This is a genomic window from Virgibacillus oceani, assembly GCF_041521345.1.
GTDB lineage: Bacteria > Bacillota > Bacilli > Bacillales > Amphibacillaceae > Virgibacillus_N > Virgibacillus_N oceani_A.
Map to the genome: position 1 here is coordinate 288,357 of NZ_JBGOHB010000001.1, position 57,671 is coordinate 346,027.

The following is a 57,671-nucleotide window of genomic DNA, read 5'->3' on the forward strand; positions in this document are numbered from 1 at the left end:
ATTTCGAATAATTTTCTTCAGCTCTCCAGTAAGATTAAATTGATCTTTATGTAAAATATCCTCCTGATTTTTCAGAGATGAAAACAATAGCAACTGATCCGTTAACTGGGATAGCCGTTCTGTTTCTTCCTTAATGATATGCAAATATTCCCGGTTGGCTTGTTGGTCCGGGGCTTTCTTGTTGCTAATATTGTTTTCCAAAATATCCGTATAGCCTTTTATATTCGAAAGCGGTGATTGAATATCATGGGAAACATTGTTCATGAAGTCATTTCTCATCTTTTCAGAGTGCTTTAGCTTATCAGTCATTTTGTTAAAACTTTCGGCCAGCTCCCCGAGTTCATCATTCCTGTCTATGTCCAGGTTTACTTCCAGATTACCGTCTGCAATGGACTTGGTTCCCTTTGTCAGTGACGCAATAGGCTTCACCAGGAATTTCGTAATGAAAATGACGAGCAATATACTAATAAAGATGGACAGCCCCAGTAACAGGGCAAATAATACGCGCATTTCATTAAACAGTAATTTGATATCGGGTCTTAGAAACATCGCATACATGTTATTTTCATGCTCCAGCGGGACACCAATAGTATTGCTCAATTCATTGGCAAAAAAACCGGTGACAAACGTTTCTCTCTGGAAATTTTTCATACCGTGGTAAATTTCATTGTTCATGACAGCAGAAATTGTTTCATTTGCTATCTCTGTTTCACGGAAGGGCTTACCAAAGGATTGCGCTTCCCCCTGTTCATCTATGATGTAAATGTGGTATCCAATGGCTGATGGGATAAGTATTCCTCTAGGTCCAGCGGTTCCTGTCCGGCTGCGTATGCAGCAATATCCAAGGCAATCCGGGAGTTTTTTTCATCATTCTTAGACTTGAGCACCTGATGGTAATATGTGTTGGATATGAAAAATGCGATGAGGCCGCTTGCGATAATGATCCCTATCGTTGTCAGTGCCAGCTTACTGTATAAGGACTTGATCATTTTTCAGCCTCCAGTGCGTAACCGATGCCCCGGATCGTGTTAATCATTACTTTGCTGCCGGTGGACTCCAGACGTTGCCTGAGACGCATAATATGCACATCCACTGTCCTCTCGTCTCCTTCAAAGTCCATCCCCCATATCTTTTCTATTAAATGTTCTCTGGAAAAAACCTGCTTCTCATGTTCTGCCAGCAAGCATAACAACTCAAATTCTTTCAAAGGCAGCATTAGCGTTTTCTCGTTAATCTCCACTTCATAGCTTACTTTATTTATTTTCAAATTTCCAACCTGAATGCGCTGCTCGAATGGCTTATTGTATCTTCTTAATAATGCTTGCACACGAAAAAATAATTCTTTCGGCTCAAATGGTTTACTCAAGTAATCATCTGTTCCCGATAAAAATCCTTTTTCTTTATCTTCTATTCTGCTTTTGGCCGTAAGCAAAAGTATCGGAATATCATATTGCTCCCGAATAATGGAGGTTAACGCAAAGCCATCCATACCGGGCATCATTACGTCTACGATAGCAAGGTCACAAGCATTTTCTTCGAGTACTTGTAAAGCTTCTTTACCATTCACAGTTTTTTGTACACGATACCCTTCTTTATCAAGAAAGTCTCCGACCAGGTTACATACTTTGATGTCATCATCTACGATAAGAATTGAAACCATTTTGTTCACTCTTTCCCACCTATTCTTTTTAAATATATCAATTCGTATTCATTACTGAAATAATTTATCGATAATCGTATCCAGAACTTTTAGAATACCAAATAAACATGAATGGAATATGAACAGGAGATGAACAATGTGAATTTAATTGAGAAACACATTAATTCTTTTTCCTCCATTTGTGGCCTGTCTTCGTTTTATTAGAATCCCTTCATTTGAACTAAGTGTTTTTACAATGAATTTTTTCCGTATGCTGATCGCTCTTTGCAGCATGTATACTTCAAGCACTGTAAAACGTCATATCCGCATACGAGTCTGCCAGCAAATTGGCACCTCGCGGATAAGCTCGCGCCACTTTTCTAAGATGACAATACTATATTTTATGTTACCATAAGCGGCTATCCCATCACTAAAAAATTGCGCTTGTAAAGGGAAAGGGTATGGTTCATAATGAAGATAATACATACGCCACCAAAGGAAGGAACATGTTCATGATTGCCAATAGCCGATGATATCAAGAAAAACTTTCCTCATTAATTTATTCTTCTTTCTTAAATTAACCACTTTCCGAACAGGCTGGATGATCTACCATCCATCGTCCGATCACCCTAAGAAAGTTAATATGAAAAACTATTCGGAAGCGGGACAAATCACTCTTCCAAAGTCTATTATAGAAAGACTTGATTTGTATGAATGAAATCAGCTTAAATTAGAAGCCAATGTCACTACGGTGGGGCGAAAAACAACTGTACCATGGCCACAGCATAGGAAGGTATATACTTTCCTATCTGCCTATGAAAGGAATTTAACTATGCCACCAAACAAAAATAAAACAAAAAGTATCTTCATATTAATAGCCATCATGCTGGCTTTAACAGGTTTTCGTTTGCTATGGCTTTTTTACCATGCCCCAACAACGGATCAGCCAGTAGCCGAAGATGGACTGTTGGATTTAAGGGAGCATGATTTAAATGATGACCAAACTGTTACACTTAAAGGGGAGTGGGCTTTTTTCCCTGATAGTTTAGTAGAAAACACGCAGCAACTTCCTTCTAATATAAGTGAAAATATTCGAGACATATCTGGAGGTGCTGATGAGGATTCCCATCAATTTGGTACATATTATTTAAAGATTCTCGTTGATGAAGCGGCAGATGCAGATCATTTATTTTCCATACGCATGCCATCTGCGAACACCGCTTCTGCTCTATTTGTAAATGGTCATTTAATAGATCAGTCCGGCGATGTAGCTGCAGTTGAAAATAATCATGGGGGGCAAGGCAACCCATATGTCGCTTCGTTTTCAGAAGAAAGCAATGAAATCGATATTATGCTTCAGGTTTCCAATTTCGATACCAATGAAGGTATTGGCATAAGCAGTCCCATTAAATTTGGCACATCACAGGCTATAACAAGCAGTAAAAATCTTGAAGATGTATTATTAATAACTATGGTAGTTATTCTTGTGCTCCATAGTATTTATAGTCTGCTCATATATATTTTCATTTCCCGGAAAAAAATCATGCTTTTTTTTGCCATTGGATTTCTCTTTCCGGCTATAGATGAGATGCTTACATATGATAGTGCTACAATGGAATGGTTGCACTTAAATTATGAATGGTCATTTAAGCTTAAAGAACTCATCTATCTTGGAGCTGCGTTATTTCTTGTACAAATCATGAGAAATTTATTAAGAATTTCCAAGGAATATAAACGCTTTCGCTGGTTGACTGTGCTTTATGGCATCTGTGCACTGCTTATTGTCGTTCTCCCATTGAATTACTTAATTCAAATAAATACAATGTTTTTCATTCTTTATTTTATCTCCTTTGTCGCTGTTGTACCATTAGCTTTAAAGGAATACTTCCGATTTAAAGATGAATCCATTTTCATTGCTATCGTTGTTGTAGGTACGACTTCAGGTATTGTTTGGGGACTCATTAAAGCTGTTTCAACAGTGGAAATACCTTTTTATCCGTTTGATTACTTAATGGCATTTCTCGGATTCGCCGTTTTCTGGTTCAAACGTTTTTACCGGCAAAATAAGCAAGTGGTAGACCTCGTTGATGAACTGGAACAAGCAGATAAGAAAAAAGATGAATTTTTAGCAAACACGTCCCATGAATTACGCAATCCGTTGCATGGAGTTATGAATATCGCACAAACTGTTTTAGATGATAGAAAAGGAGATTTATCAGAGGAAAATAAGAAGAATTTACAATTACTGGTGAGTGTTGGACAGCACATGACATTTACCCTTAATGATCTTCTTGATGTCACACGGCTGCGGGAGCATCGTATAATACTGGAAAAAGAAAATACAGATCTTCGTACCGTATCCCTGGGCACCTTAGATATGTTGCACTTTATGACGGATAGAAAAGAAATTCAATTTCGTATGGATATTCCACGCTCTTTTCCGAAAGTACATGCAGATGAAAATCGTCTCATTCAAATTCTGTTTAATTTGCTGCATAATGCCGTTAAAAATACAAATAGCGGAACGATCACCGTATCTGCTGACCATAAAAATAAAATGGCCACTGTTTATGTTAAAGATACAGGTGTTGGCATGAGTAAGGAAACACTAAATAACGTTTTCCTGCCTTATGAACAGGAAGATTCGGGGATGACATCCAAAGGTGGCGGAATCGGTTTAGGCCTGAACATTTGTAAACAATTAATAGAATTACATGGCGGAGAGATTTCTGCTGACTCAACGGTTGGGAAAGGTACTGTTTTCTCTTTTACACTGCCTTTGGCTAAAAGCACTGCTGAAGAAATAAAGAGCAGATCGCAAACTGCAGCTGTCATTGATGACGACAGAGGATTGGTGATAATGAACGCTGAGCCGTCTATTTCTGAAAGGGTATCTTTATCAGGAGAAGACAAAGCAAAATTTTAGTCGTAGATGATGATCCTGTTAATTTACGGGTGATGAAAACCATGCTTGCAACAGAGTATGAAGTCATCACTGCAACGAGCGGGGTATTAGCACTGGATCTGATTGATGGCAGGGAATTGGATTTAGTCATCTTTGATGTGATGATGCCCTATATATCAGGTTATGAATTAACACGAATCATTCGCAGCAAATATACCATTTCCGAATTACCTGTCTTGCTGATTACGGCACGAGATAAGCTTGAGGATATTTCCGCCGGATTCCATGCCGGTGCTAATGATTATATTGTAAAGCCTGTAGAAGCATTAGAATTATCTGCCCGTGTAAAAGCACTGGCAAATTTAAAACAATCCATCCAGGAGCAGCTCCGGCTGGAGGCGGCCTGGCTTCAATCCCAGATACAGCCGCATTTCCTGTTTAATACGTTAAATACGATTGCGTCACTAAGTGAAATAGACACGGAAAGAATGACTAAGCTGCTGAATGAATTTGGAAATTATTTGCGAAGAAGTTTCGATGCAAATAATACGGGATCTCTAACACATCTTGAGAATGAGCTGGAATTGACGAGGTCCTATTTGTATATTGAACAGGAGCGATTTGGCGATCGATTACAAATTGAGTGGGACATGGAAGATGATCTTGATTTTCATATCCCGCCATTAACGATCCAGCCGCTTGTGGAAAACGCGGTCAGACATGGCGTGCTTAAACAATTACATGGAGGAACGGTAACAATACGGATTACCGAGCAGGAATCGCACTTTGAAATTGCGGTTGTGGATGAAGGTGTTGGAATGGAACAGGAGAAAATTCGGAAAATACTTGATGAGCAGCCTCATCACTTGAATGGAATTGGGGTTGCTAATACGAATAAACGGTTGAAAAAGCTGTATGGGGGAGGGTTGGAGATGGAGAGTGAGCCTGGTGCTGGGACTAGCGTGCGATTTCAGGTGCCGAAATGATGGTAACTATCAAAGTAATGTCAAAAAAAGCTGCCATATACTTTTTACAGTACATGGCAGCTTTTGCTGTGCATTCCTATTCTTGTAGTTTATATTTGTCATACTGCTTTTCGCTTACGATAGATCATCATGAGCGCAAATCCGATAGCTAGCAAGGCCATACCAATCAAAAGTATATTGTAGATATTTGTTGCTGTATCAGGCATGCGATCTCCTGTACCTGCTTCATCACCCGTAATTGAGACTTCTGTTACGTCATCTTTTTGAGAATCGCTTGGTTTGTCTGTTGGTCCTGGTGTCGTTGCCTCTTCTTCAGGTATGAGCGTGTTGGTGATGTCATAGCCTTCTACTGTAGATTCGTATCCTTCTACAGCATCCTCTGAAATAGAATAATCTATTTCTTTCCCAGCTTTGTATTTCGGCAAGTTTGTGAAGCTGTAGTTCCAATCGTCAGCTTCGGTTACTTTTATGGAATGAACAACTTCTCCATTTGCCAAAATATTAACTGTAATGGATTCCGGACGAGTGTAGTCCTCGTTATCGACATCTTCCCAAGTCTTTGTACCAGAAATTTCTATTTCTTCCGGTGTGTAGGCATTGGTGATGATGATGTTTCCATGATCTGCATCATTCACTGTTGTTTCATACTTAGGCACTTCTGTTAATTCAACTACTGAATAATCAATGGTTTCTCCTGCTGCTTTTTCATCCAGTTCTGTCCAAGTGTGCGTCCAGTTGTTCGCTTCAGAAAGTTCTACCGGATCACCATGGTTTTCACCATCTGCTGTTAGTTGAACTTCGATGTTTTCTGGGCGGATACCATCTTGATTATTAGCGTCATCCCAGTTTTTCGTTACAGTTACTGCTGTTTGTCCCGGTGTGTATTGATTTGTAATATCGAAACCTTCAATTGTTTGTGTGTAATTCTCTACAGTATTCTCTGTAACAGTGTACGTAATCTCTTCACCAGCTTCGTATTTTGGCAGATCTGTGAAGTTATACGTCCAACCATTTTCTCCTGTTACTTCAACTGAATCAACTTGCTTCCCATCTGCTAACAGATTCACTGTGATTATGTCTGATCGGATGCCGTCTTGATTGTCAGAGTCATCCCATGTTTTCGTACCTGAAATATCGATTTCTTCTGGTGTGTGGGTGTTAGTAATATTGAATCCGTCTATTTCGGTTTCGTATCCTTCTATCGCTGCTTCTGTGATCGTGTAAGTTATTTCTTCACCTGCTTCATATTTCGGCAAGTTTTCGAAACTATAATTCCAGTCGGTTACTTGCGTTACTTCTTCTGAATCAATAATTTCACCATTTGCAAGCAGATTCACTGTAATGGATTCTGGACGAATGCCATCTTGATTGTCGGCGTCATCCCATGTTTTCATTCCGGATACTACAATTTCTTCAGGTGTGTAGCTGTTTGTAAGGAGGAGATTTCCGTGATCTTCATCATTTACAGAAGTCTCATATCCTTCTGGTACATTTAGTTCTTCAACTGAGTAGGTAATCGGTTCTCCTTCTGCGTTTAATGGCAGGCCGTCCCAAATATACTTCCACTCCGCATCTGCAGTGATTTCTACTGGGTCTCCTGTTGCTTCACCATTTGCAAGTAATTGAACTTCAATGGCTTCTGGACGAATACCGTCTTGGTTATCGGCGTCGTTCCAGGATTTTGTTACGGTTGCTGTTGTTTCTTCCGGTGTGTAGGAGTTTGTTATTACAAAACCATTTTCATTTTCTTCATCTGCTTCAATAAATGTAGAATATTCTGGAAAGGTATTTTCCGTCACACTGTAATTAATCTCCGTGCCATTTTCATACACAGGAAGATTGGTGAATGTATGCTCCCAGTCTCGTGCTTCGTTTAATATTGCTCCTTCTACAATTCTGCCATCTGCGAGAAGAGTGACTGTTACATTGTTTGGACGAACGCGATCTCTGTCTTCTCCATCGTCCCATATTTTTGTAACAGGTATTTCTGTTACTTCTGGTGTGTAATTATTTGTAATGATCAAATTACCATGATCATTGTTATTAACTGTTACGGAATATTCTTCAGGTACATTTAATTCTTCAACCGTGTATGCTATTGCTTCTCCTTCTGCATAAGCATCTAAGCCAGACCATGTATATGTCCACTCATCAGCTGCAGTAACATCTACTGGTTCATCCACTTCCGTACCATTTCCATAAAGCTGTACTTGGATGGATTCAGGACGGTTACCATCTTGATTATTTCCATCATTCCATGCTTTTGTTACGGTAGCGGATGTTTCTTCTGGTGTATAGCTATTTGTGATGACAAATCCAGTTTCATTGTTTGGATCTGGATCAATGGAAGGAGAATAATCCGCCACTGTATTTTCTGTCACTCTATAGTTAATTTCTTCTCCATTTTCATTGACTGGAAGGTTGGAGAATGTATGCTGCCAATCATTTTCATCACCTAAAACTGTTGTACTGACAACTTCTCCATTACCTACTAGGTTTACTTCGACGTTGGTTGGACGAACACCGTCTTGGTTTTCTGCGTCATCCCATGCTTTACGAACCGTTCTTTCCGTTGTTTCGGGTTCATAACTGTTTGTAATTATAATATTTCCATGGTCCGTATCATCTACAGAGACTTCATAGCCTTCTGGAACATTCACTTCTTCGACCGTATACTCGATTGGTTCACCATTTGCATTGGCATCTAATTCATCCCACGTATGTGACCAATCAGATTGATCTAATGTTACGGGATCACCATAGTCTTCACCATCTGCTAAAAGTTGTACTTCGATTGTTTCTGGACGATTTCCATCTCGGTCACTATCATCATCCCAAGATTTTGTCACTGTTACCGATGTTTCTTCTGGTGTGTAGCTGTTTGTTATCGTGTAAGCTGGTTCTTCTTCTGTTCCAGTAAATTCAATAGTAGGTTGATAATCTATTACTGTATTTTCAGTCACTCTATAGTTGATTTCATTACCATTTTCATATACTGGAAGATCTATGAATGTATGTTGCCACTCATTCTCTTCATCTAGAACGGTTGTGCTTACAACTTCTTCATTACCTAATAAATTTACTGTTACGTTGTTTGGGCGGACACCATCTTGATTATCAGCATCATCCCATACTTTATTTATAGCTATTTCCGTTGTTTCTGGTTCATAGCTATTTGTAATTACAATATTTTCTTGGTCATCGTTATTCACATTTACTTCATAGCCTTCTGGGACGCCAAGTTCTGCAATCGTATATTCAACTGGCTCCCCATTTGCATAGACATCCAGTTCAGTCCATGTATACGACCAATCGGGACCTTGGAGCGTGATAGGTTCGCCATGCTGTTCGTCATTTGCTTCTAGTTGAACTTTGATAGAACTTGGACGATTACCATCCTGGTTATCAGCATCATCCCATACCTTTGTTCCTGTTATGTCAATTTTTTCCGGCTCATGTGTATTAGTTAAATTGAAGTTATAAGGATCATCCTCATCAGTTTCAACTTCACTTTCATAACCATTCACTGCTAGTTCTTCGATTGTATAAGATACTTCATTTCCTGCTCTATCTGTTGCAGGTAATCGATTAAATGAACCTGCCCAGTTATTATCTTCATCAAGTGTTAACTCTTGATCTGTTTCTTCACCGTCTGCCAATAATTTTACTATAATTGATTCTGGACGGATGCCGTCTTGGTTATCTGCATCATCCCATATCTTGTTCACGGTAACAGATACTTGTTCAACTATATATTCGTTTGTAATTGTCAAGCCATCTTCTGAAATCGTCTTTTCAAAATGGTCTGGAACCTCTACTTCATCGACAGTGTATACATACTCGTTTCCGTCTATATCTGTTACATCTAAGTCAGTCCATGTATACTCAGTTTCGCCACTTTCCAGTTTGACGGATTCATAAGCTCCACCATCTCTATATGGTTGCAGTTCAATAGAATCCGGTCTGACGGTTTCTCCGCCTTCCCATACTTTTGTTCCTGTTACATCAGTTTTTTCCTTTGTATTTTCAAAGGTATCCGAAACAATATTCTCTTCATTATTATCATATGCTGTATCAACAACCAGTTCTAATTCTTCTTCAGAAAGAACATACCCTGGTGGTGCTTCTTCCTCTACTAAATAATAAGTTCTAAGAGGTAAGTTTCCAATTTGAAGGATACCTTCATCTGTAGTAAATGACTCTTCTTGTGTATATTGAACTCTTTCACCATTTAACTCATACCATAACGTAAAGGTAGTGTCATTTGTAATTATTTCTCCAGTGTCTGAATCTTCTTTCGTAACACTTAAGGCTCCTCTATCCCTTGCCCATTCGCCACCTGCATCAGAGAATTGTCTGGCACTTAATTGACTGGACTCTTGAGTTTGCCTGTCAATACCAATTCCATCTAAGGAGATTCGATTACTTATGTTACCATCAGTTGCGGTAACAGCCGTAGTGTAATGTAAGACTAGTGTGTCTTCTAACTCACCAATCATACTGATGACCAGGTTTGTTTCTCCAGTAGGTTCATCATTTTCATCCGTTGCTGGTTCAACCTCAAGATTATAATCAGTTCCCGCTTTAAAACATTGCCTTGGTCTTGTAATCTATAAACTTCTAAACTATCTTCTATATAAATATGTCCTGAACTAATTGTATCTGTAATCTCAGCATTCTGAATGATTGATAGACTTTTGTTAACTGTTGCTTGCCACTCAACTTCATCACCTGTGAATACTTGATCACCAGTTAGATCGATTGCTCCTTTTTCCAGGAAGTAATCGTGCTTACTATAGTTAACGGTAGCAGTATAATCATATTTCTCGCCATCAACGTCAACAGTTGCGTTGTTGGTATACTTTGATTCTGAAATATCTGGTACGGATGTAGTAAATTCCACCACATATCTTTCTGTCACTTCATTGTCAAAGGTAATAGTGAACTCATTACCAGTAACAACGAGCTCATAATTTTCTGGCTCAAGTACTGTTCCAGTAATCTCTGTAGTTCCATCAGATTTCACATCATAAACGGATACCTTGATGCTATCATCATCAATTTCTCCTGTATAGTCTAATATATCTGTAATAGTAACATTTTCACCAAGGTTTTGTCCTTGGTAGTTCGTATATAGCTGCCAAGCAATTTTTCTTTCGCTGCCGCTTACCCAGCCATTACCTCTATTACCGTCTTCATCAAAGTGGACTAGTTGACCTTCTTTCTTACCACTGTTCCAAGAATCTTCTCTTACTTCGTAATAAGCATCATCTTCTTCATCAACTGTGTTCCCATTCTCAGTTGTTCCATCAAATTCAGCTTTATTTCTATATAGTACTTCTTCGTCTTCGTTAGAATGAGGAATCAAGAAATTGCCCTCAATTTCTTCTTGAGGATCATATGAGGTAGTGAAATTGACCACTAACTCTCCATCAGCTATCTCTTGGTGAAAGGTAATAGTAAATCCATTTTGATAGCCTTCCTCAATTTCATCCACAGTATAGTCTGGTCCCTCTTCAAGATCATCCTTACCAAGCTTAATATTAACCGAATCAGGCAACAAGATGAGTCCATCATTTGGGAAAGTATCTGTTATAGTAAATCCTGACTGAATATCTTCCCTTACAGGATTAACATTCAAACGCCAGTCGATGGTCTTCTCATTGTAATCAATTCCAGCAAAACTTTTCGTATAGGTGTTTGCATTTGGTACAATAGTGACTTCTCTTTCTTCTCCACCTTCACCAACCCCTTCACCTGTCATTCCAACCGTGTTTGTAAACTCATTAAGATTGAAATCATCAATACGTGTAGTGTAATTAATAGTAATGGTTTCCGTACCGACATTTACTAAACTTATCGTAAGCTCGGTTTTTCCAGCATGCTCGCCATCAGTAACATCTTCGGTATTCCAATTTGCATCAGCAAAAGTTGCTCCATCTTCATCTGTGACGATAACTTCCTCGAGAACCAACCCTTCTGGAAGGTAATCTGTAACAGTTACATCAGTTAATGGATGTTTTGCCTCATTAACTGTAACTTCCCATGTAACGGTCCGGTTTTCATAATCTACATTACCCACTTCTACTTTTTCAAGAATTGGATCTCTTTCTATAGTAACGGTTGCTTGATCATCATTTAATTCATCAACACCGTCATATAGCGTTGCATCATTTTCGAAACCGTTGTTTTCCAGGTATTCTCCGCTGTTGACTTCTTCCCAATCAACAGCTGTTTCAAATTTAATTCGGTAGGCATCCTCTTGTCCTAAGGATCCTAAGTTTATCGGGAATTCCGTAAACGTACCTTCATGGGGATCTCCTTCTACCCAGTTATCTCCATCTTGTGTAATTCTAACTACTTCGATAGTATCTGGGTCTACTGTTAATCCATAAGGGAGATTATCTTCTACTATAGCCTCGCTAATTAAGCTTCCATTTTTATTCACATCAATTTGCCACTTAATTACATCGCTATCTCCAACTTGCCAACCATCTTTTTCAATTGGATTACTTCTTGTCAACCCTCCAACTGTAGCATCGGCTGGTAAAGATTCCTCACCATATGCAAACGTTGCATCATTAGTAAACGATTCTGCTGCATAATTTTCGATGGCTGTCGTATATTGGACGCGATATCCATTAAAAGGTGCAATTTCACCTAATTCAATTGAGAATTCAGATGGATTTATAGCTGAAGTTACATCAGCACCTTCTCTAACATCTCCATCATAGCCAATGCTTAGCTTATGGATAACAAAATCTCTAGCTTCGCCTAATCCACTTGGAATATTATCCGCTAATGTTGCATCGGTTATCTCTTCATCATTTGTATTGAGCACATCGATCGTCCATGTGATTTCTCTTGCATCATGCTGCGTATCTGGATGTCCTTCCTTTTCAATACCGCTGTGGTCTATATTTGGTCGAGCGATAACAGTGATATTGGTTTCATCATTATCGCTAAATGGAATTTCTTGTTCAATATTTTCCCTGAATTTTTCTAAATCGAATTCTAAGCCGAGATCGACGTATCCGTTTCGGACATTATCATTTTCGACATTCTCATTAAATACAAATTTCAGGACGCCATTTTCAACATGATAAGTACCTACAACCGTTCCTTCAACAATGATGTTATCAAGTGGTGTAGTTACTATCTCAAACGCATCAGAAAGACGAACTTCGGCTGTATCTCCATCACGAGCATTAAGCCCTTCTGTACTCCAGTTAAATCTAAGGTTTGCAATAGTATCTTCATCTATTGAAATAACGTCACCATCTTGAACATCTTCTTCGTTAATTGTCAAACTATCAAAGGTAAAGATATTTCCTAAATCAGTAAGGGGTTGTACTTCTGAAAAAGCAGAAGTTGTGGTGCCTTCTTCCTCACTGACTTCGTTTGCCTCAGATTCATGATTTACAACTTCTTCTTCGTTGGCTTTCTCTGTTCTTTCTTCAGTTAAGCCCTCTTCTATAGATTCTTCTGTTGTTTCTTCTGCTACTTCTTCCTCTTGATTCCCTACTGAATCCTCTTCTTCCACAGCTTCTTCCGACTGATCCAATTGTTGCTCAACCGCTACTGCATCTACAACAAAAGTTCCTTCTGCTTCAGGATTTTCAGTAATTGCTTCATTAAAACTAACCGTCACCGCTCCATCTATCGCAGCCTGATAAGCTCCAACTTCCGTCTCACCTTCTGCATCTGACAATACTCCCTGCTGCTCCTCTTCCACAAGCAATCCTTCAGGAAGGGATAGAGACTCGGTATGCTCTGCTTCAATCTCTACATGCGCAATGGACCAATCAACATGCACATTCACTGCTGATTCGTCATCCATTTCGTCAATATTTATGGCATTTCCATCTTCATCAGTGTACGATACTCCAGTAAAAATACTTTGTTCCGACCCTTCCGCTACAGCTTGCGAAGGTAAAAACAAACTACTGGAAACCGTCTGAAAGACCAGCATAAATATAAACAGAATGCTTAATCTTTTGTTCAATTCAACATACCCCTTTCTTCAGTACATTTTATTCAGTATTGGGTGGTTCTATTTTCCTACCCAGAAGAACATTGTATAAGATAATCCTCTACAAATTATCTACAACACCTTAAAAAAACGTAATTTGTAATGTATAATGAAATTAAGGAATATATCAGACTGGGGGTATCATTGTGAAAGCAATTCTTGTTGATGACGAAGCACTCGCTTTGGATTTTTTGGAACACCAGGTAAACAAGGTTGCTAGTATTGAAGTCATAGGGACATTTAATTACTTGGACATCGAGAAAGATGCTGCTCACCTAGAGGAAGTTGATGTTGTATTTTTAGACATAGAAATGCCTGAGATTAATGGGCTTGAACTTGCAGAAAAAATACTGGAAATTGATGCAGATATTTCCATTGTTTTTGTCACCGCTTTTAACGATTATGCCGTGCAAGCATTTGACTTAAATGCATTAGACTATTTGCTTAAACCCCTTCAATTAAATCGGTTGAAAAAAACGATGGAAAGAGTGGAATTGAAGGCAAATAAGCAAATACATAAACCATTAGTTAAAAATAATATGCTGCGGGTAAATGTATCCAGGGAGCTGAGTTTCGAATTAACAAAAAATAAACCTGAAATCATTAAGTGGCGAACAACAAAAACGAAGGAATTATTTCTTTATTTACTTCATCACTGCGACAAAACGGTTCGTAAATCCGAACTAATCGAATTACTTTGGACAGATTTTCAAGAAGACAGGGCTTACTCACAATTATATACAGCAATATACCACATACGGAAAGCCTTAAATAAATACAGCGCCCATTTCAAAATAAAAAACATGGGAGAAGGCTACGTTTTGTCCACAAAAAATGTTTTCATTGATCTCGTTGAGTGGGAGAGAAAAATAAGTTTCGCTCCACCGATTAACTCAGAAACGATAATTAGCTATGAAAAAAATATGAAATTATATACGGGGCCTTTTTTAAAGGAATATGAATACTTATGGGCCGAGGCAGAACGGCATCGGTTAGTGCAGTTATGGCTGAAAACTGCTTATCAAATGGCAGGCTACTATGAGAATCAGGATAATATGGAAAAGGCAAAAACGTGGTTTGTTAAAATTTGTACCACCAGCCCGGAAGAAGAAGATGCTCAATTTTCATTAATGAAAATATATAGCAGGTTGGGATTCAGTTTACAAATAGACCGGCAGTATTATCAATTGGCTAATGCACTGGAAGAACTCGGTTTAGAAGTGAGTCCCCATGTGAGCAAATGGTTCAAACAATGGAAAACAAGGCAAACTCAAGTAAAGCCCTGACCTGCGCGGTGCGGGCTTTACTTGAAGCTTTATTTTGCATTCTTTCTATCGTGCTTAGTGGCGCGTTCATCATACCCCATCAATTCATGTAAAAAATCAATTACTTCATTTCGATTATTTTTTCCTATTTTACTATATGTATTACTGACATAATCCCTGACAGTACTTTCACTCAATTGAAGCATCTCCGCCATCTCCTTGTTTGTCTTTTCCTTAAACAGGAGATAAATAATATCCAATTCTCGTTTTGTAGGATATACACCTTTATTTTTCAGTTTTTGATTCATTATTTCCTTTTTATCCAGGTTAGGCATTTTAACATGGTTGATTACTATTTTAGCAATCTCACCGGAAATGACATAATCCTCATTACTGACATCACGAATGGAGTGAACCAAATTTTTGTAATTTAATTGACTTAATAGGAATCCCTCGACACCCGCTTCTATCCCTTCGATAATGACCTTCTTATTTGAGGATGGCAATAAATAAATTATTTTCGCCTGATCCAGTGTTTTCTTTATAAAATCAGTCATTTTAATTACATCGCTAACACTAGAAATCTCTGTATTAAGCAATACAACATCCGGTCTCTGTTCTTTTACCATCTTCATTATTTGGTTTTCATTTGTAGCTGTTCCTATCACTTTCATATCATTTTCTTTATCAATCATTAAGCGCAATCCTTTATTAAAAATCCCATCATGGGCAATAAGTAATAATTTTATCATCTTCAACATTCTTTCTTAATTTTTATGTTTCTATTATTTATTTCCATTTTAAGCATAAATATGAAATCATTATGAAGTTTTAATTTCAAAGCCTTGTTATACGCTTCTAACAGTTGTTTATCGCTCAAAAAAGAAAAAGTTATGCTTCTATTTTTTGTTAAATAAGAACTCAACACAGCTTCACCCTAATCATATTTTCTCTGTCAGAATACATTTTACTTCTATACAATTTCTTAACAATTGTTTCCGAATTGGCCGCTATTGTAAATTTTAGTTTACTAAACCTTAATAAAAGTTAACAGTAAATTAAAACTAGTTGAATAATAGGTCTATAGAATTGGTGTGTAAAGAAAGATATACAAACTTAAGAGGAGGAATTTCAAATGAAGATATTTAAACAAAAACGGCTGGTTCTATTATTAAGCTTTCTAATGGCTGTTCTATTATTGGCCGCATGTGGTTCAGAAGATGATGGAACAGAGGAACCTTCTGACAATGAAGATACAGAAAGTGAAGATGTGGAAAATGAAGCTGCAGCAGAGGAAGAAACAGAACAAGAAACTTCTGCAAACTGGCCTGAAGAAATTGTTATGGGTGTTGTACCTTCTGAAGATCAGACTTCTGTGTCACCTCGCGTAGAGAGCTTTGGAGAAGCATTAGGTGAAGAGCTGGGAATTGATGTAGAAGTATTTATGGGGACAAACTATAACGCGATTATTGAAGGTATGAACAATGAACATGTCGATATAGCTTTCTTTGGTCCTTTTGCATATGTTTTGGCAAATGAACGGAGCGGGGCTGAAGTATTTTCAATTGGTGCAGAAAGTGAAGATGATATTACATATCAAAGTGCATTTATTGTACCGGCAGATTCAGAGGATGAAGAACTTGCTGATTTGGAAGGAAAAGACTTCTTGTTTGTAGATCCTGCATCTACTTCGGGACATATTTTTCCTCGATCAGCTGTCATTGATGAAATAGGCGTCACCAATGATGAAGTAGATACATTCTTTGGAAATGTTAGCTTTTCGGGAAGTCACGATGCATCCATTTTATCAGTTATCAATGGAGATGTGGATGGAGCAGCAATAGCAACCGATGTCATGGATGCGATGCTCGATCAAGGGCAAATAGATAAGGAAGACTTTAAAATTATTTCTGCTTCTGATGACATTCCCCGTGGACCTGATGCTTATCGGGCAGAACTTCCGGAAGACCTAAAAGAAGCAATCAGTGAATTTTATTTTTCCTATGAAGATGAACAGTTTTTTGAAGAAAGAGGCATCAGCGGTTTTTATCCTATTGAAGATGAAGCCTACGACGTGGTGCGTAACACAGCAGAAAACTTAGGGATGAGTCCTGAAGAATTGTTAGAATAATAACAGAGGAGAATATGCTATGGCGGAAGTTTTTCTGGAAACAAGGGATTTGTCGAAAGTATACCCTGATGGAACAGAAGCATTAAAAAAGATTTCACTTTCATTCAAACAGGGTGAGCTGGTCTCTATCATTGGACCCAGTGGCGCCGGAAAAAGTACATTCTTACGTTCCATAAACCATTTGAACCCTCCAACCTACGGTGATGTTGTATTTCAGGATAAAAATATTACTATAGCTAAAGGAAAAAATTTGAGATTAATTCGCCGTCAAATTGGGATGATATTCCAAGGATACAACCTTATAAATCGATCTAACACCATTCGCAATGTACTCCATGGAAGACTCGGTTATATGTCTACTTTTAAAGGCGCATTCGGAAGGTTTTCGAAAAACGACTTAATGGAAGCCTTTCGTATTTTAGAACGGGTTGGCTTGAGTGAACATGCATTTAAAAGAGCGGATGAACTCAGTGGTGGTCAGCAGCAGCGTATAGGTATAGCTAGGGCCATTGCGCAAAAACCCTCTCTTATATTAGCAGATGAACCGATTGCCAGTCTTGATCCTGCTTCGTCAGAAAATGTGATGAAGTATTTGAAAAAAATAAGTGAAGAGGATGGTATAACAACCATTGTCAATCTGCATCAGGTAGATTTCGCCAAACACTTCGCAGATCGCATTGTAGGCATTAAGACAGGAGAAGTTGTATTTGATGGTCACCCCGGCGAACTCTCTAAGTCAACGATTGAGCATATATATTATAAGGAGGCGCAAAAAAATGAATACACCTCCTTACGCAGTGGAGAATTATACGCTTAACCGTTATGAGGAAAAGTACAGAGAATTCAATCGCAGGAAAAAGCAATTACTTCATAATCGTTTCATCATCTGGACTATTATCGCCGTATTGGTGATATGGTCCTGGATTGGTACAAATTTTAATATGATGGATCTTTTTTTGGGTACTGCTCATATTTCTGTTTTTATCTTTCAGGATATGCTGCCTCCTGATTTATCTACGATTGGGTCATTTATTGGTCCGGCATTGGACACATTATATATGAGTTATATAGGATTATTTTTTTCTGTGTTTTTTTCTTTAATGTTTGGTGTGATGGCAGCCCGAAGTACTACCATTCACCCTGTTATCGCATTTTTAAGCCGGTCATTTATCACCTTCTTACGCTCTATACCAGCTATTGTTTGGGGGATACTTTTAGTTGCTGCTATAGGGTTGGGACCATTAGCAGGCACTTTAGCTTTAGGATTGTCGGGGATCGGCATACTTGGGCGAGCATTTGCTGATTTGCTGGAAGAAATTGATCAGCATCAGATAGATGCTGTCAGAGCGACCGGTGCAAATTGGTTTCAAACAATAGGTCAAGGTGTTTGGCCTCAATTTAAACCAGGCTTTGTCTCGTGGTCTTTATATAAAATGGATTTAAACATACGGGAGGCCGCAGTATTGGGAGTGGTAGGTGCAGGTGGAATTGGTTATGCCCTGGAAGGAAGCATTAGCTTGTTTCAATACCAGGAGGCGACTGTTGGCATCTTAATGATTTTCGTGCTCATTCTGCTCGTTGAGTTTACTACAGCAAAAATACGGGAGAAGATTTTATGAGGGAAATGAAAGAACAGAAAAATAAACTTACTAGATGGATTTCTTGGGGGGGAGCTGGGGTTTTCTTTATTGTTAGCCTACTCCAGTTGGAAATCGTCCCGGAAAAAATATTAAACAGCTTCTCACGGACACAAAACTTGCTCAATAATATGCTTCCGCCTGTGCTGGATGAACCAATCAATATATTGGGTGCTGCAGTTGAATCATTACAAATTGCTGTACTGGGAACTGTGTGGGGAATTGTATTTTCGATCATACTAGCTTTCTTTGCAGCTAAAAATATGGCACCACACATATCAATCAGTTATGCAATCAAAGGTTTTGCAGCGTTTGTAAGAGCAGTTCCAGCGTTAATTTGGGCACTTCTATTTATTATTGCTGTGGGACTTGGTCCTACACCAGGCATACTGGCTTTAGCTGTAAATAGTATTGGCATGCTTGTGAAGGTATATGCTGAATCGATTGAAGAAATTGATAATGGTGTCATTGAGGCAATTAAATCAACAGGCGGTACTCGATTTCAGGTAATTATGCAAGGTGTCATACCTATGATTATGAGTATTTTTATTTCATGGTCCGTTTTCCGATTCGATATCAACCTTCGCTATGCTGCTGTCCTCGGTGTAGTAGGTGCAGGCGGTATTGGATGGGAACTCGTCCGTGCTTCGCGTATGATTGCTTATGACGAGATGCTCAGTATAACTATTGTCATGTTCCTGATGGTATTGGGAGCTGAGTATTTCACCCGGTTTCTTAAACAGCGTGCAGAACTGGCGACCATGAAGGCGAGTAAATAATATAGGTGCCTGTGTCACTCCCAACATTCACTCGAATTTTGTCGATCTATCAACTGGAGTTTAGTCACAGTTTAAACTATATGTAATTACTTTTGTTCAGAATTTACATGTTATTTAAACTAATTTTATAATCCCTTTACAGTGACTCTTTATAATAATAAGTACTAAGAAAAATAAGCAGGAAAGGAGTATTTTTAGAATTTGCATTTACACCACATGATGCGACATCATTTGTGGTTTCAGTACGATAAATATTTAAAGGCACAGGGAGGAATTATATTGAAATTTGGAGAAGTTAAGCATATCTTATTATCCATAATGGCAGCAGTCATTATTGCAGGGGTTATTTCCATTGATGCAAATTCCGTTATTGCGAGTGAAGAAGAGAAACTAGTAGAAGAAGACTTTGATCATCTGGAAGATGGCGCTTTACCTGATGAATGGAGAGTGGTTCAAGGGGAAGCCGGGGCAGTAAATGGCAAGCTTGAACTTTCATCCCCTAATATTTCAGATCCTGCTCGTGTACTTATTCCTATGGAGGAAGGTACAGGAGATTATGTATTTGAAGCAGATGTGACTTTTAAATCAGCTGTTAATGATGCGCGTTGGGTTTCCCTCATGTATCGTGTGCAAAACGAAGACTATCCTTATTATCAGTTCGCAGTGCGTCGCGGAACATCTGCATTAAACGGACTAGAGTTCGCGATACGAACCGAAAATAACGCCTGGGATGTACAGGAAAAAACCTTTTATACCGAAGACTTTCAATATGACGAAACCTATCGTTTAAAAGTAATTGTTAAAGGAAGTCGTGTGCAGCAGTTTGTTAATGATCAATTATTTATTGATACTGATGCAGCAATAGAGTGGAATGACGGGGACATCGGTTTCCAGGTTTCCGGGGCTATAGTAGAATTTGATAATGTACTGGTAACTACACAAACAGAAGAATTGCCGCCGCTCCAAAGCTCTGAAGCATATTTGCCAAATGAGCCTGAAACAAATATGTTAAACGCACCAACTGTTATCTCCCAAAATCTTCCGGAAAATCTGGATGAATTTACTGAAAATGGTGTTTCATCTATGGTGCTCCAAACAGATCTGGATGATAATGGAGATGTCACAGTGGAAAATGAGCTGTTGTCAGATCTTTTACAATCTGTAAACGGAGAGGTTATCCCTGTTATCCAGATAGAAGATGACGCGCATGCAGAAGGGGTTATTACAGCCCTAAAAGCTTCTTCCTTAAAAGATGTGCATGTCATGTCAACTAAACCTGAAATTATTGAAGAGATTAAAGAATCCTATCCAACTGCAAGAGGAACAATCCTTTATGATCGTAACCATTTCAATAAACATGATCTGAATCAATTGGTAAAAGATATAAATCGTACGAAATCTACTACAGCTGCGATCCCGCAAAATCTATTGGACAATGAAAATATTTACTATTTACACAGCAGAGCGATTTCAGTCTGGGGAATAGGCGGAAACACTATTGATGAGGCGCATGCATTAATTCATTCCGGTGTCGATGGGATTATTAGCGAAGATGCACTCTCTGCAGTGGAGGCATATAACAAATATCCGGCAAATACTTTAGTACAAAGGCCTATTGTCGTTGCACATCGGGGCGTCCCTTCTCTGGCACCTGAGAATACGATGGCCGGCTATGAGCTATCATATGAATTGGGTGCAGATTTAATAGAAACGGATATCCAAGCAACCAAGGACGGTCATATTGTCATTATGCATGATACTACTGTGAACCGTACTACGGATGGGACAGGCAATGTGTCGGATTTGACTTTGGAAGAAATTAAAGCGTTAGATGCAGGCTCTTACTTTGGCCCGGAATTCGAAGGGGAAGGGGTACCAACCTTAATCGAATTTTTGGAAGGATTTAAAGACCGTGACGTGGTATTGCTTGTAGAATTAAAAGATGTAGGTATCGAAGAGCAAGTACTGAGAGAAATTGAGGAAGTTGGAATGGAGGATCACGTGGTTCTTCAAAGCTTCGATATGGAAAGTGTACTTAAGCTGAGAAAATTAAACCCGGAGATCACGGTAGGATATTTATATTCTTCCGGCGTACCCGCGACTCCAGAACAAAAAATTGCAGATGCAGAAGAAATGTTGAATTATGCCACCAACCATGGTGTGCGGTTAAATGCCAGCTACGGAAGTCTTTCCCAGGAGTTCATCACATATATGAGACAGCGTGGTATGATGAACATGCATTGGACATTCCGGGACGAAGGTGCATTGGAAGACCAATTAAAGCAGGGACTGATAGGTCCAATTACCGACTATACTCAATGGTTAACAGAGGCACCTGTACGCATTGATACGCCAATTAAGAAGCGGAATCTTAAAGTAGGTAAATCTGCGACTATACAAGCTAAAGCATTCTTGAATCCTCGTGTAGGTAAGACAGAGAATATTGAAACAACGCTATTATCTGCTTTGAATCAAGACAATGTAGCAGTAAATGCTAATACGGTCACAGCGGTTTCCCCTGGTACAGCACATGTTTTAGTAAACCATAATTTTGAAATGATTGGCAAAGAATGGAATATTGTTTCTAACCCGATCCGAGTTAATGTTTCGGATTAATAAGAGATGCCCTAGTCACTCACTGAAATAAAAGCAAGTAAATCATCGTTTAGCTCAATTAAAAATAGCCGTGGATTGGTGTCCTCGGCTATTTTTGTGTACTTAATGAAGCTTCGTATACTTACAATCCAGACTACAATCTAAAGATTATTCTACTTCATTACTGATCGCATCTTTACTCAAATAGTAACATACACAGGTGATAGCAGCTGAAAAAACCACCATACCCGTAATTATATTTTCTGCTGTTAGTATGTTCAGTATTACCTGACCTATTGTGGCCATTAACACCATGACAAACATGACTTTAAATATAGCTGCTGATGTGATTGTGTGATTTCCAATTTTTATTACCATCTCAAAATTCCCTTCAACTGTATACTAGAATTGCGTAAATAAATGGCAGTACTTGATTTCCCGCGCTGATTTTCTAAGTGTATAATTTCTCTGGAACGCTGCGAATGACAATCCAGCGATTATATTGATCTATTAGAAGCCCATTCCTAACATAAACAGCAATGTTCCTGGACCAATGCCAGTTATATTTTACCTATAAGTAATGATAATAATACCTATTGATAATGGAATGCCGTACACAAAATAGTACCTGTTCTTTAATTCTTCATCAGTTTCCCGAATGCCTTCATTACATAATCACTTGGCAAGTATACTGAACTTGATTGAAAATAAATGCATACAGCGACTGCAATTAAATTCAGTCCTATAAATAAGTATAATAACGAGCGCCTACATCATTTGGTACATAAACCAATTGATGTAAATACATAAACAAATCAATGAAAACTCCAAAAAAGACAGAAAGAGCAATGGTTTTAACAATCAACCCCATGCTGAATTTTATTTTCATAAAATAGCTAAGCAGCATCGCAAAGAAGTGAAAAATGATGAGGCAAACACCGAGCTAAACGGCTATATATTCAAGATTTCCTGCAGCAGAAGTCCAAGGTGCACTTCCTAAGTTACTTATAATCATAAAACTATTTCCTAAAGCTTTTAATATAATTGAAATGATAAACCATACTGAATTTAAAGATAGTGCTCTCATTTAGACTTCCAATCACCCCTGTTCAGCATAAAATTAACACCCCGTCTAACAGTACAGGCAAACAATATTCCTTGTTGACCCCTTTAATGTTAATCCATAAAATTGATTAAATCAAAACAAAGGTGCCTGGGACTGCGTTAAATGCTCGTACCATCGAAAAGCGTTGCCACTTCCCGAAATTTCACGAATTTTATCGAAAAAATGGGAAGGCTGCCTGAAAAGTAAATAAAAAATCTGCCTTAAACCTTTTGCGGTAGACGGCAGATTTTATTTATTTATATTCATTCATATTTAACCGCAACATTCTTTACTTGCGTATAATTATAGAGTGCAATCCATCCTTTTTCCCTGCCAAATCCGCTCTTTTTATAACCGCCAAATGGCATTTGCACGCCACCTCCAGCACCATAGTTATTGATAAATACTTGTCCTGAATCAATTCTGCTGGCCAAGTAATGCGCACGGCTGATATCTTGCGTCCAAATTCCGGTAACCAAACCGTAGTCAGTACTATTGGCCAAATCTAAAGCTTCTGCTACATCCTTGAATGTAAACACCGTCAACACCGGTCCGAAAACTTCCTCCTGCGCCAGTCTGCTGTTTCTATCCACATCATCAATAATCGTCGGTTCTACATAAAATCCGCCTACATTTCCTTCAACAGTCACAGCATTTCCGCCTGCCACTACCGAGGCTTCTTTTTTCGCCATCTCAATTAAACCTATCACATGATTAAATTGCCTTTCATTCAAAATAGGTCCGAGGTCTTTATCATCCAGGCCTGCTCCAACGGTTAACTCCTCAAACTTTTCCACTACTTTTTGCAGGAATACTTCTTTGAATGATTCTTCCACCAAGAGTCTCGCTCCTGCTGAACAGGTTTGCCCAGCATTTTGGATAATCGACCGTACGACTCCGCCTACCGTTTTATCCACATCACAATCAGCAAAAACAATGTTCGGTGATTTACCGCCAAGTTCTAAAGTAGAAGGAACTACATTTGCCATTGCTGCCTGTCCAACAGCAATACCTGTCCCTACCGAACCGGTAAATGTCACATGGTTAATTAATGGATGACCGGATAACGCTGCTCCAGCTTCCTGGCCAAATCCTGTAATATGATTAAACACCCCTGCAGGCAATTCCAGTTCATCAAAAAATTCCGTCAGCTGCATTGCAGTCAGCGGTGTATCCTCCGCGCTTTTAACAACTACTGTATTTCCCATGGCAATAGCTGCAGCAACACTTCTCGAAATGATCTGCAAAGGATAATTCCAAGGCACAATATGCGCTGTCACACCGACCGGCTCACGAACCACATAATCCAATAATCCATCTTCAATCGGAATGGTATCACCCATCACTTTATCTGCCGCTCCGCCATAAAAACGGAAATATCGAATGGCAGCATCCACATCAGCATAGCCTTGAGACAATGGTTTGCCCACATCCATGGATTCCATTTTAGCCAGTTGGTCGCGCGCTGCTTTCATTTTATCAGCAATATCAAATAATAACTCCCCGCGCTCATGCGGTTTAACCTTTCTCCATTTATCACTGCGAAAAGCTTCCCTGGCTGCTTTTACTGCCTCATCCACATCCGCTTTTGTACCTCTGGGAATACGGGCAATAATTTGTCCATTAGACGGGTTCCGTACATCAATGCTTTCCCCATTGCCACTTTGCATCCACTTTCCATTTATATACATTTTAAACTGGTTCAAAACAAATCCTCCCAACTTTTATACTTGCATTCAACAGCTTCAGATATTTCTTCCCCCATCTACATGCAATACACTTCCTGTCATCATATTTGCTTCCTCTGACAGGAGATATTTAATGGAATGGGCGATATCCTCCGGCTTTAACAGTCTTCCAAGTGGTACACTCTTTTCAAAAATATCTTTTTTCGTATCGTCCATATTTGCCCCTTCTGCTGAAAATTGGCCAAGCATTTCCGTGTCAGAGGGCCCGGGATGAAGAACATTGACATTAATCTGATCTGGAGCGAGTTCCAAAGCTAATGCCTTAGAAAAAGCTTCCACTGCCCCTTTAGATGCCACATAAGATTGCAAACCCGGTCTTGGCCTTGTAACAGATACAGAACCGACATTTACAATGCTTCCTTGTTTCTTTTCCTTCATATATATAGAAGCTTGCCGGCAGGTCAGGAACATCATGGTCATATTAATATCCATGATTTTATGCCATTCTTCCAGGCTTACTTCATCAATCGGAGTGGCACTTTGAGCGATGCCCGCAATATTAGCCAGGCCATCAATAGATCCGAATCTATCTTTTGTCTTTTGAAAAATCTCTTTTACCGTCTTTTCATCTGTTAAATCACCCTGAAATGCTATAAAATTACTATTCTCTTCATATTCCCTCAGTGTATCTGTACGGAGATCACAGCCTGCCACATTGGCATTCTCCTTTAGCAAAAGATCCACCGTGGCTTTTCCCATTCCGCCATTTGCACCAGTTACAAGAAATGTTTTATTTTTGACTCCCATGGTCGCTGCTCCTTTCCTGAATCTTTTCTACGACAGCATCACCAACCTGCGATGTAGTTGCTTCACCACCAATATCAGGTGTCAGTGTTTTCTTTTCCAGCAACACATCTTCTACTGCAGCCAACACCAAATCATGCAGATCCACCCTGCCAAATTGCTGCAGCATTAAAGCGAGAGACCAGATTTGTGCAACTGGATTCGCAATTCCCTTACCGGCAATATCTGGTGCAGACCCATGTACCGGCTCGAACATGGACGGGAATTCACCGGCAGGATTAATATTTGCAGATGGAGCAATACCAAGCCCGCCGGCTATGCCTGATCCCAGATCCGATAATATGTCTCCAAACAGATTGGAAGCTAGTACTAGCTGAAAATCCTCCGGTCGTTCCACAAACAAGGCAGCAATCGCATCAACATAGAATTTTTCATAAGTAATATCATCAAATTTTCCTGCTGTTTCCTCTACTACCTCATCCCATAATGTCATCGTATGTATGATGGCATTTGATTTTGTAGCATTGGTTACCTTTTGGAGCTGGTGCTCCCTTGCATACTCAAATGCAAATGCCGCAACCCTGGAGATTCCTCCCCTCGTCATAATGGTATTCTGTACAGCTAGTTCCCGAGATTCTCCCTGATACATCTTACCGCCTGCAGCAGAATATTCCCCTTCCGCATTTTCACGGATAATTACAAAATCTATATTTTCTCCTTTTTTTAAAGGTGTTTCCATTCCTTTCAGCAATTTTATCGGCCTGAAATTAATGTACTGCTGAAAGTCTTTCCGGATTGGCATGATCAGTTCCCATATAGGAATATGCTCGGAGACCCTCGCATCACCGACAGCCCCAAATAAAATACTGTCAAATGCTTTAAGTTGCTCGAGCCCATTTTCCGGCATCATGCTTCCGTGCTCTACGTAATGATCCGTATTCCAATGAAACTCCGTTGTTTCATAAGTGAATGTGGAATCTATCTTAGGCAATGTCTTTAATACTTTTAATGCTTCATTCATTACATCAGGGCCAATTCCATCCCCTGGTAAAACTGCAATCTTAAATTCTTTCATTGAAATCATCCTTTTTTCTGACTATACGTTTCTAACAAATTCAGCATTGCGGATCATCCATTTTAAACCAGCAAAGCTGCTAGATTTCACTACTCCAAATGAACGTATCCATTTAAATATTCGTTACGTGATTAGCTGGTTTCCTTCCACGATTCCATTTTCCATTCAATTCTCGCTCGATCTGGGCACCCAACTGCAGAAGCAAACCATCTTCTCCTTGAGGGGCAAGTATATGCATTCCCAATGGCAATCCATTCTCCAGTTCAGCCATCGGTAATGAAATTCCAGGCAATCCGCAAATATTGGCGATCGGCGTATAGGAAAAAATACTCCACAGATTTTCAAACCAATCATAAACAGAAGGGTTATCACTAATAGTCAAGTATTCCGTTGTTCCAATCAATGGCGTCGGTTTGGCCATGGTTGGTGTAAGGATCACATCCCACTCCTCAAAGAATGCTGCCATCTTACGGGAGATTTCATTAATCATTGTTTCCATTTTCACACGATCCGCATAGGAGGTAAAACGGCCTTCTTCCCAAACCCTGATACACATTGGTTCAATTAGATCTGCTGGCGGATTTTCCAAGTTATTTTGCTCAAGCAAATCCGAAATGGTTTGTGAAAACTTCATAATATATGCTGCAGTTTGTGCCTCATAAGAAGCATGAATATCAAGGTCAGGAACAGCACATTCTACATGATGACCAAGTCCCTCAAGGTATTCAGCCGTTCTGTTCAACTCCGAAACTATCTGTGGTGTCGCTTTATAATTACCCCACTCATGTGAAACGGCGATACGGAGTTTCTTCGGATCCCGTTTGATGAGTTCGGAGTAAGGCTCTTGTGGGGGCCAATAAGGCATAAATTCGCCTGGTGAGCCTCCTCTGCAATGATCGACAAAGGCCGCAGTATCACGAATCGTTCGGGTATGGCAGCCTTGTGCTGAAACTACATTCATCAAGTCCGAACTGTTAGGGGCACCTGAAAAAACACCGCGTGACGGTTTCAAGCCGATGTTGCCATTCACACCTGCAGGAATTCGAATTGACCCGCCCCCGTCCGTCGCATGGGAAATCGGAATAATTCCTGCCGCCACAGAAGCTGCAGTTCCGGCAGAGGAACCATTGGTAGTATAATTTAGATTCCACGGATTCCTCGTGATGTACATATCCGGATTCTCTGCAGAACTGCAGAGCCCAAACTCCGGTGTTGTTGTCCGCCCCATGATGTTCAGACCGGCATGCCGGATTTGTTTTGTCAGGAAACTATCAGATTCAGAACGGTTTCCCTCCATAAACTTAGAACCTCTTTCCTGCAATCGACCTTTAAGTGTAGGACCCAAATCCTTCATGAAAAATGGCACTCCGGCAAAAACACCGCCAGGGTTCATTCCATCCTTCAATGGGTTTTTCACTACATCATCAAAAATCTCAATGACAGCGCTAATGTCGGGATTTAATGCCTCAGTGCCTTTTGCAACCTGATTTGCCACCTCCCGTGGAGTAACCTCACCCTTTCGTACCAATTCTGCAAGTCCCATGGCATCAAGTTCAGACCATTCATTCCAGTTCATTGCTAAGTTCACAAGCCTCACTCCTTCAACGTTAGTGCAGTTTTTCTGAATTCTATAGGTTTTTATTTCAGAAAATAAGTATTGGAATTATTTCCTTATGCTTCTTTCTGTATGTTTTGAGTTGGAAATTCATATGCATCCTGCTTAAATATCAAACTAAAAGCTACAAACACAATCAATGATAGAAAAACAGGAACAGTAACAGCATGTACACCAAATAAATCCCCATAAGCCTGATTATAAAGATAAATGGCGATATATGAACTAATACCTGTAATCATAGATGCAATCGCACCGGTTTTATTGGCTCGTTTCCAGTATAAACCCATGATAAGCGGCCACATAAACGCTGCCTGCAAACCGCCAAACGCAAATAAGTTTAAAAATATTAATAAATCCGGCGGACTAATAGCTAGTAAGAAAGCGACAATACCTATTACTGCAGTTACACTCATACTGACATTTTTCACTTGCTTCATTGTTGCTTTTGGTTTGATATAATTTATATAAACATCCTTGACAACGGTAGAACTCACCAACAATAATAACGAGTCAACCGTCGACATAATTGCTGCTAAAGGTGCAGCAAGCAAAATGCCTGCAAGCCAAGGAGGCAATACTTCTAAAGCAACGAGTGGAATAACCTGATCTGCCACTTCAATTCCCGGTAGAATAGGACGTGCAAACACCCCAATCAAATGCATGCCAAGTATAATCGTTCCTACGACTACAGTCCCAATCATGATTGCTCTGTGCATGGATTTGGCATTTTTATAGGACATTGCTCTTACTGCAACTTGTGGCAGAGCAACAACACCTACACCAACAAGAATCCAGTAAGAGGATACATAAGCAGCAGTTAATGAACCATCATTTCCAAAAGGGGTAATCAGGTTGGGGTTAGTCGATACCAAATCAGAAAAAATATTGGATAATCCTCCCCCTGCGATGATGACAGCAACTAGCAATAATATAGTACCAAAAAACATGACAATACCTTGAATTGTATCTGTGATTACTACAGCACGAAAACCACCGATAATAACATATAACAAAACAGATACCGTAAAAATAAACAAAGCACTTATATAATTAATACCTGTTAAGGATTGGATAAGATATGCTCCCCCTACCCACTGGGCTGCCATTGCAGAAAATAAAAATACGATAATACTAAAAGCAGACAACAATACGACAGGTGTACTCTTATATCTTTCCTTCAAAAAATCGATAAATGTAACAGCATTATACCTTCTCGATACGATAGCAAATTTCTTACCCAACACGAGTAATACAAAATACCCTGTTGCTACCTGAGTCATGGCAAGCAAAACCCATCCAAAACCAATCGAATAGGCTGCACCGGGGCCACCTAAAAAACTGGATGCACTACCATAAGTTGCTACCATCGTCATAGCAAGTACCAATCCACCAAATTCACGGCTTCCAAGAAAGTAATCACTAAGAAAACCTTCTGCTTTGGCTAATTTCCGGTTGGACCACATGCCAACGACAAAAATAATCATTAAAAATATTAATAATGGCACCACCACATCCCAATTCATATATTACTCACCTCATTTTCCTCTTCTTGCACTTCTTCATCTTCCAAAGATATATCTGTCAACATAAATTTCACAACAAAAAATACTAGAGCAAACATAAAAAGCGTACCCAAAATCAAACTAAAAAAAATCCACGCCGGGAACCCCAATATATATGTATATTCTTCAGGAGGTTTTGAACCCAGACCATACGCAAAACCATACCACCATATAAAATTAATGATAGCCAGCGCACAACCGATCAGGGCTTCCCGGTTAGCTATGGCAAACCGCCATTCCTGCTTCCTTTTATTTTTCATGTTAATGCTCCTTTCGCATATCATTTTAAATTTTTTTTATTAAATTATTCCGAATCTTAATTCCAAATGTTACATTTAAAGTATTATAGTCTCCTAAAATACTAATTATAGATTTTTCACTTCCCTATACAGCTGGGAAGGGTTGGCATTCCAGCTACTTTTTTATATAGCGCTTTGTACTTGCTAATCTCGCCTCCCATGTATGATTAATTTCTTTATAACCATTAGAAAACCTCCATTTGACAACGTTTTCATCTAGGTGCTAATAATAACTTCTAATTTCGTTTAACCTGTTATTTCCTTCCTCCCCTAGCACGAATGTCTATTAATTTTATTATAAAAATATAATATGCCGTAAATTTCAAACGTTTACATACTACGTACGATGTAGTATATTGTACATATCCTAACAGAATAAATTTTATTTGTAAATAGTAGTTTACTGAAAAATTGCATTTCCTAAATATTTCAATGTATACTTATAAACAAAACTATTGTAAAAAGAACGGATCAGGGGGGATAATTTAAATGCAATTTTCCATGGAAAAAATTAATTTAAGTCGCACTATATCCTCAGAAATTGTAACTATTATTAAAGATAATCTTATCAATGGTTCTTTGAAACCGGGTGATAAATTACCTACCGAAAAAGAATTAATGCAACAATTAGGAGTAAGCAGAACCCCTGTTAGGGAAGCTATCAAGATATTAGAATCTATTGGTGTAATACAAATCAAACGTGGTGAAGGGATGTTTATCACAAATAACGTCTCCCAATTCACATTAAATCCGCTCATATTCAGTCTGATTATGCACAGTAATAACATGGAGAAACTAATCGAATTCCGTCAACACTTTGAAGTACTTTTAATGAATATGATTATTACAGAAAAAAAGAGTATTGACGGAATCGATGAAGTTTATCGCTCCCAACTGGAAAGAATGCATCCCGACTTGAGTCCTGAGGAGCTCGCTGATATTGATTTAGAATTTCATCATGCCGTCTTGGAAGCAACCGATAACCCTTTTGTTATAGAAATCGGCAATACTATTTATGAAATAATCAAACCGAACATGATTCATTTTAAACACGCACGTAACATTGAACGAACTTTAAACACACACAACTTCTACTTAGAGTTACTTCGCGGCAACAAGAAATTTAACTCCAGTATAGTTGTTCAGCAGATGATTAAAAATAATGAAGAAATGATCGAATAGTAACTATTAAAATCTACCTGTACCTAAAAAAGCATGGCATTTCCAATGTAATGACCACGCTTTTTTAGGTGCTTAGGAAACTATAAAATTTTTGATCTGTGGATAATCTTCTATATAGGAATAGCCACGTCTAGCTCCAGCGACTAGCGGACTTCCTTCACCTCCGTGCGATAAGTCAACATCGGCTCCTTTCGGGTAAAGGAAGGCCGACTAACTACGGCCTTGCCGGCCAACATCGGCATACCCCCGATGCGGGGACATGTTTCCTTTATCCCCTGCGGAAGGAATGATCAGTTAAAACCGCCGCTTTGCGCGGCAACACTGATCCACCTGGCATGGCCGATCTTTACGGTGGGGCGAGGAACCACTGTACCGTAGCCCCAAGGCGCAGTCCGTACGTCGCTAAACGGGCGCTTGCGCTTTTGTTCTTTAACTTATACCCATTTCGTTGTAATCACTTTCTGACGCGTATAGAAATTCACACCATCCTTACCATTTGCATGCAGATCACCATAGAAGGAATCTTTCCAGCCGGAGAATGGGAAGAATGCCATTGGCGCCGGCACACCAATATTTACACCGAGCATTCCTGCATCGATCGTCTCTCTGAACTTGCGAACACTGCCGCCATCTTTTGTAAAAATACATGCGCCATTCGCAAATGGAGATTGATTCGTTAAATCAACGGCATCTTCCAAGTCTTTTACTCGTGCAATTGATAGTACCGGTGCGAATATCTCATCCTGCCAAATCTTCATTTCGGAAGTAACATGATCAAAAATGGTAGGTCCTACAAAATAACCCTTTTGCTGCACTTCATCATCTTTTCTTCCATCGCGAATCATTTTTGCTCCTTCTTTTTCACCAGTTTCAATATACTGCAGCGTGCGTTCTTTATGCTGCTCGCGAATAACCGGTCCAAGGAACACACCCTCGTCCAATCCATCACCAATCTGTATTTCATTCGCTTTTTTCGTTAATAGGGAAATAAACTCATCTGCAATGGAATCTTCCACTGCTACGACAGATGCCGCCATGCAGCGCTCCCCTGCAGAACCGAATGCTGCATTCATAATTTGTGTTGTCGCATTATCAAGATTGGCATCATTTAATACTATGGAGTGGTTTTTAGCCCCGGCTAACGCTTGCACACGTTTCAAGTTATCTGTTCCGCGCTTGTAAACATATTCTGCTACTGGCTGTGAACCAACAAAGGAAATAGCTGCCACTTTCTTATGATCCAATAACCCATTTACCACATCATGTGCGCCGTGTACGATATTAAATACACCTTCTGGCAAACCTGCTTCTTCTAATAATTCTGCTAACCGATTAGCAAGTAGTGGTGTACGCTCAGATGGCTTTAACACAAATGTATTTCCAGTCGCAATCGCCATTGGGAACATCCAGCAAGGAACCATCATTGGAAAGTTAAATGGTGTAATTCCACCAATAACACCAATCGGATAACGATACACACCTGACTCCAGCTCTGTTGCAATGGAGGGTAATTGCTCTCCCATCATTAAGGACGGAGCTCCTGCTGCAAACTCAACGTTCTCAATTCCACGCTGTACTTCACCATATGCTTCCGCAAAGTTTTTACCGTTCTCAACCGTAATTATTTTGGCCAGCTCTTCCCAATTCTCCACCAATAATTGCTGATATTTAAATAAAATACGAGCACGTCTCGGCACAGCTATTTCTTTCCAAGTTGTAAATGCGCTCTGTGCTACCTCTACGGCATATTCCACATCTTCCTGTGATGAAACTGGAACATGGGCGATGACCTCTCCAGTTGCAGGATTATATACAGGCTCTGTCTTATCTGTCTTTGCTTCTACCCATTTACCATTAACATAATTCTTTAATACATCTACTGCTGTTTGTGACAATTGAAGTCCTCCTCTTACGTGTTATTTTCATTAAATATTTTGTTTAACGTTGCAAGAATAAAGTCAATATCTTCATCTGTGGAAGATAATGGGGGGCTAAGTGTTAAAATATTATTTTGACCTGCAACTGTATCCCCATTTTTGCCAATAATCAGCCCGTTTGCTTTACAATCTGCAATGAGCTTGCCAACGCGTTCATTTGACCCAGGTTCCTTAGTAGACTTGTCTTCTACAATTTCAATTCCTGCAAGTAATCCAAGGCCACGAACATCACCAACATATGGATGTGCTTCCAGTTCTTTCAATCCATGTAACAGGCGATTTCCTTTTTCAACAGCACGCTCGAACAACTTTTCTCTTTCCATAATTTCAATGTTCTTTAGTGCCAGGGCACATGCAGCCGGGTTTCCGCCAAATGTATTTACATGGCGAAAGTGACTGTTATCTCCGCTATCTTTAAAAGATTCATAGATATCCTTGCGTACCGCTGTCACAGATAATGGCAAATATGCGCTGGTTAAGCCTTTTGCCATTGTAATCATATCTGGCTTAATATCAAATTGCTGATGACCAAAAGCTTTCCCGGTTCTGCCGAAGCCGCAAATGACTTCATCGATAATGAGCAGTACACCATGACGCTTACAAATACGCTCTACTTCCTGTACATAAACAGCATCCGGAATTAATACACCGCCACCGGTAATTAACGGCTCCATAATCACTGCGGCAATCGTTTCTTTTTGTTCCCAAATGATGGTTTCTTCTATTTCTCTTGCCTTTTGTAAATTATAATGTTCGAGCGTCATATCATCCGGTTTCCGGTAATTATCCGGCGGAGCAACATGTAAAAAACCGGAAGAGAGCGGTTCATATTTATATTTCCTCAATGCTTGCCCTGTTGCTGATAAGGCACCCATTGAACTTCCATGATACGCACGATAACGAGATAAAATTTTATAACGATTTGCATCACCATTTTGCTGATGGTACTGGCGTGCCATTTTAAAAGCCACCTCATTGGCATCTGAACCACTGTTTGAATAAAAAATCATATAGTCATCGTCCAACATCTCATTAATTTTTTCTGCCAGTTCAATAGCTGGTACATGACTCTGGGTCATTGGTGTATAAGCCATTTGCAACATCTGATCATAAGCAACTTTCGCTAACTCTTCCCGCCCATAACCAACATTGACACACCACAGACCGGACATACCATCCAAATACCTGTTTCCATTAGAATCCGTGATCCAGGCGCCTTCTCCCTTTTCCACAACCATTGGCGGACTTTGTTCTCGGTACGGAGAAATATGTGGCCAAACATGCTGACGGTTTCTTTCCTGAAGAGACAAAGTTTCCTTCAATTCCATTGATTCCATCCTCATCCTCCCCATCTTAAAATGAAATTGATTTTAACAAAATGTCCATTAGACATTTCTATAAATCATTTGTTTATTTACCTGTATAATATGGCAGCACATAGCTTTGACAGCGCTTCCCTTTTATTACATAATAATTATATACTGTTTTTATATAATTATCATTTTACATAAAGTTAAATCATTTGCTTTTAAATTTGACACTTTGGAGGAAAGTCCATGGAACAATTAAAAATTACGATAGACAGTATATTAAAAAGAGAATTATTTAGAGATGCTGTACTTGTTGCCGGTACAGAAGGAAGAAATCGTGAAATTAAATGGACGCATATTCTGGAGATGGATGCGTTTGATTCATTCATAAACGGAGGAGAATTGATTTTAACAACAGGATCTAACATCGCATTTGATTCAGCGGACGGAATTTCCAAGGTGAAAAAGTTAATCGAAAGTGACGTTGCAGGAATTTGCGTGGAGCTGGGAACGCATATAAATAAAATTGACGCTGCCATTATAGAGATGGCAAATCATCATGCATTTCCGCTTATAACATTCACAGAAACTGTAAAATTTGTAGATATAACGCAAGACCTGCATACGATTATTATTAATAGTCATCATGAACAATTGCATCATCTTCACGTTCTTTCCAATGAATTTAATGAATTATCACTAGAGCCAAATGGTATTTTAAAAATACTTAAAAAGCTGCACGGATATTTTAATAAAACTGTCTTACTAATAACTGATGACAAGAAAATGCATTACTATCCGCTCATAAATAAAGAACATACAGAATACATTCATTCACTTATTGACCAGTTCAAAGAAATAGAACCTTATAAAGATCAACTATGGGAGAACGAATATTATACCTTTTTTCCAATTAAAGGACTTGGTCAATCGTGGGGGAATCTATGCCTGCAGGAGGAAGCAGGAGCGTTGGATGAGTTTTCATTTTCCATCCTGGACCGGGCTGCGCTGGCAATTGCACAAATTTTACTCCGTAACCGAACAATAGAAGAAAGAAAACAAAATCAAGAAGAAGATATGGTGCAAAAGTTATTGCTCGGGGAGGGACACGAATCTTCTGCAAGATTAAAAGTCTTGCCTCCACCGGCTAAAAACCTTTATTACAGACTTATTGTGATTGAAAATCATTCTATGGCAGCTTCTATAAGTGAGGAGGATTGGGAAGAAATTAAACTGCAGCAGGCGGTTATTCTAAGATCTTTGTTTAAAAAACACGGATTTTTCCCAGCCATTTCTGTGACAAGAAATAAAATTGCAGTGATTGCATCTTTCTATAAAAGTAATAATCCAAATAAAAATGTGGATAGTTATACACTAATTACGGAAGCAATTAGAGAAGTTCATGAAAAACATATCTTTCAGGGAAATGATTGTTATATTAGTGCGAGCAGTCTTCAAAAAGATTACACTAAATTAACAAGTTGCTACAAAGAAGCGGATGAAGTACTCCAGCTACAGAAAATGAATATTTTACATGTTATCTTTTATGAAAATATAGGTGTGTATCGTTTGTTAATAAGGCTGCCTCAGGAAGATTTACAAGGTTTTGTTACGCTTTATTTAAAACCATTATTGGATTATGATCAAAAAACAAATAATAATTTACTTTTAACACTTTCGACTTATTTGGAAACGATGGGTTCAAAAAAGGAAACCTCTGAACGGCTCTTCATCGTCCGGCAAACATTATATCATCGTTTAGAGAAAATTGAGGAATTAATGGATAAAGACATTTTGGAGCCGACCAAGAGACAAGGAATTGAGCTTGCCATCCGTGCTTACGCCTTGCTCCATAATATTCACCATAAATAATTTCCATCCATGGCAATACTTAGGGAAGCAATAAGTACGGGAAAACATTATGTTTATTCGAACGTAAATGAAGAAGGTGAAAAATGAAAAGACTGCTGGTATACATGATTATAAAAATATTGATTCTATTGTTCCCTGTGAAAATTCACTCGGATACGCATAATTTTAAAGTGAATACTGTTCAGCTTCATACGGACAAACTACCTGCAGGGACCGAATTCACCGTTTTGCAAATCAGTGACTTACACAGCAAAGTTATTGGAAAGGATAATAAAAAGTTAATTCAATCCATAAAAAATTTAAATGCCGATATCATTGTTATTACCGGTGATCTCATAGATAGAAGTACGTATAATTTCAATGAAATATTAACTCTGAATAAGAAAATTAGCGCATTTAGTACGAAAATATTTTTCGTGTCCGGCAATCATGAGTGGGGCAATCCCAATTATACCTATTTTCTGAATGGATTGCGGGAAAGAAATGTGACGATATTAAACAATCAAAATACGCAGATCACAAATGAACAAATACTGGCGGGGATTGATGATGCTTCCACAGGTCATGAAGACATGGAAAAAGCGCTTTCCGGCTTGGGTAAAGGACACTATACATTAATGCTATCTCACACACCTACTATTATTAAAAAATATAAGCACATTCCAGCTGACCTTATATTAAGCGGGCATACACACGGAGGACAGATAAGAATGCCACTAATTGGTGCTGTAGTTGCTCCTGAACAAGGGTTTTTTCCAATCCTTGACAAAGGGATCTTTGCAATTGATGAGAATAAATACCTATACATCAACAGTGGGCTTGGTACAAGTCTTACTCCGGTTCGGTTTCTGAATAAAAGTCAGATAAGTTTTATCCGAATCAGTAATAAAAGGTAATTTTTGAGAGAGGGAGTTGTTAAAAGCCAAACTTCATCTAAACACAAGACTGTAGCCCATTTAAAGGCTACAGTTCTTTTATGCTATATTACGTTTTCCCAAGAGGAACTAACCTCTTTAACTACTTTTATCTGATGACGATTTGGACTTTGGATCAGAAATTTTTCCGAGGAAGAAGCTGTCTACTTCCTGCAATTTCCCTCTCCAAAGAATTTCTCCTTTGCTTGGCGTAGGTTTATTGTCCCCATTGTAAATTTTGGTGTCCTTCAAGTGGATATAATGGACTTCTTTATTTTCGCCTGAGTCTGCTGCTTCCCCGGTTTCTGAAAGCATTTCCCCCAATTGTTTGGAAACATCGCTCCCATCCATGAACGAATTGCTTAATTTTTCAAAGTAATGGGAGGCAGAAGTCAGCGTGCCTGTGACAATAGCGCCTTTTACAAGCAATGAAATATCCAATTCAAAATCATGCTTATTTGCTGCTGCTACAAAATATTCGAGAATATTGTCTTTTGCTTCTTCACTCATTTTACACACACACCCTTTTCTGTTAGCCTCATGCTGATGTGTCGTCTTCACTTGTTAGGCCGGTTTCTTCCTCATCATTTTTTTTACTTTCAGAAGTGTTCTTTTTTCTGCTTGATGATTTACTGCTGGTTGAACGTTTGCTGGAAGCACTCTTTTTACTTGCATTTCCACTCTTCTTTTTCACGCTGGATTTGGAAGAATTTTCTTTTTCTTCCTCATTTTCATCATCTTCTTGCTTGCCCTCTTCTTTATTATCTACCGCCGCCCCATTCATTTCCAGCAACTTATCTACCTTTTCTTCCAGTCCTTTCATCCGATCATTCATTTCTTCATGTTCCATCTTCATCGTTTCATAATCCTGCTCACTTTCCTGTGTCTCTCCATTTTCTAATTTGGTATCACCGGAAGCTTCATCATTTTGATTCCCTGCAGAAGAATTATTCGAGAATAACTGGGATGAGGATGATTTGATTTTATCAAGCGCTTCTACTGATTTTTCCTTACCGGCGTCTTTCCATTTACTTGCCTGATCTTTTGTCATTGACCCCAATTTATTTCCTTTTTCTTTCAATTTTTCCTTATTGATAGAATTCGTTAATTTCTTACGGTTTTTCTCTAAAGATACATACCCGATAGCCGCTCCTACAAGTCCACCTGCAGTAGCTCTGAAAACAGTTCCTCCTTTTCCATTTTTTTCAGTGTTATGTTGTAATTCTGTTTCATTTTCATTAGATTTATTGTTCATTTGTAACTCCTCCATCTTGATTGTTGATTTTGTTTTCAAGTGCCTCAAGCCTTTCTTTCAATCTGTTATTTTCATCCTCTAGTACCTGCGTATTATTTTCATTTGCTTGTGAACTTAAATAAGGGTCAGATTCCCACCAGTCGAGACCAATTTCTTTTGCTTTATCGACGGAAGCGACGATCAGGCGAATTTTAATGGTAATCAATTCCACATCTGCAATGCCTACTCGAATGTCTCCTGCAATAACAACCCCTTTATCCAGTACTTTTTCAAGTACGTCAACGAGGTTATTTGACTGTACCGGATTTTCTACTGGCATTGTATTCTGCCTCCTTTTTAAACTTCAGTAATCAATTTACATAAGATTTCCCAATGGGCCAAGATCAATATTAAGGTCTTCAGCATCCAGATTGAATACTTCCTTTAATTCTTCCATCTTATCTTCCAGATTCATCAGCGCTACCCCTACATCCTCAATTTGCTGTTCGGTAAGCGTGCCCCCCTCAACCCTTCTAATTGCATGCCTTTCTACGATTTGTCTCAACAGTTCGATGACGGTCATCACCAGCTCTGCAAGACCGTCTTCTGCTTTTTCCGGATCAAGATCAATCTTTGAGCTTTTGGGGGTATTCGAATGAAGACTAATCTCTCCATTTCCCGGCTTTCCCTGTGGCATTTTCAATCGCTCTCCTTTCCTCGTCAAGTTTTTCGGAAGTTATTTCCTTATTATTCTCTTCATAAGATTGTACCAATGTTTCAACAGAGGAGATTAATACGCGTAAATCAAGATAGACAAGGTCCACCCCTGCGATGGATATAACTAAATCGCCTTTAATAGCTACCCCTTTATCAAGAATGACATCCAATACATCTATTAACCCTACTTCTTTATCTTGAATCGTTTCTTTAACTGAAGGCATAAAACTTCCCTCACTTTTTTAAGCCTTTGCCAGACTGGAGAAATGATAAACAGGCCAAGGCCCTGTCGCTTCCATGTTTAACCCGGACTCGCCCAGTTTCTTTTCTATTTTCATTACTTCAGCCACAAAACCTTCCACTTCTGAGTCTTCCAGCAGGTATACACTGTTCCAGCTCATATTGTCTTTCCGGCCTGTCGCATCCTTGCCCAGCGTTTTTTTTATGTCTGCCTGTACAGCCATTGCAGCCAGCTCATCATGGATTTTCCCGCAGCGGTCGTTCAGTTCTTTTTCCATCTTTTTTGCTGCTAGTTTATCTATTTTCTTTCTTTCAAAAAACTGTTTTCCCGGTGAAAGTTCTTTGAGTTCCTCTTGTTTTTGTTTTATGACAGGATTGTTTTCATGGACCTGTTTTTTCAGTTTTTTTTCATCGTAGAATATTTTCAGATTCCACTCTTCTTTACCGGTAATTTCTTTAAATGTATCTAGTAAATCAGCTGCCTGAATGGAGATCGTTTCTAGTAAACTTTCTTCATTGTTATAAATGGTACAAAATGAGAGAGGGATAGCTGTATATCGCTGATTCAAGAGCATCAGAATTTCGTGATGGTGATATGCTTTTTTCTGCAGCCAATCCAGATCGTTATTGATTTTATCTTCTATGACTTCCTCGGTGTAAGCATCAGGGTCAAGCTGTGAAACGATCGCTGTAATGCTGTCCACCGGCAGCGTAAAGATATCTTCAGTTTCATCAAATCCCTCATGCTCCGGAAGCGAAGCCTTATCCAGTTCCTCTGATGGAATAAATCCGTATAAGTAAATTTTTTTCTTCATATCTATCACTCTTTCCTTTGCTTCACTAATTCTTCCCATTGTTCAAGCTCTTGTCTTTTAGCAATCTCATAACGTGCCAGCAGTTCTTCTTCCTGTTGTTCATAATCTTCCTGTGGTATTTCACCCAACTCATAGCTCATTTGTAATTGCACTAGTTTCTTTTGGATGGTGGGTAGGTCGTACATCTCCCTGTCGACTTCTTCCTGTACTTTTTCCCCGACTGTTTTCACCAGTTTTAGTGGACCGGTCACCAGTTTATGCAACATTATGCTTCCTCCACAGTTAATCGGATATTGATAAAATTATATGCTGGCCATGGGCCTGTATAATTGAATTCCGTATAATCCTTCCATTTCTCATGTGCTATGTTTACCATTTCATCAAATGCTGCTTCTTTCTCGCGGTCGATTAAAAAGGATGCATTAAGCAGCATTGTTTCACTGATCGGTTCATTTGTTGCCGCCGCTTCTGCCTGAATTTCCAACGGTTTAAAAATATCTGCTTCCACTTCCTGTTGCATACTGGTGACCATTTTTTTGGCTGCGTCACCCAATTGAATCCTTTCATAATAGCCCGCCGCTTTTGATTTATGCTGTACATTTTGGGCTATCTTTTCCACCTGCGGATTTTGCTGTACCCGTTGTTCCATCCAATCCTTTTTGCCGATCACCTTTAATCCTACTTCTATTTTCCCTTTAAATTTTGGAAAAAGAGCTTCAAATTGTGGATACAGATTTTCCAGTAATACTTCTACGTCCTCTCTCGACTTGAAGATATTTCCGAAACTGATAGGGATCACTGTATCGTTTGTCTCCATTACTTTGGATATAATATCCTGGTGCATCATCAAATTTTCTTTATTAGGATGATAGATCTTCATGGGAACCTCTGCAGCCACCATTGCTGCATCTCGATAATGAAGCGAAAAAGTTTTCCTTGTATCCCCTTCCAGTTCAACATCCCCAAATGTTGCTTCTTCATTTGCCTGTATTCCGCAAAATACATATATCCCTGTTTCCATTATTCCATCCTCCAGTCACTTCATGAATGTTCTACTTTACTTCGATAACGAATATCCAGTCTTTTAAAAGAAGTGACTTCTTTATTATCGTTCACCTCAACTTCATAAATGCCAACCATTTCATCTTTGGCATATTTCTTCATATATTCCTTTTCTTCAATCACCTCAAGTGTTATCTTCCAGCCTCCTTCTTCACCCTGTTCCACGGCAGTTATTTTATGTGGTGGGGCTACATGTTCCTTAAAAAATTCATTTACATTTTGCATTACCTCTTTAATTTCCATTGCCCGCCTCCTGTGCATCAATAGCAGAAAGAAGCTTGTTAATTAGCTTCTTTCTGCCTTTTATTAGATACTGAATTGTCCACTCCGTTCATTTTCCTGGTCTTGTAGGGAAAGTCCTTCTTCCTCCACATCATCCCGCAGCAGACCAACTGCCTCTGCGTAGCGTAACCATGTATCAACACTGGCAATAACTACTCTTGCCTCTACAGTCAGAATTTCGATACCTACCACAGAAACTCGGGCATAGGCATCAATAACGATCCCCTTATCAAGAATACGATCAATTACTTCTGCCAAACTTGAACTGTCTGTCGACTTTTGAACTGCCATGATTCATTCTCCTCTCCATGTAGTTAAAGATCATTTGTGTCAGATAGATTTTTTACATCAGATGACTTTTTCACTTCTGCAGGTCCTTTGATGTCCGAAGCGCCTTTAATATTGGAAATTCCTTTAATATCTGAAATCCCCTTGAGGTGTTGAACACCTTTTATTTTTCTATCCTCATTATTGGAGAAATCAACTTCTTCCTGAAACGCTTCGCCTGTTTCTTTTGCTTTTTTCAACTTGTCTCTGAGAGTCAACAAAACTTCCTGTGTTTTCTCTTTTGCTTGCTCTGCTTTGTTGTGTGCTTTCTCAGTATTTTCTGTTTTCCTTGTTTCCAGTTTGCCGGCAACCTTTTCTACTTTGGATTGGGCTTTTTCTTCTATTTTTTCAGCAGACTGTTCCTGTGCTTTTTCTTTTAATTTTTCTTTCCATTCATCAGGTGCTTTTTCCACTGCTTTTTTAGCTATTTTTCCTGCGGCTTTTTTAACTGGACCAGCCATTTTCTACCTTCTTTCCATAAAATTAGATATCCCGGCAGCACTCCCAATTAAAATGAGAAACAGATTTTCCAGCCAATTTATTGCTTTGGCTCCCGCATTTTCATCTGAAGAAGGGTTCATGTTTTACTGTTGTTTTTTGTTCGGATAATGAATCACCGAACTTTTTATTATTTAATTTACAGGTAGATAACCTTTTCAAGCATTTTCCAAACGTATTATTCAAATTTCTTCAGAATACTTCCATCATTTTCTATTTATTTAACAAAAAGAATGCGTCTTGTAACCGGGATTAATCTATCATTTCGGACAATTTATTAGTTACATTTATCTACTGTTTCAGTATTATTAAGAAAAGATTACATTGCGAATTTCTATGCAGAGGTGATTTAATGACATGAAAATCCTACTATTTTTTCTGCCAGACTTTCATGGGACAATAATTCAAAAGTGTTCAAACATTTGGCAAAATGTTATGATATATAGTGTAAAGGCTTGTTAAACATAGAATACCTTAAGCGATAATCAAATGTTGCAGATCTGGAAAGGAGCAACTTTAGTGTCTAAAAAGAACCACTATAATATTTTTCCAATTATAGTAGATGTAACTTCAAGTTTAAAAACAGTCAACTTTTATTTAGTCGAAACTGGGAAATCACTCATGTTGGTAGATGCCGGGTTAAACAATGATGATAACAAAAAGGCATTACATACCGTTCTACAGAAAAATAGATTCTCTTTGGAGGATCTTTCAGAAATTGTTCTAACTCACAATCATGTCGACCACGTTGGGCTAGTCAATTGGATTACCGAAAACCACTCCATCCCTGTATATGCTTCCGAGGAAGCCATCCCCCGTTTGAAAAGGGATCGTGATTTTCTCGAGATGAGATTGGACTTCTTTGCGGAACTCTACAAAGAAATGGGGTGTGGCAAGACAGGAGATATACAAGCAGCTTATTTGAAAAAGGCTATTGAAAAAAATAGCTCAAAATCAATAAAACCTGATGTGACACCACTCGGGAATGAGCATGAGAATTTTGAAATTATAAAAGTACCAGGGCATGCCCCGGATCAAATCGCATTGTTTGATGAAAAGGAACGAGACCTTTTTGCCGGTGATTTGTTAATTAACCACATTTCCAGTAATGCTTTAATTGAGCCAGATCCATCAGGCAGACGCCTTCCAACTGTAAGTCAGCATAAAAAGTCACTGGAGACTGTCCGGGACTTAAATGTGAAAAGCGTATATTCAGGTCATGGCAAAGTTATAGAAGAACCGAATGAATTGATTCATAAGCGATTGGCCGGTATTGACAGGAAAGCAGGAAAAGTAATTGAAAGTATTAGGGAAGGTTTTGGAACGGGAAGTGAAATAGCCCAATCTATTTATGGCAAGGTTTATGTCAGTCAATTTTCTTTAGTGATGTCGGAAGTAATCGGACATCTTGATTATCTGGAAAACAGGCAGCAGATCACAAAAGAAATGAAAAATGGTGCTTGGCATTATGCAGTAACAAGTTGAACAACAGATAACATGCCGGAGACAACTGCCCAAAAACCCTTTTAAAATAAAAAAGCGTGTTACCTCCACCAATTCTGATGGCAGGTACCACGCTCATTTATTAATTAATTGGGTTTTTGTCACCACATTTATCTATCTCCATTCCCTCTCACTCAGGAATCAATTCATCGTGAATTTCCATTTTATTTACAAAAACATGCAGACAGACACAGAATAAGGAATACGTCAATATCCAAACCATTTAAGTCCCCTCCTGTTATGAATTAATGATACCCAAAGATAACCTACATCAAATTGCAGCCACCATTAAACCAGAACCATGCTTGTCCCAATTCATCTCATTTTACCATCCACATTGAATTGGGTATCAGCCATAGTTTATTACGGGACTTCCCCCATTTTCATTGCTTTTGGAATTTAAAGTATGGAGACGTCATGTTACCGCAATTTTTTCTTATCTTTACTTATATTATACCAAAAAGTACAGGCTGAAAAAATATAAATCAACAATGAGATATGACATGTTTTTGACGATACTTCCTCCGAAATTAATGAATCTGGCTGAATTTGAATTCGGCCTATTTTCACTGAACTATCGGATTATTTACCCCATGGACTTTCCTTGATTTATCATTTTATTTACCCATCTCATTAAGTCCAATAATGTCTGCCTTACTTTTTACTATAGTGTTTGCAATCTCATCCAGGCTATTCTTTCTATGACGAATATTGAAAGTCATGACGAAAAACTCCATTATTAATCCTTCTTTCACTTCGTATGATGTCCAGAATATAAATTCCATAAAGAAACAATCTAAATCTAATTCCTGGATCTGTTTACAGATTAGAGGCAATCTTTTCATCGAAATCTTCCTTTTTGGAAATGCACTCGCCAGGCTGTACAGTGTAATGCATTCGCATGAAGGAAATTTCCTTGTGGCAGATGCCAAACCAGAGTATGAGTTTATTGCTGAAGGAACACCTACCACCCGGGAGACGGCTCACATGGTTCCTTGCACGAAAGTAATGCTATTGTGCCGCTGATTGTAACGGGTACAGACTCAAATCCAGGATATAATCGATTGATTGATATGAAAGACTGGATACAGAGACTTATTCAAGGTGGGTAGCTTCACCCCAAGTCATTTCAGTGAGCTTTGAATTCCATTCAAAAAGTAAAACAAAAGCTATAGGAGTCTCATAATACCCACCAAACTTTTTCATTGCCATCCTCTCTTTTCTCCTCCATAATTTACAATAAAAGATGCAGAACGGAGGAGAAATAATGCTTAGAAAGCTTGATGCAGGGAATCATACAGAGCCACCTAAAGGATATTTTACAATCAAAAGAATCCACCCTGGAAAAATTTGCAAAACGGATACAGAAGACTTTGCTTCTGGCCCTCTTTCCAATATCGATCATGCCTTCATGAAAAATGGATTAACAATTAAAATGCATGATCATGTGAACGATGAAATTTTAAGCTATGTCTGGGAAGGGATCTCCTATCACAAAGACTCGGCTGGACTTGAAGATGCAATTAAAAAAGGCAGATTAATGTTCATGAATGCCGGAGAAAGCTTCTGGCATGAAGAAAAGGCAAAAAATGAGGACGTCGAAATGCTGCAAATTTTCGTCAGGCCTTGTGACCCACACCTCCCACCAAATATTCAATTTCATGGAAAGCCGCTATCTAATGATGACTGGTATCTTATGGCAGATCCGGATGGAATTGATGCACCTCTGACAGTTAGACAAAATACCTATATTTTTGATGCCCACCCAAAAGCCGGGAAAACACTGAAAATTCCTGTTCATGAAGGTCTTAAACCTTTTCTCTATGTAATGCAGGGTGAAATCACAATAGGAGACCTAACCCTTGGAAAGTATGAAGCTGTCACTGACCTTGAACAGGATCTTCCGCCAATTACAGCAACTAAAGATGCAACGATTGTATTATTTTTGGTTGATATGAACGCGCCAATGACGCTTGACGGGACCATCAGCGGAATTCAAAATCAGTGAACTTATTTCAGGCTGAGAAATAAAAGGCTCATGGAGTTTATTTTTGAGGATCGTAAAAGGATAAAATAAGAAATCGTGATACCCCATCTGTTCTGATGCCAGGTATCACGCCCATTTATTCATTAATTAGGGTTTAAAATCAATTTTTCTATCTCTACATTCCCTCTCACTTAGGAATCAATTCATCTTGAATTTCCATTTTATTCACAAAAACATGCAAACCTAGACAGAATAAGGAACACGTCAAAATCCAAACCATTTCTGTCCCTTCCTGTTATAAATTAATGATACTTAAAGATAATCCACACGAAATTGCAGGCACCATAAAACGGAATTTCCCTATTTTCATTGCTTCTGCAACATAAAGTATTGGAGACGTTACGTTACCGCAATTTTCCCTTACCTTTCCTTATATTATACAAAAATGTGGAGACTAAAAAAACATAATTAAACAATGGGACTTGACTTGTTTAGTCTGAAAATACAAAGGGTTGAATATTAAAAGCATCACTTGTTGTTTCTTATTAAGCTCCTGTTTCTGTAAAGCGCTTAATTCGATTGCCGATTTAAATGCCACCTAAAACCTGATTTAGGTAAACATCTTTATCCCATTAGCTCTTGCTATACGCCCTATTAAATTATATACACAAAGAAGATTCTTAATCCCCTAAACCAATAGTTGTTGAAGTAATTAATGGAGAATTTCGTTCCCAGCGTTTTTAACTAACAGTGCTTTAAATACTTTCTAGAGTTTGATTAAAAATGCCACAACTAGAAAATATTTAAGAGTCATTTTTTCTCTTTGGAAAAGATAAGAGAGAGTTTCTATGGATAGCCCTTTTATAATAGCGGCGGGGGCAGCAATAGTAGCTAAACCTACTTCCACATATCTATCACCATCATAATGTGTTCTTTATAGTGAGAAGTCTTAAAGATTTTTGGATCGACTTTTGAATGAATACAAAGCTTTATATTTGCATCTTTTATCTTCTTAGCTGCAAATTTCACTTTTAACAAAGATGCCAGTAGTCCATTGTCATATACGGCTTAGTTTAATAAATCTTTATCATTTTTCTTTTCCCCTAAAATACTATTGCCCTGACTTCTATAGATTTTGCCAATAAGTTCACTAGTTGTTTATTCCATTCTATAGTATGCAGGGAAAGGAAAAAGACATGTGTACCTTTCAAAGTGAATAGAACTAACATATCCTAATTAGTGAATGGATTTGTTAGATAGGAGGTAAAAAAATGTCCAAATATTCCACTTCAACCCGAACAAATTCTGCGATAAGATGGAAAAAAGGTCAAAACATTACTTGTAATAATAAGTCTAGGAAAATGAGAGAACACGATTTTCATCTCCATGAATTTCACGACCACGATCATCACAACTGTCACTGCCATGACCAACATCACAGCGATCATTACCATGACCAACATCACAACCGTCATTGCCATGATCACCATCACAACTGTCATTGCCATGACCAACATCACAACTGTCATTGCCATGATCACCATCACAACTGTCATTGCCATAATCACCATTACAATTGTCATTGCCATCGTAATCATCACAAATCTCACAATTGTTTTATTGATCGATTTTTATGTGACGATAATTTCAGATTACGTCTAGGTGGGCTACAGGGAGGAATGAATTTTAGACTTCGTCAGCTTCATGGATGTTTAGTAAAATTGAGATTAGAAGAAAACAAAGAAGTTCACGGAGAAATTTGTTTTGTTGGGTCTGATTTTGTCGAGATCAAAATGAAGAAAAGCGCTCATACGTCACTCTCACAAAGAAATGTAATTAAACATCACAGCCATAGGGATACAGGAGTGCATCACAGAACATTAATTATACCTATAGACTCCATAAAGTCTGTTAAATTAGATGATTAATGTTTTGTAATTAGCATCGTAAAAGTTGATTATGAAAAAACACTGGAACAATATCCTTTTAAAACCATATGAAATTAAATTTTAATAAATCTTGTTCACCCATATTCAATTGGTTTTCAACTTATGTCCTTACCCCACTAATTTTATTTGATCATCTGCTAGATAAAAAATATGTAGTTAATCCAGAATAGAAAAGACAACCATAACATGAAGCTATGGCTGTCTTTTCTTATTTTTTTTGTTAGGCACCACAATATAACAAATACTATTGATTAAATTATCACTTTTATTTTTGTTGGAACAAAAGGAAACATTTTCTCGGTTGACATGATTGATATGATCATTTATAAATTCATCTTCGAAGCGAATTCCAACCTTTTTATCCACAAGTAAAAGAAGATAGTTTACTAGCCTAAGTCTGAAAAAGTTTTGAATAAGCACTGGAGAGGATGAGACGATTTTTCCAAATTGGAATGTAATTTTTCTTCTTAAACAGGGATCAATATTTTCCAACTCCTCTTCATTTTCATTAACTATTTCCGCATAACTTCCAGACAGTTTTATTTTATGAACCTTTTGGAATGGGATAATGATCATTTGTTTCTCTTTATCCCTTATTGCAACAAAATCAAAGCCTACTAAAGATACTCTACCTATTCGTTCAATTGAACCCCTCCCCCCGTCTAATCGTGGACAATTAATGATAATCGTTACTTTCTTCCCGACTAACGCATCAAATGCTCTTTGGAATATTTGATTATTATCTCTTTTTCCTGAAAGTGCTAGATCTAATAATATTTGATTTACTTGGGCAATATTTTCTTCTAGTTCCTCAAGTTGTTCCTGTGGCATACAGGAAGTTGGCGAGGTAAGCTGTGGCTGTTCTATTTTATCTGGACAACAGTAATCTGGAATACAAAAATCATTTGATGTTCCTGCAGGTGTAAATTCAGGACAGCGTTCACAAGTGTGTGTTTTCATATTTTCTCTCCTTAAAAAAAGGATATTGACTTAATAATCCAAGAATTTTAAATGTTTCGTTCGATTTCTATGAACACGCATAATTCCCCACATTCCTAGTTCGATATCCCAACGAATATTTCCGGAACGATACATATAATCACCAGGAAATGCAAAAAAACCACCAGCCCCATTTAATAATTCAAGATTTGCTCGTTTGCCCATAACATTCACTCCAACAAAAGACTGGACTCTAGAATCAGTATCTTTTGGATCAAATCGCCAAGAATGGCCATGTAATCGAAAGGTGTGGGCACGCCTTCTTTCAGCAGGAGTTACGAGTCTGATTGTTACTGGGTCTCCAGCATAGGCTTCATATAAAGGAGTAGAGGGATCTTCAAATACTTTTGAGCTAAATAAGTCACCTAAATTCGGGTATTCATTAAACCGATTAATTAGTCTTTCCGTACGATAGTTAAATCCTCTGGAACCATCATCATACGTGTCTGCCAATTCTTCGTTTTCTTCATCTGCTCCTAATAATACTCCATCAAATGGGTCGATGATTAGCTGATTAGCAGCATCCCTTAATCGAACACCATCGTGCATTAACATAACAAATTCACGGGTATCTGGAAGGAAAGGATTTCTTAAAACTACATGTGATCCAGTTTTCTTTGGCTTCAGTGTATATGGGTCTAGCCATACTGTTCCGCGTGATTCTGCGACAAAAGCTCCAAAAGCTCCTTGTGAGCGATGATTTCTGATGTCAGCCATATCCCAAAGTCCGCATACACCATGATCATCATCTACAAACCAACGATATACTTTTACTTCACCTGGTCCCACTGTTTGATCAGGATTAAACCCAACCGTTTCACCCGCTGAATTCTGAATATCATAATCAAGCATTTGTGGGTGTAAGGATATTCGTAATGAAGGTGGATAGAAGGCCTGCTCCTTAACTCGTGGATAAGGGTAAATTCCATCTTTAAATTCAAATTTATCAAATTCCAGAAAACTCTTTAATCGTACTTCAACCAAATCTCCAACATTCCCCCGAATTATGAGTGGTTCAGGGTTTTTCTCTCCTTTTATAATGGCTTCCATATCTTCTTCTAATGCAAATACAATACCAAATGGATCATGCTCACCGTAGCGTTTGTTGTAAATAATCGGGGTCTGGAAAGCTACGACGTTATATCGTAATAACCTTGTTGCATCTGGAAAAAGATCAAGTTTTAGTTTTGATTTTTTAGGAGGTTTACCTGTGCATTTCGGTAAGGGTTTCGTACGTTTAGGTGGACGTGGACGGTCTGATAAAGGTATTAAATCCGGCACTTCTTCACCAAATGCCCGAATTAATCCCCATAATCCATTCCAAAGATCTTCTTCTGTTTCAAATGTCCATAAATAATCCCCAGCTCGAGGAATATAGGTTTCAAAGGTAAAAGATTCAGAAATTCCAATATGTTGTTGGTCTTCCATTTCGGATTGAAGATCTCCACGCTCAGGCAACCATTTTAAGCCATGGACGTTAAAGCTATGAGATTCTTCTTGTGCTCCTTGTAATAATCGAATGCGAATAGGGTCACCTTCATAAGCTTTTAAAATAGGCGTTATAGGATCTCCATTGACATGGGAACTAAAGGAATATGCTGGGTCCTTGTCCTTACCTAGACGAAAACGCAAAGGTTCATTCTTATAGTTAACTCCAAAGAGCCCTGGATCATCTGATGAACCTGGAAAGTTAGGTGGGTTTAAAGGTTCTCCATCCTTGTCAAAAATTAGGGAAAAATCATGAACCATTAATGCAAAATCACGGTAATCAGGAATAAGCGGGTTTTCTACTGTAATTTGAGAACCTCGATTTACTTCTTTGCCAGTTGCTGAATCTACGAGTGTTGAAAATCGTGGGTGAACCACTCCCGAACCAAACACACCATGTTGCTGGTGAACGGTTGCAAATAAATGGTCATGGAAGAACCATGCTTTTAGTTCCACATCAGCATAATATTCATACCGTATCGTCTCTTTAGGAAGTACACCTGAATCATAGTTCCAGCCAACGTTTGCACCGTCAGTTACAAGGACGTCAAATTTTACAAAGTGAATATGCATAGCATTCTCGTAGGTTCTAGTTACAAGTTGAAATGCATCTCCGTCAAGTATATGTGGTGTTCGATTGGTGAAATTAACCCGTATACTTGAACCAGCATTTTGGTGGAATATAAGTGGCTCAGGTTCTTTTTTACCAGATAGAATATCATCGATATCTTCATCAAATACATACATTCTACCTTTAGGGTCATGCCAACCATGACGATTATATACCATAGGCACTTCAATTAAAGAAATGTTAAATTCTTTTACAATCGCATTTTCCAAAGCGGGTTCAGCAAATACTGCTCCTGGTCTGGCATTTGGAATAGCTGCATTTTCCTCTAATTCGGTCATGTCTCTTCCATTAATTATCCCAAGAGGTGGTCTCGGTGCTTTACAGCCAACCTTACCAGGAATAAAGTTAGGAAATCCAGGTTTTGCTTTCGTTGGTTTTGGTGGCACTGGTCGGTCTGGAAGAGGTTGTAATGCTATAATAGGCTCTCCGTTCGGATAGCATTGACTCCCATCTTGAAGGGTGTTGAAAATCCGATTCATTCCCCACATACCTGCACCAAAGTGTGGGTACAAGTGACAATGAATAATAACATCACCGATAGCCCCATGGAGACTTCCTAGTCCATATAAAGGTTGAACATTATAAGTGGATTGTGGACTAATTGCTTGTGCATCCAATATTTCAGTATTAAGATTAAATGGATCGCGAAACCATTGATGAACATGATAGTGAAAGACATGAGTTTCTTTTACGCCTCCATGAAGAACACGAATGATAGACGGATCTCCTACATACCCTCTCAAAATCGGTGTGGCAGGATCTCCATACACCCAGGAATCATGGTGTACTTCTTCACCATCTGCCTCAGGAGCTACAACTCCTTCGTCAATTAATTGCTTCCTGCGCCACTCCGGTTCATAGCGGTAATTTACACCATGGAAGGAATCAGCTTCCTGACCAGTAACATGATTTATTGGGCGATTGCCAGTTAGATCATCCACTTCCATTTCATCATTGAAAATCCATGCATATTCACGGAAAGATGGTAATAATTGGTTATGAATATCCGCATATACACCGCTTTTCAGTGGTTCACCTGTAACAGGATCTGTCCAAGTAGAACCACGTTTTTGAACTAATAGTGCTCCATAAAGACCATCCGTATTTGATCCTTTTTCAGTACTGGAGACGTTCCCTAAGTCAGAAAAAAAGTAATTACCCTCAAGTGTAGCATTAATTGTATACTTTATTTTCTCTCCAGGTTCTGCTAAAGTGTTAGGATTAAAACCAACATAAGAACCGTCGGCCTTTAACACGTCATAATCCGCTTCAGAAAAGTGCATCCCTGCTGCATAAGGCAGTTTGTTCTCTAATATTATTTCAACAATATCTCCCTCATTTGCTCGAATGACAAGCGGCTCAACAAGGTCAACAGGAGTAAATGGATTTTTTCGTACTGCTGAACGTACTTTTCCTTCGTTTTCTTTTAATACATACATCGCACCTGTTGGATTATGGTCACCAAAGGTATTGACAACAATGCGAATAGGAATAGCAACTACATGAAAAAATCGTTTCATATTCTTTTCCTCCTTTCTTTACTTATTCTTTCAGTTCGGGAATTTTAGGTCCACCTGACCGTTCAATATAAAATACTTCAATGGAATGGATATGAATATTCCATTCACGTTTCTCCAAAGGAGCTTGTGACGTTGTCTCGACAAAAATAATTGCATGATCATCTATAACTTCTTTAATAGTTCCGATAAATATAAATGGAAAGTTTGGAATAAGGACAAATACTTTACTACCAATACCATCTATAAAACGTTGTATAATTGCTTCATCATGAATTATGTTAACAGGTACATTTTGACCATTTGTAAATGTTTTATTATTACTCATATTTACACTCCTCTTAAGTTAATGGGAACCTTTTATCTGGATCCCAATCTGGGGTGAATACAGCAATTCGCTCAAAAGGTATACTTAAAGGTAAAGGGAAATTATAAAATGGTGCATTTACTATTTTAATAATGACAGGGAAAAGTGTAACATGTCCTGGTTCCACTTCATTTACCTCTCCAGTGAAAATCGGACGAAAAGTCTGACCTAATAAATTAAGCTGTGGTGATTGCGTAACGATTAGAATATTTTTCCCTATTAAATCTTGAAATTCACGAAATAAATCATCCTCAAAAAATTGCTCATCATTTTCAGAAAACCATTTACTCATACGATAGCCCCCTTTAAATAGGTTTCTGTATTACTGTATTCACCTTAATTAAATGAGACAGTTGTAATAACCCAATTCATTAAAACTTTAAGCCTATTTTTACTAACCTCGTGAATATTTGAAAGAGACGAATTGTTTCAATTGCTTCAATCTGTTCTAAGGGAATTTCGTGTGCTTTTCGAAAATGTTTAATTCTGAGTGTGTTTTCTGATGAATTATTTATCTTTCCATAACAAGTTTCATGATTAGAAAGCTTAACCTTCACCCATGTATTCTCCCATCTAGCTAAATTAGTTCGGAGGGATTCAAAATGAAATTGTTGAATAAGTGCGTCTTTTTGTGAAACGACTTCACCAAAGTTCAGTAGTAATTTTTTCCTAAGGTCATTATCATAAAGATAATGTTGGTGGGTATTTGAATAGTTAGGGATACCATACGGAATATTGGCAGCATCAATATGGTCATAAGGTATCCAGATCCGGTCTTTTAAGTTGGTTATTGTTACGAAATCTCTTCCAATGGCATTCACCTTTCCTTTATATAAAGTTATTTCACCTGCTATATTGGCATATATGATAACTTGCTGATTTCTCTTCTTTTGAAAAAACCTCCTTAAGGTTAAGACCTTTCTCTTGTTTGTATCTACTGAGGTAGTATGGAATAAATTTTTTTGTTCCATATACTCCTGTAAGATACGGGTTTCTTCTAATGAAACACTACTAATAGGGGAGGTTAAGCCCTCCCCGCTCATAAGATTAATCTCATTTACTGGATCGGATTTAATAATTTCTTGTTTCCGCTTTTCCAGAAGTAACTTTACGTATTCTTCATGTCTGATCTCATCCTGCATAACTAAAGCCCCTTTCTGCATTTCTGTAATAATATTGTATGAATGTGAGGGAGTATGTACTGGGAGATTGTCCTGAAAGACAACAATTTCTCTTTTCATCTAAAAAAGAATAAGCAATACATTGCCTATTCTTTGGTGAGTCGTTTTATATTTTCCATCATTGCTTCTAAATCAACAGGTTCTCCCATAATGTTCATTTCATGAACGGCGCGGATGCGGTCGTTTCCATCAACTAGATACATATTTGTTCCATGCGTTATCATTCCATTTTCATCTCTCTGATAAGTCATTTGAAATTGTTTTGCGGCGTCTTCAGTTTCAGTTATTGTCCCACGTTGCATAAACCAACCATTTGGATCAACATCAAAACGTTCGGAATAATTCTTTAATACTTTTTCAGTATCAAATTCAGGATCAAGCGTTATGGTCACTATTTGCACTTCATTCTGGAATAAGTCCGTCTTTTTTAGCTCTGTTTGTAATCGGGATAAATCAACCATTGTCATTGGACAAATATCAGGACATTTGGTAAACATGAATGCAACTATTTTAATCTTTTTATTGTGCAAATTATAATCATCCGTTAAAACAGAATCCAATTTTATATTTTCTATCTTCTTTATGACTGGCAGCTGATTTTGCATGGAGAATAAATAGTAAAGTAATCCACCTGCTAAAAGGATGATAAAAAAGGATAGGAGTAATTTCGTTCTTTTTCTAATCATCTTATTCACACCTTTAAAGAATATTTAATTAATGAACAGCTTATCATACAAAGAAATGTTGAAAGTATACTAAAAACCAACATGTTTTGAGTTATCATGATGTTACTTAAGGATGGTAGACCGCAAAGGGATGGGTCAAGAATGACACCACCAACCATTGAACCAGTAAGTCCACCTATGATGCCTGACGACACACCAGTAAGTATGGAATGCGGTTTTCCTAAGGCGCCAAAAAGGATACCTACTATCGAACCGAAAAACACAGAAAAAATGGACATGATAGTAAAAGATAATGGAAAGAGAAATACAAGCAACATGGATATAACAAGTGGGATAATCATCGAAGAATTCATAGCGATTGTCATCGAATAGCGGTCTGTAAATAAAAATTTTTTTATACGAAGTGACCGGTAAAGCTTCATGGCAAATAAAATATTTAAAATTAACAAGCTAATTAAAAAATAAACCATATCAAATCCTCCATTACGATCCCCTCATGGAGATGATAACTAAGATGACCACCATGACTAAGGTAAATTCCATGAAAAAGATAAAGGTAAAATTATTATCGATTACTGCTCCAATCATAGGAGACATAATCCCCATCATTAGGCCATTCGTAAATCCTGTTAAGAAAGTTTGATAATCAAACATCGCTCCAAAGACACTACCTGCAATAATTCCAATGAGTGTTGTCGTAATCGTTACTTCTGTATAATGAAATGGAAATTGTGCCATTAAAAGCACTCCAGAAGCGATGGCAATGATACCACCTAAAATTAAAGCGATATTCATACCTAATTGAAAACCTATTAATTTTCTATTTTTATACAAATATACATACAGAAATGTTGCAACGACAAAATTACCGATAAAAAAAAGCTGAAGATAATAAGATTCAATCAATGGCTTCACCTCTAGATAGGTTATCCTAAAATTGTTCAATTACTGCTTTACTATATGCAAGAAGGAGTATTTAGGTTAGGCTCTTGTTAAAGTCTTAAAAGAATAATAATGATAGAACAATTGTATTGTTTTTGGTTGATATGGGTGCTCAAATGACGCTTGTTGTTACCATCTGTGGATTTTAAAACCAATAAAGTTATATAAAACCGAGATATGAAAAACTGTAAGGAGTTTAGGCAGAATTGGAGGGGTGTATAAAGGATTAGGGCGTAAATCATCACATTTCAAAAAAGATTAAAAAGCATTAATCCCTTGGTACACAAAAGATTAATGCTGCTTTCAACTAGTGATTCTGATTGGGCTCGTGTGTATATTCAAATGAAAAGATATTGCTGCTTTAAACTTCTTTGGTTACTTTTTCTTTCATGGGTCCTTGCTGTAGCAACCGCCTTTTTCATCGGTTGCTACAGTTCCACTCCAAGACCTCGATTTATTCCCAATGATCGGCAAGTACTTCTGCTTGAACCTGCAGACTGCCGTATGCTTCATGAGAAATTAATTCCTCATTCAGCTGATAGTCAATCAGAACCTGAAAACCATCCATATGCCGAACCACTTTTTCTGCTTCTCCCTGGTATTCATAATGCCCGATAGCTGTTAAGTGAAGTTGCAAAGCACGAACGGCTTCTTCATCTGAAAATGCGCCTTCTTCATCAAATTGGGCAACAAGGTTTTCCAAGCTGGCTGCACTTATATTGATAGATTCCGTATCTGCAACGAGCGGCAAAATGATCTCGCTGTTACCCGGCAGTACGGTGATTTCCGTTCCTCCCGGTGGACGAATAGTATATTCATAATCACTGGCCATGATGACCACGCCAATTTGATGGCCTGCTTCAAATACATGGTCCTTTGGCTGCATATCCCAATGGAATGTATATACTTCACCAGGAACGATCGCTTCCGATTGTTCAGACGAGTGTCTATTTTGCGGATCCATCCACCCGCGTGATATAATCTCTGGACTAGTGCCGCTGTAATCCACGAGCAATGCCGTTAAATTGGCAACCGGCCGATCAATGCTCGCTTCGATTTTCACTTCCGGTATCCCGCTCAGGCGAACGTCTTCGGTGAGTGCCGGTGATAAATAAGCCAGACGATTCGGATCGCTTAATTGAGGATCTGCCGCTAGCTGATTTGCTTCTATCATCGGATCGTCGGTAAAAATTTCTGTACCGTTTCCGTTTTTATCGTTTATACTGAGTGTTCCGCCCTTTCCTTCATTTGCTTTATTAAAATGAAGTGAAATCTCCTCCATATCGACCGCTGGCCAGTCGGCTTCCTGATTCCAACTGCCATCCTCGCGTTCGATATCTACCATGGGTTCGTCCACAATGCCGTTTTCGATGCCATACAACCAATAGTCAAACCATCTGTTTTCCGTGTCCTGCCAGTTATTGGCGGATGTCCCGCCGTGCCCGCCTTGATGCAGCCACATTTTACGAGTAACATCATGGTCTCCGAGCGCTTCCCACCATTGGGCAAATTGCATTGTTTTCACATTCCAGTCATTAAGACCGTGAACGACTAAAACACTGGCTTCAATCTGATCTGCATCTTTTACATAATCACGCGCTGCCCAGAAGTCGTTATAATCACCGGACGCTCGGTCTTGCTCTTCGTATAATTCTGTTATCAAGTCCTCACAAACTTCACGGTTGTCACGCGTCAATACACCTTCTGCTAAGTTATCCGCATCCTCACCTTGGTAGCCTCCCGGTGCTACAACGGCTCCATTGGCACGAAAATAATCATACCAGCTGCTGATCGCAACCACCGGTATAATCGTTTTGAGTCCCTCGACACCGGTAGTAGCAACACCGTTTGGAAGCGTTCCATTATAAGAAGCTCCGGTCATCCCAACATTTCCAGTTGACCAGTCAGCGC

The 57,671-nt window shown here is 38.5% G+C and carries 52 protein-coding genes and 1 pseudogene (2 of these 53 cut by a window edge); 15 read left to right on the forward strand and 38 right to left on the reverse strand.

Translation table 11 applies throughout. The features are described from left to right. From ACDX78_RS01420 to ACDX78_RS01430, 3 genes are all read right to left on the reverse strand, one after another. Positions 1–651, reverse strand: partial view of a sensor histidine kinase gene (locus tag ACDX78_RS01420; RefSeq protein WP_486024710.1) — the 5' portion only. It extends 405 nt beyond the left edge of the window; the window shows 651 of its 1,056 coding nt (coding positions 1–651); it begins with the start codon at positions 649–651; the stop codon falls past the left edge of the window. Positions 652–752: 101 nt separating this feature from the next. Further along, complete coding sequence (locus ACDX78_RS01425; protein ID WP_486024712.1) at positions 753–989, reverse strand: hypothetical protein; 237 nt, start codon at positions 987–989, stop codon at positions 753–755. Continuing rightward, a complete protein-coding gene (locus tag ACDX78_RS01430) occupies positions 986–1,660 on the reverse strand; it encodes a response regulator transcription factor (protein ID WP_486024875.1) in 675 nt (224 codons plus the stop codon). The genes ACDX78_RS01425 and ACDX78_RS01430 overlap by 4 nt, the downstream gene beginning before the upstream one ends. An 811-nt stretch (positions 1,661–2,471) precedes the next feature. Here ACDX78_RS01430 and ACDX78_RS01435 point away from each other — a divergent pair. Continuing rightward, positions 2,472–4,565 (forward strand): sensor histidine kinase, encoded by a 2,094-nt coding sequence (locus ACDX78_RS01435; protein ID WP_486024714.1) that lies wholly within the window; start codon positions 2,472–2,474, stop codon positions 4,563–4,565. A 41-nt stretch (positions 4,566–4,606) separates the two neighbouring features. Continuing rightward, a complete protein-coding gene (locus tag ACDX78_RS01440) occupies positions 4,607–5,530 on the forward strand; it encodes a sensor histidine kinase (RefSeq protein ID WP_486024716.1) in 924 nt (307 codons plus the stop codon). A gap of 98 nt (positions 5,531–5,628) precedes the next feature. Here ACDX78_RS01440 and ACDX78_RS01445 read toward each other — a convergent pair whose 3' ends face one another. Continuing rightward, positions 5,629–10,029: a Cna B-type domain-containing protein gene (locus ACDX78_RS01445; protein ID WP_486024718.1), complete on the reverse strand. Its 4,401-nt coding sequence runs from the start codon at positions 10,027–10,029 to the stop codon at positions 5,629–5,631. Then, a complete protein-coding gene (locus ACDX78_RS01450) occupies positions 10,026–13,535 on the reverse strand; it encodes a collagen binding domain-containing protein (protein ID WP_486024720.1) in 3,510 nt (1,169 codons plus the stop codon). Before ACDX78_RS01450 ends, ACDX78_RS01445 begins: the two co-directional genes overlap by 4 nt. A 173-nt stretch (positions 13,536–13,708) precedes the next feature. Here ACDX78_RS01450 and ACDX78_RS01455 point away from each other — a divergent pair, with 173 nt between their 5' ends. Then, complete coding sequence (locus tag ACDX78_RS01455) at positions 13,709–14,848, forward strand: response regulator (RefSeq protein ID WP_486024721.1); 1,140 nt, start codon at positions 13,709–13,711, stop codon at positions 14,846–14,848. A gap of 29 nt (positions 14,849–14,877) precedes the next feature. Here ACDX78_RS01455 and ACDX78_RS01460 read toward each other — a convergent pair whose 3' ends face one another. Together ACDX78_RS01460 and sda are read right to left on the reverse strand one after the other, a co-directional pair. Continuing rightward, positions 14,878–15,579: a response regulator transcription factor gene (locus ACDX78_RS01460; protein WP_486024722.1), complete on the reverse strand. Its 702-nt coding sequence runs from the start codon at positions 15,577–15,579 to the stop codon at positions 14,878–14,880. Between the two features lie 2 nt (positions 15,580–15,581). Next, complete coding sequence (sda, locus tag ACDX78_RS01465; protein WP_486024724.1) at positions 15,582–15,755, reverse strand: sporulation histidine kinase inhibitor Sda; 174 nt, start codon at positions 15,753–15,755, stop codon at positions 15,582–15,584. A gap of 207 nt (positions 15,756–15,962) precedes the next feature. On the opposite strand from sda, the gene ACDX78_RS01470 reads away from it, so the two are divergent. From ACDX78_RS01470 to ACDX78_RS01490, 5 genes are all read left to right on the forward strand, one after another. After that, complete coding sequence (locus ACDX78_RS01470) at positions 15,963–16,958, forward strand: phosphate/phosphite/phosphonate ABC transporter substrate-binding protein (RefSeq protein ID WP_486024725.1); 996 nt, start codon at positions 15,963–15,965, stop codon at positions 16,956–16,958. Positions 16,959–16,977: 19 nt separating this feature from the next. Next, entirely contained in the window at positions 16,978–17,775 is a 798-nt protein-coding gene (phnC, locus tag ACDX78_RS01475) for a phosphonate ABC transporter ATP-binding protein (RefSeq protein ID WP_486024726.1), read from the forward strand. Further along, entirely contained in the window at positions 17,735–18,577 is an 843-nt protein-coding gene (gene phnE, locus ACDX78_RS01480; protein WP_486024728.1) for a phosphonate ABC transporter, permease protein PhnE, read from the forward strand. The genes phnC and phnE (ACDX78_RS01480) overlap by 41 nt, the downstream gene beginning before the upstream one ends. Beyond that, entirely contained in the window at positions 18,574–19,374 is an 801-nt protein-coding gene (gene phnE / locus ACDX78_RS01485; protein WP_486024729.1) for a phosphonate ABC transporter, permease protein PhnE, read from the forward strand. The genes phnE (ACDX78_RS01480) and phnE (ACDX78_RS01485) overlap by 4 nt, the downstream gene beginning before the upstream one ends. 279 nt (positions 19,375–19,653) lie before the next feature. Then, positions 19,654–21,990, forward strand: coding sequence for a glycerophosphodiester phosphodiesterase family protein (locus ACDX78_RS01490; protein WP_486024731.1), 2,337 nt, complete (start codon positions 19,654–19,656; stop codon positions 21,988–21,990). 147 nt (positions 21,991–22,137) lie between these two features. On the opposite strand, the gene ACDX78_RS01495 is transcribed toward ACDX78_RS01490, so the two are convergent. The 7 genes from ACDX78_RS01495 to ACDX78_RS01525 form a co-directional block, all read right to left on the reverse strand. Next, positions 22,138–22,347 (reverse strand): hypothetical protein, encoded by a 210-nt coding sequence (locus tag ACDX78_RS01495; RefSeq protein ID WP_486024733.1) that lies wholly within the window; start codon positions 22,345–22,347, stop codon positions 22,138–22,140. Between the two features lie 990 nt (positions 22,348–23,337). Then, on the reverse strand, positions 23,338–24,780 hold the full coding sequence (locus tag ACDX78_RS01500) for an aldehyde dehydrogenase family protein (protein WP_486024735.1): 1,443 nt from the start codon (positions 24,778–24,780) through the stop codon (positions 23,338–23,340). Positions 24,781–24,819: 39 nt separating this feature from the next. Further along, a complete protein-coding gene (locus tag ACDX78_RS01505) occupies positions 24,820–25,569 on the reverse strand; it encodes an SDR family NAD(P)-dependent oxidoreductase (protein WP_486024737.1) in 750 nt (249 codons plus the stop codon). Continuing rightward, entirely contained in the window at positions 25,553–26,641 is a 1,089-nt protein-coding gene (locus ACDX78_RS01510; RefSeq protein ID WP_486024738.1) for a tartrate dehydrogenase, read from the reverse strand. Before ACDX78_RS01510 ends, ACDX78_RS01505 begins: the two co-directional genes overlap by 17 nt. A gap of 112 nt (positions 26,642–26,753) precedes the next feature. After that, on the reverse strand, positions 26,754–28,229 hold the full coding sequence (locus ACDX78_RS01515) for an amidase (RefSeq protein ID WP_486024740.1): 1,476 nt from the start codon (positions 28,227–28,229) through the stop codon (positions 26,754–26,756). Positions 28,230–28,312: 83 nt separating this feature from the next. Continuing rightward, positions 28,313–29,782 carry a sodium/pantothenate symporter gene (gene panF / locus ACDX78_RS01520; RefSeq protein WP_486024741.1) on the reverse strand — a complete coding sequence of 490 codons (1,470 nt, stop codon included), beginning with the start codon at positions 29,780–29,782 and terminating at the stop codon, positions 28,313–28,315. Next, positions 29,779–30,081 (reverse strand): YhdT family protein, encoded by a 303-nt coding sequence (locus ACDX78_RS01525; RefSeq protein ID WP_486024742.1) that lies wholly within the window; start codon positions 30,079–30,081, stop codon positions 29,779–29,781. Before ACDX78_RS01525 ends, panF begins: the two co-directional genes overlap by 4 nt. Positions 30,082–30,609: 528 nt before the next feature. Between ACDX78_RS01525 and ACDX78_RS01530 the strand changes: the two genes are divergently transcribed. Then, positions 30,610–31,302, forward strand: a complete 693-nt coding sequence (locus ACDX78_RS01530; RefSeq protein WP_486024743.1) for a FadR/GntR family transcriptional regulator — start codon at positions 30,610–30,612, stop codon at positions 31,300–31,302. A gap of 434 nt (positions 31,303–31,736) precedes the next feature. On the opposite strand, the gene ACDX78_RS01535 is transcribed toward ACDX78_RS01530, so the two are convergent. Both ACDX78_RS01535 and ACDX78_RS01540 read right to left on the reverse strand, forming a co-directional pair. Next, the gene (locus ACDX78_RS01535) at positions 31,737–33,197 is read right to left on the reverse strand and encodes a CoA-acylating methylmalonate-semialdehyde dehydrogenase (protein WP_486024745.1); all 1,461 of its coding nucleotides are present in this window, start codon (positions 33,195–33,197) and stop codon (positions 31,737–31,739) included. A 14-nt stretch (positions 33,198–33,211) separates the two neighbouring features. Continuing rightward, positions 33,212–34,576 (reverse strand): aminotransferase, encoded by a 1,365-nt coding sequence (locus tag ACDX78_RS01540; RefSeq protein WP_486024746.1) that lies wholly within the window; start codon positions 34,574–34,576, stop codon positions 33,212–33,214. A 219-nt stretch (positions 34,577–34,795) separates the two neighbouring features. Here ACDX78_RS01540 and ACDX78_RS01545 point away from each other — a divergent pair, with 219 nt between their 5' ends. After that, on the forward strand, positions 34,796–36,421 hold the full coding sequence (locus ACDX78_RS01545; RefSeq protein ID WP_486024748.1) for a PucR family transcriptional regulator: 1,626 nt from the start codon (positions 34,796–34,798) through the stop codon (positions 36,419–36,421). Positions 36,422–36,504: 83 nt separating this feature from the next. Further along, on the forward strand, positions 36,505–37,317 hold the full coding sequence (locus ACDX78_RS01550; protein ID WP_486024750.1) for a metallophosphoesterase: 813 nt from the start codon (positions 36,505–36,507) through the stop codon (positions 37,315–37,317). Positions 37,318–37,434: 117 nt separating this feature from the next. Here ACDX78_RS01550 and gvpU read toward each other — a convergent pair whose 3' ends face one another. The 11 genes from gvpU to gvpQ form a co-directional block, all read right to left on the reverse strand. Then, the gene (gvpU, locus tag ACDX78_RS01555; RefSeq protein WP_486024752.1) at positions 37,435–37,845 is read right to left on the reverse strand and encodes a gas vesicle accessory protein GvpU; all 411 of its coding nucleotides are present in this window, start codon (positions 37,843–37,845) and stop codon (positions 37,435–37,437) included. A 28-nt stretch (positions 37,846–37,873) separates the two neighbouring features. Next, entirely contained in the window at positions 37,874–38,590 is a 717-nt protein-coding gene (gene gvpT / locus ACDX78_RS01560; protein WP_486024754.1) for a GvpT/GvpP family gas vesicle accessory protein, read from the reverse strand. Then, entirely contained in the window at positions 38,580–38,909 is a 330-nt protein-coding gene (gene gvpJ, locus ACDX78_RS01565) for a gas vesicle protein GvpJ (RefSeq protein WP_486024756.1), read from the reverse strand. Before gvpJ ends, gvpT begins: the two co-directional genes overlap by 11 nt. Positions 38,910–38,945: 36 nt before the next feature. Further along, a complete protein-coding gene (locus tag ACDX78_RS01570) occupies positions 38,946–39,266 on the reverse strand; it encodes a gas vesicle protein K (protein WP_486024757.1) in 321 nt (106 codons plus the stop codon). Next, positions 39,232–39,510, reverse strand: a complete 279-nt coding sequence (locus ACDX78_RS01575) for a gas vesicle protein (protein ID WP_486024758.1) — start codon at positions 39,508–39,510, stop codon at positions 39,232–39,234. Before ACDX78_RS01575 ends, ACDX78_RS01570 begins: the two co-directional genes overlap by 35 nt. Before the next feature lie 18 nt (positions 39,511–39,528). Next, complete coding sequence (locus tag ACDX78_RS01580) at positions 39,529–40,380, reverse strand: GvpL/GvpF family gas vesicle protein (RefSeq protein ID WP_486024760.1); 852 nt, start codon at positions 40,378–40,380, stop codon at positions 39,529–39,531. After that, positions 40,347–40,607: a gas vesicle protein GvpG gene (locus ACDX78_RS01585; RefSeq protein WP_486024761.1), complete on the reverse strand. Its 261-nt coding sequence runs from the start codon at positions 40,605–40,607 to the stop codon at positions 40,347–40,349. Before ACDX78_RS01585 ends, ACDX78_RS01580 begins: the two co-directional genes overlap by 34 nt. After that, positions 40,607–41,362: a GvpL/GvpF family gas vesicle protein gene (locus ACDX78_RS01590; RefSeq protein WP_486024763.1), complete on the reverse strand. Its 756-nt coding sequence runs from the start codon at positions 41,360–41,362 to the stop codon at positions 40,607–40,609. The genes ACDX78_RS01585 and ACDX78_RS01590 overlap by 1 nt, the downstream gene beginning before the upstream one ends. A gap of 20 nt (positions 41,363–41,382) precedes the next feature. Further along, positions 41,383–41,646, reverse strand: a complete 264-nt coding sequence (gvpO, locus tag ACDX78_RS01595) for a gas vesicle protein GvpO (RefSeq protein WP_486024764.1) — start codon at positions 41,644–41,646, stop codon at positions 41,383–41,385. A 63-nt stretch (positions 41,647–41,709) separates the two neighbouring features. Continuing rightward, the gene (gene gvpA / locus ACDX78_RS01600; RefSeq protein WP_486024766.1) at positions 41,710–41,976 is read right to left on the reverse strand and encodes a gas vesicle structural protein GvpA; all 267 of its coding nucleotides are present in this window, start codon (positions 41,974–41,976) and stop codon (positions 41,710–41,712) included. Between the two features lie 23 nt (positions 41,977–41,999). Continuing rightward, entirely contained in the window at positions 42,000–42,473 is a 474-nt protein-coding gene (gene gvpQ / locus ACDX78_RS01605; protein ID WP_486024767.1) for a gas vesicle protein GvpQ, read from the reverse strand. A 556-nt stretch (positions 42,474–43,029) separates the two neighbouring features. Between gvpQ and ACDX78_RS01610 the strand changes: the two genes are divergently transcribed. Next, positions 43,030–43,995, forward strand: coding sequence for an MBL fold metallo-hydrolase (locus ACDX78_RS01610; RefSeq protein WP_486024768.1), 966 nt, complete (start codon positions 43,030–43,032; stop codon positions 43,993–43,995). A 635-nt stretch (positions 43,996–44,630) separates the two neighbouring features. On the opposite strand, the gene ACDX78_RS01615 is transcribed toward ACDX78_RS01610, so the two are convergent. Then, the gene (locus ACDX78_RS01615) at positions 44,631–44,858 is read right to left on the reverse strand and encodes an endonuclease/exonuclease/phosphatase family protein (protein WP_486024770.1); all 228 of its coding nucleotides are present in this window, start codon (positions 44,856–44,858) and stop codon (positions 44,631–44,633) included. Between the two features lie 422 nt (positions 44,859–45,280). Between ACDX78_RS01615 and ACDX78_RS01620 the strand changes: the two genes are divergently transcribed. Further along, positions 45,281–46,021 (forward strand): pirin family protein, encoded by a 741-nt coding sequence (locus tag ACDX78_RS01620; RefSeq protein ID WP_486024772.1) that lies wholly within the window; start codon positions 45,281–45,283, stop codon positions 46,019–46,021. Between the two features lie 1,268 nt (positions 46,022–47,289). Here the strand turns inward: ACDX78_RS01620 and ACDX78_RS01625 are convergent. Beyond that, positions 47,290–47,598: a hypothetical protein gene (locus ACDX78_RS01625; protein WP_486024774.1), complete on the reverse strand. Its 309-nt coding sequence runs from the start codon at positions 47,596–47,598 to the stop codon at positions 47,290–47,292. 81 nt (positions 47,599–47,679) lie between these two features. Between ACDX78_RS01625 and ACDX78_RS01630 the strand changes: the two genes are divergently transcribed. Further along, positions 47,680–47,928, forward strand: a complete 249-nt coding sequence (locus tag ACDX78_RS01630; RefSeq protein WP_486024776.1) for a hypothetical protein — start codon at positions 47,680–47,682, stop codon at positions 47,926–47,928. Positions 47,929–48,141: 213 nt separating this feature from the next. Here ACDX78_RS01630 and ACDX78_RS01635 read toward each other — a convergent pair whose 3' ends face one another. The 6 genes from ACDX78_RS01635 to ACDX78_RS01660 form a co-directional block, all read right to left on the reverse strand. Continuing rightward, positions 48,142–48,909: a hypothetical protein gene (locus tag ACDX78_RS01635; protein ID WP_486024777.1), complete on the reverse strand. Its 768-nt coding sequence runs from the start codon at positions 48,907–48,909 to the stop codon at positions 48,142–48,144. A 30-nt stretch (positions 48,910–48,939) separates the two neighbouring features. Further along, positions 48,940–52,587 carry a multicopper oxidase domain-containing protein gene (locus ACDX78_RS01640; RefSeq protein WP_486024778.1) on the reverse strand — a complete coding sequence of 1,216 codons (3,648 nt, stop codon included), beginning with the start codon at positions 52,585–52,587 and terminating at the stop codon, positions 48,940–48,942. A 22-nt stretch (positions 52,588–52,609) separates the two neighbouring features. Next, entirely contained in the window at positions 52,610–52,912 is a 303-nt protein-coding gene (locus ACDX78_RS01645; protein ID WP_486024780.1) for a hypothetical protein, read from the reverse strand. Between the two features lie 13 nt (positions 52,913–52,925). Further along, the gene (locus tag ACDX78_RS01650) at positions 52,926–53,243 is read right to left on the reverse strand and encodes a hypothetical protein (protein WP_486024782.1); all 318 of its coding nucleotides are present in this window, start codon (positions 53,241–53,243) and stop codon (positions 52,926–52,928) included. 79 nt (positions 53,244–53,322) lie between these two features. After that, positions 53,323–54,192 carry a hypothetical protein gene (locus ACDX78_RS01655; RefSeq protein WP_486024784.1) on the reverse strand — a complete coding sequence of 290 codons (870 nt, stop codon included), beginning with the start codon at positions 54,190–54,192 and terminating at the stop codon, positions 53,323–53,325. 26 nt (positions 54,193–54,218) lie between these two features. Then, on the reverse strand, positions 54,219–54,818 hold the full coding sequence (locus ACDX78_RS01660; RefSeq protein WP_486024786.1) for an SCO family protein: 600 nt from the start codon (positions 54,816–54,818) through the stop codon (positions 54,219–54,221). Positions 54,819–54,959: 141 nt separating this feature from the next. On the opposite strand from ACDX78_RS01660, the gene ACDX78_RS01665 reads away from it, so the two are divergent. Then, positions 54,960–55,190 carry a hypothetical protein gene (locus ACDX78_RS01665; protein WP_486024787.1) on the forward strand — a complete coding sequence of 77 codons (231 nt, stop codon included), beginning with the start codon at positions 54,960–54,962 and terminating at the stop codon, positions 55,188–55,190. Positions 55,191–55,301: 111 nt separating this feature from the next. On the opposite strand, the gene ACDX78_RS01670 is transcribed toward ACDX78_RS01665, so the two are convergent. The 3 genes and pseudogenes from ACDX78_RS01670 to ACDX78_RS01680 all read right to left on the reverse strand — a co-directional run. After that, entirely contained in the window at positions 55,302–55,724 is a 423-nt protein-coding gene (locus ACDX78_RS01670; RefSeq protein WP_486024788.1) for a hypothetical protein, read from the reverse strand. A gap of 490 nt (positions 55,725–56,214) precedes the next feature. Further along, entirely contained in the window at positions 56,215–56,511 is a 297-nt protein-coding gene (locus ACDX78_RS01675; protein WP_486024876.1) for an FIMAH domain-containing protein, read from the reverse strand. Further along, positions 56,500–57,671, reverse strand: a pseudogene (locus tag ACDX78_RS01680) (Xaa-Pro dipeptidyl-peptidase); its annotated part runs 541 nt beyond the window's last position; the annotation flags it as partial. The pseudogene ACDX78_RS01680 and the gene ACDX78_RS01675, both read right to left, overlap by 12 nt.

Excerpts from the sequence above, each read along its gene's own strand:
- ACDX78_RS01425 (WP_486024712.1), bottom strand. The coding sequence starts at position 989 with ATGATCAAGTCCTTATACAGTAAGCTGGCACTGACAACGATAGGGATC.
- ACDX78_RS01430 (WP_486024875.1), bottom strand. The coding sequence starts at position 1,660 with ATGGTTTCAATTCTTATCGTAGATGATGACATCAAAGTATGTAACCTG.
- ACDX78_RS01435 (WP_486024714.1), top strand. The coding sequence starts at position 2,472 with ATGCCACCAAACAAAAATAAAACAAAAAGTATCTTCATATTAATAGCC.
- ACDX78_RS01440 (WP_486024716.1), top strand. The coding sequence starts at position 4,607 with ATGCTTGCAACAGAGTATGAAGTCATCACTGCAACGAGCGGGGTATTA.
- ACDX78_RS01445 (WP_486024718.1), bottom strand. The coding sequence starts at position 10,029 with ATGATTGGTGAGTTAGAAGACACACTAGTCTTACATTACACTACGGCT.
- ACDX78_RS01460 (WP_486024722.1), bottom strand. The coding sequence starts at position 15,579 with ATGATAAAATTATTACTTATTGCCCATGATGGGATTTTTAATAAAGGA.
- ACDX78_RS01470 (WP_486024725.1), top strand. The coding sequence starts at position 15,963 with ATGAAGATATTTAAACAAAAACGGCTGGTTCTATTATTAAGCTTTCTA.
- phnC (WP_486024726.1), top strand. The coding sequence starts at position 16,978 with ATGGCGGAAGTTTTTCTGGAAACAAGGGATTTGTCGAAAGTATACCCT.
- phnE (WP_486024728.1), top strand. The coding sequence starts at position 17,735 with ATGAATACACCTCCTTACGCAGTGGAGAATTATACGCTTAACCGTTAT.
- phnE (WP_486024729.1), top strand. The coding sequence starts at position 18,574 with ATGAGGGAAATGAAAGAACAGAAAAATAAACTTACTAGATGGATTTCT.
- ACDX78_RS01495 (WP_486024733.1), bottom strand. The coding sequence starts at position 22,347 with ATGGTAATAAAAATTGGAAATCACACAATCACATCAGCAGCTATATTT.
- ACDX78_RS01505 (WP_486024737.1), bottom strand. The coding sequence starts at position 25,569 with ATGGGAGTCAAAAATAAAACATTTCTTGTAACTGGTGCAAATGGCGGA.
- ACDX78_RS01510 (WP_486024738.1), bottom strand. The coding sequence starts at position 26,641 with ATGAAAGAATTTAAGATTGCAGTTTTACCAGGGGATGGAATTGGCCCT.
- panF (WP_486024741.1), bottom strand. The coding sequence starts at position 29,782 with ATGAATTGGGATGTGGTGGTGCCATTATTAATATTTTTAATGATTATT.
- ACDX78_RS01525 (WP_486024742.1), bottom strand. The coding sequence starts at position 30,081 with ATGAAAAATAAAAGGAAGCAGGAATGGCGGTTTGCCATAGCTAACCGG.
- ACDX78_RS01530 (WP_486024743.1), top strand. The coding sequence starts at position 30,610 with ATGCAATTTTCCATGGAAAAAATTAATTTAAGTCGCACTATATCCTCA.
- ACDX78_RS01540 (WP_486024746.1), bottom strand. The coding sequence starts at position 34,576 with ATGGAATCAATGGAATTGAAGGAAACTTTGTCTCTTCAGGAAAGAAAC.
- ACDX78_RS01545 (WP_486024748.1), top strand. The coding sequence starts at position 34,796 with ATGGAACAATTAAAAATTACGATAGACAGTATATTAAAAAGAGAATTA.
- ACDX78_RS01550 (WP_486024750.1), top strand. The coding sequence starts at position 36,505 with ATGAAAAGACTGCTGGTATACATGATTATAAAAATATTGATTCTATTG.
- gvpU (WP_486024752.1), bottom strand. The coding sequence starts at position 37,845 with ATGAGTGAAGAAGCAAAAGACAATATTCTCGAATATTTTGTAGCAGCA.
- gvpT (WP_486024754.1), bottom strand. The coding sequence starts at position 38,590 with ATGAACAATAAATCTAATGAAAATGAAACAGAATTACAACATAACACT.
- gvpJ (WP_486024756.1), bottom strand. The coding sequence starts at position 38,909 with ATGCCAGTAGAAAATCCGGTACAGTCAAATAACCTCGTTGACGTACTT.
- ACDX78_RS01570 (WP_486024757.1), bottom strand. The coding sequence starts at position 39,266 with ATGCCACAGGGAAAGCCGGGAAATGGAGAGATTAGTCTTCATTCGAAT.
- ACDX78_RS01575 (WP_486024758.1), bottom strand. The coding sequence starts at position 39,510 with ATGCCTTCAGTTAAAGAAACGATTCAAGATAAAGAAGTAGGGTTAATA.
- ACDX78_RS01580 (WP_486024760.1), bottom strand. The coding sequence starts at position 40,380 with ATGGGAAGAATTAGTGAAGCAAAGGAAAGAGTGATAGATATGAAGAAA.
- ACDX78_RS01585 (WP_486024761.1), bottom strand. The coding sequence starts at position 40,607 with ATGTTGCATAAACTGGTGACCGGTCCACTAAAACTGGTGAAAACAGTC.
- ACDX78_RS01590 (WP_486024763.1), bottom strand. The coding sequence starts at position 41,362 with ATGGAAACAGGGATATATGTATTTTGCGGAATACAGGCAAATGAAGAA.
- gvpO (WP_486024764.1), bottom strand. The coding sequence starts at position 41,646 with ATGGAAATTAAAGAGGTAATGCAAAATGTAAATGAATTTTTTAAGGAA.
- gvpA (WP_486024766.1), bottom strand. The coding sequence starts at position 41,976 with ATGGCAGTTCAAAAGTCGACAGACAGTTCAAGTTTGGCAGAAGTAATT.
- gvpQ (WP_486024767.1), bottom strand. The coding sequence starts at position 42,473 with ATGGCTGGTCCAGTTAAAAAAGCCGCAGGAAAAATAGCTAAAAAAGCA.
- ACDX78_RS01615 (WP_486024770.1), bottom strand. The coding sequence starts at position 44,858 with ATGAAAAGATTGCCTCTAATCTGTAAACAGATCCAGGAATTAGATTTA.
- ACDX78_RS01620 (WP_486024772.1), top strand. The coding sequence starts at position 45,281 with ATGCTTAGAAAGCTTGATGCAGGGAATCATACAGAGCCACCTAAAGGA.
- ACDX78_RS01625 (WP_486024774.1), bottom strand. The coding sequence starts at position 47,598 with ATGATTACGATGGCAATGACAATTGTAATGGTGATTATGGCAATGACA.
- ACDX78_RS01630 (WP_486024776.1), top strand. The coding sequence starts at position 47,680 with ATGAATTTTAGACTTCGTCAGCTTCATGGATGTTTAGTAAAATTGAGA.
- ACDX78_RS01635 (WP_486024777.1), bottom strand. The coding sequence starts at position 48,909 with ATGAAAACACACACTTGTGAACGCTGTCCTGAATTTACACCTGCAGGA.
- ACDX78_RS01640 (WP_486024778.1), bottom strand. The coding sequence starts at position 52,587 with ATGAAACGATTTTTTCATGTAGTTGCTATTCCTATTCGCATTGTTGTC.
- ACDX78_RS01645 (WP_486024780.1), bottom strand. The coding sequence starts at position 52,912 with ATGAGTAATAATAAAACATTTACAAATGGTCAAAATGTACCTGTTAAC.
- ACDX78_RS01650 (WP_486024782.1), bottom strand. The coding sequence starts at position 53,243 with ATGAGTAAATGGTTTTCTGAAAATGATGAGCAATTTTTTGAGGATGAT.
- ACDX78_RS01655 (WP_486024784.1), bottom strand. The coding sequence starts at position 54,192 with ATGAAAAGAGAAATTGTTGTCTTTCAGGACAATCTCCCAGTACATACT.
- ACDX78_RS01660 (WP_486024786.1), bottom strand. The coding sequence starts at position 54,818 with ATGATTAGAAAAAGAACGAAATTACTCCTATCCTTTTTTATCATCCTT.
- ACDX78_RS01665 (WP_486024787.1), top strand. The coding sequence starts at position 54,960 with ATGACACCACCAACCATTGAACCAGTAAGTCCACCTATGATGCCTGAC.